Origin of the sequence: Marinobacter sp. Hex_13 (genome assembly GCF_001566815.1) — a bacterium.
Lineage (GTDB): Bacteria > Pseudomonadota > Gammaproteobacteria > Pseudomonadales > Oleiphilaceae > Marinobacter > Marinobacter salarius.
The window spans coordinates 57,672-113,742 of sequence record NZ_LSMM01000049.1 but is presented as its reverse complement, the minus strand read 5'-3'; the positions used below and the strand labels follow the sequence as shown (position 1 = coordinate 113,742).

The following is a 56,071-nucleotide window of genomic DNA, read 5'->3' as shown; positions in this document are numbered from 1 at the left end:
CCCTTCTTCCACCATGCCGCCGGCACGGATGCGGACGTCCACCGGCGCTTCGCCAGCGGCAATTTGGCTTGGGTCGTAAAACAGGTTGATATTCTGCCGCAGCGCGTAGGTCGTCAGGGCCACGGCCACCGACACCCCGACAAGGAGAAAAAGGACAATGGTAAGCCGTTTTTTTCGGATCGGGTGCATGTTTGATCTACCAGTCAGTCTTGAGAAGATTCGATTCGGGTAAAGCTGGCCGCCGCCGGGCGCTCGTCGACCGACGGAGCGGGGGCCATACGGCGTCGCTGTTGCGCGATTACGACCCGCTGCTGACGCAGCGACCACCACGTCATGACTCCCATCAGCAGGAAAAACACTGCATAGCATGCCCAGACATACGGGCCGTGGCCGCCCATCGCCAGAAAAGCACCAAAAGAGTCGAAGGCCATTGCGTCAGTTCTCCCGTGCCTGAACCAGTTCTTTTACCCAGCGGGTGCGGCCTTCACGCGCCAAAATGTTGGTCTGCATACGCAGACAGGCGAGCCAGCCAAATATCAGATAAAGCCCCAATACCGAGAGCAACAGGGGCACCCACATTTCCGCGGGCATACTGGGCTTTTCCGTGAGCTTGAACGTCGCTGGCTGGTGCAGGGTATTCCACCACTCCACGGAATACTTGATGATCGGTATATTGACCACTCCCACCAGTACCAGCACGGCAACGGCACGTGCCGAGGATTTCTCATCGGAGATGGCCGCTCCCAACGCCATCACCCCAAAATAAAGAAACAGCAAGATCAGCATCGAGGTAAGCCGGGCATCCCAGATCCACCAGGTTCCCCAGGTGGGCTTACCCCAAACCGCACCGGTAAACAGAGCCAGGAAGGTCAACACTGCACCAACCGGTGCCACGGCCTTGACGAAAACATCGGCCAGTTTCATACGCCAAACCAGCGTAACCAACGCCGCAACGGACATCATGATATACACCGACTGGGCCAGAAACGCAGACGGTACGTGAATGAAAATGATGCGATAACTATTACCCTGCAGGTAATCCTGTGGCGCAAACCCCAACCCCCAGACAATACCGGTCAACAACAGGGCTGCCCCCACCACAAGCAGCCAGGGCATCAGTGTTGAGGCAATGCCGAAGAACCATTTTGGCGACCCCAGCTTGTGAAAGATTTGCCACATCAGGTTGTTACCTTTTTACCTTTAACTGTTGGACAGACTGATCCTCAGGGCCGCCGCCGATGCAAACGGCGCCAGTGTCAGCGCCAACACCAGAAACGCCCCCATCAACGCGAGCTGTCCACCCACCGGCGCGCTCTCAGACGCAGCCATTACCGTGCCTGTGCCAAAAATCAGCACCGGAATGTACAGCGGAATGATCAGCAGGGACAAGAGCACGCCTGCCGATCTCAGTCCGAGGGTCAATGCCGCACCAATGGAACCGATCAAGCTGAGGACCGGTGTTCCGATCAGCAGCGTTAGACACAGAATGGCAACAGAGTTCCCCTCAAGATGCACCATCACCCCCAGAACAGGCGCCAGCATCACCAGTGGCAGGCCAGTGAGTACCCAATGGGCCAGTGACTTCGCCAGTACCAGCAAAAACAGCGGCTGGGGCTGCAATACCAGTTGCTCAAGCGTGCCGTCGTCGAAATCATGACGGAAAAGATGATCCAGTGACAATAACACGGACAGCAAGGCCGCAACCCACAGGATACCGCTACCCGCCTCCCGCAGGAATGATACTTCGGGGCTAACCCCGAGGGGGAAAAGCGTTACGACCATGACGAAAAACAGTAGCGGATTGAGCAAATCCTGGGGCTGGCGAAAGGCGGTTTTCAGATCCCGCGAGAATACGGCTTTCATGGCCGACAATACGCTTACCGACTCCTCCGGTGTACGAACAGGAAGCCTGGCTTCAGAGACCATGGTCATGACTGCCCCCCAGGGTAATTCGGTGCATCGAGGGCAGATTAAGGTCGTGGTGTGTGGTCACTACGATCGCGCCACCACTTGCGACCCGGTCCACCAGCAATCGCTCGAGAGCAGCCACACCGTGGGCATCAATGGCGGTAAATATCTCATCCAGAATCCACAGGGGTTCATCTGCAACCAGTAATCTGGCGAGTGCCACCCGACGTTGCTGCCCGGCGGAAAGGTTACGACTGGGTACGTTCTGGAAACCACCCAGGCCGGTGCCTTCCAATGCCTGCCAGAGCACCTTATCAGTCACATACCGACGCCCGGCCATCAGGGCGCGGAGATTTTCCATGGGGGTAAGCAACGGTTTGATACCCGGGCGATGGCCAAGGTAGAGCATATTGCGGAGGAATTCCTCCCGGTAGGTATGACGAGGCCTTCCTCGCCAGAGCAGGTCACCGCTGTAACTGTCGTTCAGTCCGGCAAGAATTCTAAGCAACGTAGTCTTGCCAGAGCCGTTAGGCCCCTCGACACGGGTCAGAGTACCGGGCAGTATGGAGACAGAGAGATCCCGGAACAGTATCCGGTCATCACGCTCACATTGCAGATTGACAGCCTGTAGTAACGGCTCAGACATCGGGGCCCCAGAGCTGGTGTACACTTTACTGACCCGGAGGGTTCAGACGTTCGGAAAGGCAATACTTACCGGCGGGGCGTATTATAGCGAAAGCGCCTCAGGAATACTCTTGTCTGACATCAAATCAGTGGCAATGAAATTACCAAACGGTAACCCCACACCACCACCCAAAACCGAGTCACCGGCGCCGATCGCTCAGCGGCCAGCCAGCGGACAACCTTCGGCGGTACTGGACGCGGCCTCTGCCCGTGTGCAGCTCGACCAGCTCAAGCTTGCCAATCGCGAGGCAACACTCGCTCGGGTGGCAGACGTGATCAACCGACAATCCTCTGCTGGCGCGCAGTTGTTGCTGGAAGTTCGCGGCCAGTCGCTGACCGTTCAGGCGGCTATTGGAGACACATCCCTGGAAACCGGTGACTGGGTCAAGATCATGCGCGCGGGCAATGAACTGCAACTGATGGGGAAGCTGGCCCAGGCGCCGGAAACCACGATCTCCCGGGCGCTGGCGCAGCGCCTGCCCTGGCAACAGTCCGTTGATGCCGGCCTTGCCAGAATTCTGACAACGCTGACCGGCGGTGCGAGACCCGACAGCGTTGCGCCCACTGGAACCCCCATCAACAATCCACCACAGCCACTTCCCCAACCGGTGAGGCAGGCTATTGAACAACTGATATCACGGCTGCCGTCCAGCCAGTCACTGACGCCAGGTGCCGGAACTCAACCCGGTGCGGCCGGCCAGTTGCGGCAGTGGGTCGAGGAAAGCGGGCTGTTCGCCGAATCGCGGCTGGCGAGGGCGCCCCAGGCCGCCCTACCCGATCTCAAGCTGGCTATCGGCCGGGTGATTACCGCCTTGCTCGCACAACAGGGGAGCGGCCCCGACGCCTTCAACCGCTTTACACCGCTGGCAAGTCCGGAACTGGTGCAGGCACCGCTTCAGTTCCCCAATACGTTTCCACCTCCGCCACCACAGGGGTCTGCCGAACCCACAGCTGGGCAAATGCTCAGGCTGCTGGCTGGCATGCTCAATCGTATTACCGTGAATCAGTTACACAGCCAGATACTCTCCACACGGACCACCGCCGAGGCGCCATCACCGGTATCAACCATGCTGCTTGAGCTCCCCTGGCTGAACCCCAACAACGAACCACGGATCGCCCAGTTGCGAATCGAACAGGATCCGGCAGACAGCGGCCAGAAAACCTCTGGCACCCCCCGGGCAACGGAATGGCGTCTTTCACTGGCCATGGATCTGGATGAGGCCGGGCCTTTGCATTTTGATGTATCGCTGCGGCAGGATCAGGTGTCTGCGCAGGTGTGGGCGGAGAAGCAGTCCACGCTGCGTCAGGTGCGGGAAGATCTGCCGCAATTACGAAAGGGCCTTTCGGATATCGGCCTGGATGTGGTGGACCTGGAGTGCCGGAGAGGGACACCAAGGGGTGCAAACACCCGTCTTGAGCACCGGCTGGTGGACACGCGGGTATGAGCAAAGATCATCAGAACACAGATTCACCGGCGGCGGTGGCACTGAAATACGATGGCGAACGGGCTCCAGTCATTGCGGCGAGCGGTACCCACGAACTGGCGGAGGAAATCATCCGCATTGCCCGTGAGCATAATGTGCCGCTGTACGAAAATCCGGAGCTGGCCAGCATACTGGCGCGACTGGAACTGAACGACGAAATCCCGGAGACACTCTACCGGGTGGTGGCTGAAATTCTTGCCTTTGCCTTCAATCTTCAGGGCCGTACGCCAGAGGACGCCGGACGGCCCCGTGAAGATTAGACAGATAAACCCTTAGGTCAGGCCGCCTGGCGCTTGCGGAGCGCTGATACCAGTTCGGCTTCCGGCCGTGAAATGCCACAGGTATTCATCAGGTCGTCGATATCCGCCCCCAGGTCCACTAACCTTGAGGCCTCATCGTAGGAAATCCTTAACGGATCGTTCTGGCGCATTTCGTCAAGCATACCACGCAATTCATGAAGCTGGCGCTCGCAGGTGACCACTCGCTGCCCAACCCCCATACTGCCACTGGCTGTTGCGTGGAGCTCGCGGCCAAGGGTTTCGCAGCGCTCTTTCATTTGCTCCCGAAGTTTTCGGTTTTCACGGCGGAGCATCATACCCTGGGCGAACAGTAGGCACAGGGCAGCGGCTGTCAGAAGCCACGGGGCCAGGGAAGAGATTTCTGCAAACATGATGGACGTCCTCGGTTAGCTGAAACCACGGGGCGTCCATCCAGCCTGCTGTCCGGCCAAAGCCGGCATTACAGTGAGGAGATTTCAGCCCATTCGTGGTCTGACAACATCTTGTCGAACTCGACCAATATGATCAGTTCGCCGTTCTTGTTACACACCCCCTGGATGAACTTGGCGCTTTCCTCGTTCCCCACATTGGGCGCGGTCTCAATTTCACTGGCTTTCAGGTACACCACCTCGGCAACCGAATCCACCAGGATACCCATCACCTGGTTGGACGACTCCATGACCACAATGCGTGTCGCGTCAGTGACTTCCGCATCCGCCAGGCCAAAGCGACGGCGGGTGTCGATAACGGTGACCACATTGCCCCGCAGGTTGATGATGCCCAGAACGTAATCCGGGGCACCTGGAACCGGCGCAATCTCGGTGTATCGCAACACTTCCTGAATCTGCATGACGTCAATGCCATAGGTTTCGTCATCCAGCCTGAAGGTCACGTACTGCAGTACCTGATCATCCTGGGCCTGATTTTGCTGTCCGCTCGGGGATGCCATAGCCTTGTATCTCCTGTTCGGCTGCCCGGCGGGCAGCCTGATCGTCAAAAATTCATCATCAGTGCCCAATACTATAGTTCAGGGCACAAACCGTGCCAGCAGAGCACGGTTTCATTCGGTAACCGGAAATTGCTAATTCAGGTCGAGGTGGTGTTCCCGCTCAGCCCGGACCAGCATGTCCGCCATGGTTTTAACATCAATCAGTGCGCACATGTGGTCGATGACCGTGCCCGCCAGCCAAGGCCGCTTGCTGCGGGCCGTCCGCCAGCGTACTTCATCCGGTTTCAGGGTAAACGACTGCGCGACATCGTCACAGGCCAACCCCCACTCACTGCTGTCCAGCCGGATCACGAAGCGATAGTTGTCCCGTGCGTCCTCCGGTGCCCGGCCCGCCATAATCCATTCCGCCGTATCCACCACTCTGAGATTACGTTCCCGGTCCGGGCGCATGCCCATATACCAGCGGGGGCTGCCGGGGATCGGCTTCACCGGCTCTTCTATTCGATGAATGGCGCCGAGCAGTATCAACGGCACCGCCAGTTGCAGCCCTGCCACCGTGAAGATCAGGCATTCGAACGGTTTGTCTGACCATTCCGGCCGCCCCGGGGGCTCCACCTCAGGAGGCAACGGAATATCGGCGGCCTGTTTGTGCTCAACCGGGGGCGACTCCACCTCCGGTGCTTTTTCCGCCACCGGGGCCGGTGTTACCGGCTTTTGCAACTCAGACTTCGCCTCCGCGACCGGACGGGCCACAATGGGCGCAGGCTTCGGCGCGATGCGAGTGCGTTCACGAGCCACCGGTTTTGGCGGTTCCGGTTCCTCATGCAGAGCGCTATCTGTCGCCGTATGCAGCAGTTCGTCCAGATAGCTGGCAATGGCGGAGCCAGGGTCCGCCACCTGTGTCATTTTTTTGTCAGCCATGCCGACGCTCCGCCACCGAGCGTGTTATTTCCTGTAGATCACTCAGCAGGCGGGCATATCCCCGAACACCATGGGTTTCAGCATCCATGGATGATGGGGTAATCCCGGCCTGGCTGGAATCGCGGAACTTGGTGTCCACTGGAATGGCGAAGCGCCATAGCGTATCGCTGTGGGTCTTTCTCAACTGGTTAAGACTTTTTACCGATGCCTGCGTTCGCCGGTCAAACAGCGTCGGTACAATGGTGTAGGAAAGCTGGTTCTTCTGGGAGCGCATGATCATGGTGAGCGTGTGCAGCATTCGCTCAAGGCCTTTGATGGCAAGAAACTCGGTCTGAACCGGAATGATCAGGTGTTGTGCGGCGGCAAGCGCGTTCACCATCAGCACGCCGAGCGATGGGGTGTTGTCCAGCAGGACGTAGTCGAAATCGTCCCACAACTGGGTCAGGGCCCGGGATACAATCAGTCCCATGCCTTCAACACCGACCATTCTCCGTTCGAGAGTTGCCAGCGCTGTGCTGGCCGGCAACAGGGATAGCCCCGGACAGCTGGTTTCGGTAATCAACTGGGCCGGCAAACCATCCGGTACTTTACCCTGGTGCTGGAACAGATCGAACACACTGTGGGCAATGGTATCCGGGTCGTACCCGAACCAGCTGGTCAATGATCCGTGAGGGTCCAGGTCGACCACCAGAACGCGCTTGCCGCTCTCGGCCAAGAGGCCACCCAGGGCGACAACCGATGTGGTTTTGCCCACACCGCCTTTTTGATTGGCTACTGCCCAGATGCGCACGCTGTGCACTCCATATCCGTCACCAAATTCATCGCCAACCTCGTCACCACACTGATTCTCCAGAAATACCCGTTCCGGAAACGTCGCACGCATACCGAGTTATCGGCCACGATCCGTTCAACTTGAAAACAATCCGGCAAGAGCTTGCCGGGATCTAAAGATGTATAGACGTTAATACAGATATTGTGCCAACTCGCCTATAGGCACCTTCCGCCATGACTCCGCAACGTGATGATCAGAAAGGTGTTATCGCATCGCGCCACGGATACTGGCGTCGCGGGAGATCAGCAGGACCACGCGTCGATTGCGACGGCGGCCTTCCTCGGTATCGTTGCGGGCCACCGGTTGGTGCTCACCGTAACCAACAGCGGCCAGCCGTTCGGCCTCAACACCCTCCATCGACAACATGCGCACAACCGCCGCTGATCGCGCAGCGGACAGCTCCCAGTTGGAGGGGAAGGCACTGGTGTTTATCGGGCGGTTATCCGTGAAGCCCTCAACCCGGATCGCGTTATCCCGGTTGCGGAGTACAGCAGCGATTTTCTCCACCACGTCGAAGGCATCGTAATGGGGCTCGGCATCACCACTACCAAATAGCAGGCTGTTGCGGAGACTGAGCTCCAACCACTCGTCGCTGGTTTCCAGTGTAACCACACCCTGATTGATCAGTTCGTCAAACTCCAAAGCCAACTGGTCCGCCATGGCACGCAGCGCCTCGGTGCGCCCTTCTGCACTCATGGAGGGATTTTGCGGAGCTTCGGTCACCGGCGGGTTAATCACATCCTCGGCCGCCTGCGGCGTCGAACGTCGGGGCTGATCACCCACTTCGATAGGCTGAAAGGAGCGCTGGGGGGCATTGAAGACGCCAGTCAGAGTTTCAGAGAGCACCTTGTACTTGCCCTCGTTCACCGACGACACGGAATACATCACGACAAAGAACGCGAACAACAAGGTGATGAAGTCGGCGTAGGAAATCAGCCAGCGTTCCTTGTTGTGAAGATCGTCATCCTGCTGCCTGCGTCGTCTCATCAGCTTACCCCTCAGCCAGGTGCCGGCACTACAGGAAGCCCCGCAGGCGCAGCTCGATGGATTTAGGGTTCTCGCCATCGGCAATGGCGATGATGCCGTCGATCATCATGTCTTCATAACGGGTGCGTTCCCGCAGAATGCCTCGCAACTTGTTGGCAACCGGGAAGAACAGCAGGTTCGCCAGAGCAACACCGTAGATGGTGGCCACGAACGCAGTGGCGATACCGCTGCCAAGTGACTGGGGGTCTTCGAGGTTGGTCATCACCTGAATAAGCCCCATCACCGCGCCAATGATGCCAATGGTCGGCGAATAGCCACCCATGGCCTCAAACACCCGGGCGGACTCCAGATCCCGCTGTTCACGGGACTCCAGGTCCACCTCCATAATGCTACGGATGGTTTCTGTCTCAGCGCCGTCCACCAGCAGTTGCAGCCCTTTACGGGCAAAGCGCTCAGATTCCTTCTCAGCCAACCCTTCCAGCCCCAGCAAACCCTGCTTACGGGCCTTGACGCTCCAGTCGATGACTTTGCCGATACCATCTTCCAGGCTGATGTAGGGGGGAAAGAACACCCAGCGCACCTGGGAAAAGGCCCGCTTTAACAGCGGCCAGGAGGTCTGGAGAATAGTGGCTGCAAGCGTACCACCAATCACGATCAGCGCGGCCGGGCCATTGAACAGCGAGCTGATGGCGCCACCTTCCAGCAGGTTTCCACCGAGAATCGCCACAAAGGCAAGAATGACGCCCAGCAGGCTGAGAATATCCATCAGCTCACCCCATCCGCCAGGCGGGGACCAATGTCATCGAGCGCAAGGATTTCGTCAGACAACCCGGCCTTGGCCACGGCCATGGGCATACCGTAGATCACCGAGGTTTTTTCGTCCTGGGACCAGATATCGGAGCCTGACTGCTTCATCAGGCGACAGCCTTCCTTTCCATCCGAGCCCATACCCGTCAGGATCAGGCCCAGGGTCTTGCCGGGAAAACTCCTGGCCAGGGAGCCGAACGTCACATCCACACAGGGCTTGTAGTTAAGCCGGTCATCTCCGGGAAGAATCCTGACCCTGCCCTGGCCACCCCGGTTTTCAATCATCATCTGCTTGCCCCCGGGGGCAAGCAACGCAACGCCCGGCTTCAGCATTTCGCCGTCTTCAGCCTGGCGTACCTGAATCTGGCACAGCTTGTTCAGGCGCTCGGCAAACGCCGGGGTAAAACTGGCCGGCATATGCTGAACGAGCACCACAGGCGCGGGAAACCCGGCCGGTAACGCCATTAGTACACGTTGCAAGGCCACCGGGCCGCCGGTGGACGTGCCGATGGCAACCACACTGTAGTGTTTCGCCGGCCCGCGGCGAATCGAACGACGGGCCGGTGCTTCAGGCTCTGGGGCGCTGGGGCGAGAGGACCTGTCCGGTACCGCCGGCCGCTCGGGGACGCTGCGCCTTGCCGGTGAAGGGCTACGGGGCGAAGGCGGCGGAGCGGTGGGAGGCGGCGCCGACGGTTTTGCACCAGGGCGACTGCCAGCGACATCCAGTACACGCTCAATGAGTATTTTTTGAAGCTGACTGGAATCCCGGGCAATTTCCTCAAAATTCTTGGGCAGGAAATCAACGGCACCTGCCTCAAGGGCATCCAGGGTCACCCTGGCACCCTCGTAGGTGAGAGAGGAGAACATCAATACCGGCGCCGGATGTCGCTTCATGATCTCACGGACGGCGCTGATACCGTCCATGACGGGCATCTCGTAGTCCATGGTGATGACGTCAGGCCTCAACTTTTCAGCCAGCTCGACACCTTCGCGCCCATTGGTGGCCACGCCAACCACCTTGATCTGACCGGAAGCGGTCAGGATTTCCGTCAGTCGCTTGCGGAAAAAACCTGAATCATCAACGACCAGGACAGAAACCGTCATCCATTTCTCCTAAACCTGGGCCCGCCGCAACGTTATTTGCCGTAGTTTTGCAGCAGGCTCGGAACATCAATAATGAGTGCAATACGACCGTCGCCAGTGATGGTCGCACCCGCCATACCCGGCGTTCCCTGAAGGGCCCGGCCCAAGGGCTTGATCACCACCTCTTCCTGCCCGATCAGCTGATCCACCACAAAACCGACGCGCCGCGTTCCCATCGCCACGATAACCACGTGGGCGTTTTCTGGTTCCGGCTGCCCAGCGGCGCCTTTGACCAGCCATCGCTTGATGTGGAACAACGGGAAGACTTTGTCTCGAACCACGATGCATTCACGGCCATCCACAATGTTCTTCTTGCTGAGGTCCAGATGGAAAATCTCGACCACGTTCACCAGTGGCAGCGCGAAGGATTGGTCGCCAAGCATGATCATCAGGGTAGGCATGATGGCCAGGGTCAGCGGCACCTTGATGACGATGCGAGACCCTTTGCCCAGCTCCGACTCGACGCTCAGCTGCCCGTTGAGCTGACTGATCTTGGTTTTCACCACGTCCATGCCAACGCCACGACCGGACACATCCGATATCTGATCCTTGGTGGAGAACCCGGCGGAGAAAATCAGGTTGTAGCACTCGGTGTTGGTCAGTCGGTCAGCGGCATCCTGTTCGTAGATGCCCTTTTCGACCGCTTTTCGGCGCAGTACATCCGGATCCATACCAGCACCGTCGTCTTCGATGGACAACAGGATGTGGTCGCCTTCCTGCTCAGCCGACAGCGTCACACGACCCTGACGAGGCTTGCCCGCCTTTTCACGAACATCGGGTGCCTCTATACCGTGATCAACCGAGTTGCGAACAAGATGGACCAGAGGATCGGACAGCGCCTCGACCAGGTTTTTGTCCAGGTCGGTCTCTTCGCCGTGCATCTCAAGGTTGATTTCTTTCTTCAGGCTGCGTGCCAGGTCGCGAACCACCCGCGGGAAGCGGCCAAATACTTTCTTGATGGGCTGCATCCGCGTTGCCATCACCGCTGACTGAAGATCGGTGGTCACCACGTCCAGGTTGGAGACGGCTTTGTGCATATGCTCGTCTTCACTCTGGGCGCCCAGACGCTGCAACCGGTTACGCACCAACACCAGTTCACCCACCATGTTCATGATGTCGTCCAGGCGCTTGGTATCCACCCGCACCGAAGTTTCAGCCACTGGTGCATTCGCATCCCGTGCCGGCATCGCGGGCGTTACGCCTGCCTTGCCATTATCCGCAGGCGCTTTTTCGGGCTTACCAGTCGGTTGCGCGGGCTTGTCAGCCTTGGCACTGGGAGACGTGGCCGACGGCTGCTTTGCAGCAGGCCCAGGGGCCGGCTTGGCAGTTTCTGCCGTAGGGCTACCACCCTTGCCGTGCAGGTCATCCAGCAACTTTTCGAACTCGTCGTCCGAAATCAGGTCGTCGCCACCCTTGCTGTCACTGGCCTCATCACTGGTAACCTTGTCGCCCGAGGCATCCTGGCTGTCAGGGGCTGCCTTGCCGGTTTCAGGCGGGCCTGAGAACTGGCCCTTGCCATGCAATTGGTCCAGCAGGGCCTCGAATTCATCATCGGAGATGTCGTCTCCGCTCCCTCCGTCACCGCCTGAAGATTCATTGCCGTCGTCACTGGAAACCGGAGCGCTGGTCTTTTCCTCTTCCAGGGCATCCAGCAACCGCTCGAATTCGTCGTCGGTAATATCACCGCCATCGTCTCCAGAACTGGCTTCGTTGCTCTCGTTCTGTTCTTCGCGAGCGACCGCTGCGTTTGCTGGCAACGACTCCCCTGCCGGCTGCGCCAATGCGTCCAGAGCGGCAATCAGTTCCTCGGGAGCTGGCGTCGGTTCCTCGTGGTGGCGAACCTGTTCAAACATGGCATTGACGTGATCCAGGGCTTCCAGCACCACGTCCATCAGTTCCGAGTCCACCTTGCGCTTGTGGTTGCGCAGGATATCGAAGACGTTCTCCGCGGAATGACAGCAGTTCACCAGGGCATCGAGTTGCAGAAACCCAGCGCCGCCTTTTACGGTGTGAAAGCCTCGGAAGATGGCGTTGAGCAGATCGCTGTCGTCCGGGTTTTGTTCCAGGTCGACCAGTTGCTCCGACAGCTTTTCGAGTATCTCGCCTGCCTCAACAAGGAAGTCCTGCAGGATCTCTTCATCGGCATCAAGCGCCATGCGTTACCCTCTCTTACTCAGAAACCGAGACTGGACAGAAGATCATCAACATCGTCCTGTCCCGATACTACGTCTTCGCGTTCTTCGGCCTTGATCTGTGGACCAACACCCTGTTCCGCCGATATCTTTTCCCGCTCTTCCAGTTCATGCACGGTGCCGGTCATCTGGTCCACATGACTCGCCATCACTACAAGGCTCAACAGATGCTCTTCCACCTCTTTAACCAGAGTGGTGACCTTTTGGATCACCTGCCCAGTGAGGTCCTGGAAATCCTGGGCCAGGAGAATTTCCGACAAGTTGTCGTACATCGCCCCGGCATCGGTATTCAGGGTCACGAAAAACGTGTCGATACGGGCATAGAGCTCACGAAATTCAGCCGGCGCCATCTCGCGGCGACGCAGTTTCTGCCACTGGTCTCTCAGCTCGGCGGCTTCGTCGCGGAGGGCGCTGGCCTTGGGCATAGCCTCCTCAACCAGATCCATGGTCCGATTGGCCGCTTTACCGGTCATCTGAACCACGTACTCAAGGCGATCCGACGCATCGGTCATCTTCGACAGAGCTTCTGACTGTTCGGCGTTACGGGGATCGATCTGGAAATTGCGGATCGCCTCGTGGAGGCTGCGGGTCAAGCGGCCGACTTCCCGATACAGGCTCTGGTCCCTCACCTCGCTCAATTCATTGATCAGCGTCATCGCGCGGCCATAGTCCCCGGCGTTGACCTGTTCAACCAACTCGGCCGCCTGGCTGCGGAGTTTCTCCGTGACCTCCGGGTCGAGCCCCTGTGGGTCTTTTTTTCTATTGCTCATGGGAGCCGTCCGACCTCTGAATTACTGGATGCGTTCGAAGATCTTCTCAATCTTCTCCTTGAGTACGGCTGCCGTGAAGGGCTTGACCACGTAGCCGTTCACACCGGCCTGCGCAGCAGCGACAATCTGGTCGCGCTTCGCCTCGGCGGTCACCATGAGCACAGGCAGGGTTTTCAGGCTGTCATCGGCACGGACTTCCTTGAGCAGATCGAGTCCGGACATCCCTGGCATATTCCAGTCAGTTACCAGAAAATCGTATTTGCCGCTCCTGAGCATAGGCAGTGCTGTATTGCCGTCGTCTGCTTCGTCAGTGTTGGTAAAACCGAGATCGCGAAGCAGGTTCTTAATGATCCGTCGCATTGTGGAGAAGTCATCCACAATCAGGATTTTCATGTTCTTGTCCAATGGGACCTCCAGTTAAAAACGCCCGGAATTCGTTTTTGGCTTCCGGCTCACAGTCTAGCAGGCCGGTAGTTTAACCGCTTATTGTGTGGCCTTTGAGCCGGTTGTAAAGCACCGGTTACCAAAAGGCTACAGTAAAGAATGCCTGGTAACGCCGTTCAATGGGACTGGCGGCCTGTTCAGCTCTGCCAACCAGTAAGACGCCCCCGCAGACGGAGCGCGGCCTGGCTGTGAATCTGGCTGACCCGGCTTTCACTGACACCCAACACAGCACCAATTTCCTTCAGGTTCAATTCTTCCTGATAGTAAAGGCTGAGCACCAGCTTTTCTCGCTCGGGCAGGTCACCAATCGCAGCTGCCAGGCTCTTCCGGAAGTTGTCAGACGCCAAGCCATCCAACGGGTTATCACTGTCCTCTGTTTCTTCTATCGGCAGCTCGCCGGATTCATTGAGCTCATCCAGGCTAAAAAGTCGGCCACTGTTAGCATCGCTCAGGGAGGAATAGTATTCGTCGAGGTCCAGCCCCAGCTCCTCGGCTACTTCCGAGTCTTGAGCTTCCCGACCCAGGCGGTCCTCGACAGCCTTGATGGCTTTGGCAATGCGGCGGGAGTTCCTGTGGACGGATCGAGGTACCCAGTCACCTTTGCGAATTTCATCTACCATGGCTCCGCGAATCCGGATCCCGGCGTATGTCTCAAAGGTAGCCCCCTTGTCGGAACTGTATCGCTGTGCAGCTTCCAACAAGCCAATCATGCCTGCCTGCATAAGGTCATCCAGTTGGACAGATGCCGGCAGCCGCGCCATGAGGTGAAGCGCTATTTTTTTGACCAGCGGGGCCTGCTCCTCAACGAGCTGGGAAGGTCCTCGTGTACCCGTCCGGTTGTAGGTTCCAAGTTCTTTCGCCAATGTCATGTATCCGGCTATTCAGTGACAGGATCAAAATCAGACTTCGACGAGCCGCTCCACAAAGAATTCCAGATGTCCCCGGGGCGATGATGGCAGCGGCCAGCTATCCACTTTCTCCGCGAGGCTCTTGATCGCCAACGATGCTTTTGCCCGCGGATAGGCGTCCAGCACGGCACGCTGGCGCTGTACCGCTTTTTTTACGGCCTCGTCATACGGCACCATACCCACATATTGTAGTGCCACATCAAGAAAGCGCTCGGTAACCCGGGTCAGTTTTTCAAACAGATGGCGACCTTCCTGCTCATTCCTGACCTGATTGGCCAGTATACGGAAGCGGTTGGTGCCGTAATCCCGGTTCATAAGCTTTATAAGGGCGTAGGCATCGGTGATAGAGGTAGGTTCATCACAGACAACCAGTAATAGTTCCTGTGAGGCTCGGAGGAAACTGACCACCGATTCGGAAATACCCGCAGCGGTATCAACGATCAGCACATCGATCTGGTCACCCAGTTCGCTGAACGCGTTGATCAGGCCAGCGTGCTCCAGATTGGAAAGCTGGGTCATGCGTTGGGTACCTGAGGACGCGGGCACGATTTTGATGCCACCGGGGCCGTTGACCAACACATCCCGAAGGTCACATTCCCCGGCGATGACGTCCTGGATATTACGATTGGCGGTAATACCAAGCAGAACGTCAATGTTGGCAAGGCCCAGGTCGGCATCGAGCAGCACCACCCGGCGTCCCATTTGTGCTAGGGCGATGCCAAGGTTCACTGATACGTTGCTCTTGCCAACGCCCCCTTTCCCGCCGGAAACGGCAATCACCTGTACCGGATGTGGTTTGCTCATACTGACTCTGATCTCTTGCCGCGTTTAACCGCAGGCTGTGTTGTTTTTAAACAGCGACTGCCTGTTGCTGCTGGAGTTTCTTCAGCCTCTCCACGGCCAACCGCACCAGCGGAATGGACTCAGCGTGGTGCAGGTCTTCCGGGATTTTCTGCCCGTCGGTGTAATACGCCACCGGCAATCCCGTTTCCATGACGAATCCCAGCGATTCACCCAGGGTCAGTGCTTCATCGATTTTGGTCATCACACAACCCGTAAGATTTGCCATCTTATAGCAATGCCAAACGGATTTCATGATGCGCGGCTGACTGGTTGCCGAAACCACCAGATGGGTTCGAATCCGATGGTGACTGCGAGCCAGCTCCATAAGCTGCTCCTCGTAGCCCTTGTCGGTGCTGGTCAGGCCAGCGGTATCAATCAACACCAGGTGCCGGTCCGACAGTTCGTTCAGTATGTCGTCGAGGGAATGGGTTTCGTCCACAACCCGAACCGGAACGTTCAGTATGCGCCCGAACACAAATAGTTGCTCATGGGCCGCGACCCGATAGCGATCGGTGGTGACCAGCGCCAGAGAGTCGGCGCCGTGGCGCAGCACATAGTGCGCGGCCAGCTTGCCGATGGTCGTCGTCTTGCCGGACCCGGTTGGGCCCACCAGGGCGTAGACACCGCCCTCATCCGCCCATTCAGTACGCGCGGTCTTCACACCGGCGGCCAGCATTTTCAGAGACTGCTTCCAGCCATCCTCAAGCCGGCCTGCGCGGTGGCGCCGGGACAGAGAGTTGGCGAGCTCCAGCCCGAGACCAAACTCCTGCAACCTCTCAGACAGCCTCTGCTGTACTGCGTTCACCGCTGTTTGTTCGGGTTCACCGCCATTCCGGGCACTGACCAGGTCACGGAGGGAACTGATCTCCGCACGCATTTGCGCCAGTTCTCCGGAATAGGCAGCGCTGGCAGCGGTAGGCTCTTCAACCACCATGTCATCGTCGGCCAGCGATTCTTTCGACAAGCCAGCGTGGCCAAAGTCCCCACCCGCAACCGCATTACCATAGGTCGCGCGCTTTTCCCGCACTTCCCGAATACGATCGCGAGAGCGGCCGAGTTCGTCCTCCAGGCGGCGATGCTGTTCCGCCTGCATTTCGGCTAGCCGTGAGCCATTGGTGGCTTCCCGCGCAGCGTCACCGAGGCGTTGGCGCGCCATATTTTCGTCATAATCGAGCGCTGTCACAATTTCGACGCCACCATCCACACGACGATTGGAAAGGATTACGGCATCGGGACCCATCTGATCCCGCACCTGACGCAGTGCCTCTGCCATGCTTTGGGCAAAAAACCGCTTAACTTTCATAATGATGCTTCCTCCCCGGTCAGCGCTTTCCAGCGCCTTCCGCCTTTCCAGCCGCGGCCTTTACTGACCGACGGATGCGACAATAGTGATCTGTTTGTTATCCGGAATTTCCTGGTACGACAGTACATGCAGACGCTCTACTCCGTAGCTGGCAAACTTCGCCAGTACCGGGCGCAAGGGCCCTGAAACCAATAGAATCGCCGGCTTGCCCAACATCTCCTGGCGCTGAACGCTGTCCTGGAGCGACCGCTGAAGCTTCTCAACCATATTTGGCTCCAGCACCAGCCCGATGTCTTCCTGACCGCCGGATTGTTGACTCTGCTGCATGGACTTCAGCAATAACTGTTCCAAGTCTGGATCCAGAGTGATCACCGGGATCTCTGTGTCGTTGCCACAGATACTCTGGACAATCATCCGGCGCAGTGACTGGCGGGCAACCGTGGTCAGCAGCTTCGGGTCCTGGCTCTTCGGATGAACGTTCACGATCGCTTCGGCAATAGACCGCATGTCACGGATCGGCACTTCCTCTTTCAGCAGGTTCTGCAGCACCTTCAGCAGCAGGCTGATGGAAATGGTGGTGGGTACCAGTTCTTCCGCCAGCTTTGGAGATACTTTCTCGAGCTGTTCCAGCCACTTCTGGACTTCCTCATGGCCAAGCAGTTCGTGGGCGTGTTTCTGGAGGATCTGGTTGAGGTGTGTTGCCACTACGGTACTGGCGTCCACGACGGTATAACCGAGGGTCTGTGCCTGGTCTTTCTTGTCCGGTTCGATCCAACTGGCGTCCAGGCCAAAGGCGGGGTCTTTGCCCTCTATCCCCTCGATCTTGCCGAACACCTGACCTGGGTCTATCGCCAGTTCACGGTCCGGATGGATTTCTGCCTCGGCAATGGTCACCCCCATCAGGGTGATGCGATAAACATTGGGCATCAGGTCCAGGTTGTCGCGAATATGGACCGAAGGCATCAGGAAGCCCAGATCCTGTGAGAGCTTTTTGCGAACGCCCTTGATGCGGCTGAGAAGCTGACCACCCTGGGACTTATCCACCAGGGGAATCAGGCGATAGCCCACCTCCAGGCCCACGACATCCACGGTGGCCACATCGTCCCAACCGAGTTCCCGGGTTTCCCCCGGCGGCGGCAGCTGGGCACTGTGTTCACCGCCCTCACCACCGGGCGACAGGTCGCGCCCCGGGCCTGCCGGACGGGCACCACCGCCCCGGACCGGGAACACACCATCTTCCTCAACGGTCTGGCGCTCCTGTTGCCATATGTACCAGGCAATACCACCGGCAATCGCGCCCAGACCAAGGAATGCCACGTGCGGCATGCCAGGAATCAGGCCAAGGATGATGAGGATAACGGCAGCGATACCCAGCGCCTTGGGAGCGTTAAACATTTGTTGCAGTATCTGCCCGCCCATGTCCTGGCTGGACGTTACCCGGGTAACCATGATCGCTGCAGACGTCGACAGCAGCAGTGACGGAATCTGTGCCACCAGGCCGTCACCAATGGTCAGTAGTGCATAGTTCTGTGTAGCGGTACCAAAATCGAGACTGTGCTGAAGCATACCGATGGCAATGCCACCGATCAGGTTGATGGCCAGGATCAACAGGCCGGCAATGGCGTCGCCCTTGACGAATTTACTGGCGCCGTCCATGGAGCCGTAGAAATCGGCCTCCTGGGCGATTTCAGCCCGGCGATGCTTGGCTTCTTCCTGATTGATAAGACCAGCATTAAGGTCGGCATCGATAGCCATCTGCTTACCCGGCATGGCATCCAGGGTGAAACGCGCGCTGACTTCCGACACCCGGCCGGCACCTTTGGTGACCACCAGGAAGTTGATGATCATGAGAATGGCGAAGACCACCAGGCCAACCGCGTAGTTACCGCCGATGAGGACCGCGCCGAACGATTCGATCACCTTACCGGCCGCATCACCGCCCTCATGGCCGTTGAGCAGAACAATCCGCGTGGAGGCAACGTTGAGCGCCAGCCTCAACAGTGTTGCCACCAACAACACTGTCGGAAAAGAGGCAAACTCCATCGGCCGCAAGGCATAGACACACACCAGCAGGATCACGATCGACAAGGTGATGTTGAAGGTGAAGAAAACGTCCAGCATGAACGCCGGCATGGGCAGAATCATCATGCCCAGCAATCCCATCAACATCACGGGAATGCCGATATTACCCCGCGTCAGGGATTTGACATTATTGAGGACTAGCGCTCGGTCCATGCCGGGAAACTCTCCGATTGGCGGTTAACCGCAGGGGTGTGCGGGTCGTTTTTTTGACGCAGACGCATCGTTTGACGGGGTATTCGCAAGATCCGTACCACCCCTTACGGCTTTTCTTGTCACCGCGCCTGACGGACTCGGCAAGATACGGTATCCTTGCGCCATTTGCTGGCGTCTTTACTGCGCCCACAACCACATCATCGACCCAGACGCAAAGGTGAGCCCATGCCAATTCACGAGGTCAAGCACCCCCTTATCCGCCATAAACTCGGCCTGATGCGCCGCTCAGACATCAGCACCAAGAATTTCCGGGAGCTGGCTCAGGAAGTCGGTGCCCTGTTGACGTACGAGGCCACCAAAGACTTCTCGCTGCAGAAGAAAACTATTGAAGGCTGGGCGGGCCCGGTGGAAATTGAACAGATCCAGGGCAAGAAAATCACCATCGTGCCAATCCTGCGGGCCGGCCTGGGTATGCTGGACGGCGTGCTCACCCTGATTCCTGGTGCCCGGGTAAGCGTCGTGGGCCAGGTACGCAACGAGGAAACCCTGGAAGCCAGCACCTATCTTGAAAAGCTGGTAGGCGAACTGGATGAGCGCATGGCGATGATCATCGACCCCATGCTGGCCACCGGCGGTTCCATGATCTCTACCATCGACCTGCTGAAGAAAGCCGGTAGCAACGAGATCCGCGCCCTGGTTCTGGTTGCAGCGCCGGAAGGCGTGGAAAAGGTGCTGGAGAAACATCCAGATGTGTCGATCTACACCGCATCAATCGATGACAGGCTGAATGAAAAAGGCTACATCCTTCCGGGGCTTGGCGACGCCGGCGACAAAATCTTCGGCACCAAGCAGAAGGACGTTTAATCATGCAGGACCATAGCACCGACCCGGTCTGGAAACAGGCCATTGCCGGCTCACAGATGCTGCTGGTGGCTTTTGGCGCACTGGTACTGATGCCTCTGATTACCGGCCTCGACCCCAACGTTGCGTTGTTCACCGCCGGTATTGGCACGCTGATTTTCCACATCGTCACCGGCGGCCAGATTCCCATTTTCCTGGCTTCATCCTTCGCCTTTATCGCCCCGATCATTGCCGCCAAGGGGCGCTTCGGCCTTGAGGAGACACTCGGTGGCCTGATGGCTGCGGGCATCCTCTATATCATTTTGAGTGGCGCGGTACGTCTGCGCGGTACCGGTTTCATCACCCGCCTGCTGCCCCCGGTGGTCATCGGTCCGGTGATCATGGTCATCGGCCTTGGCCTGGCGCCGGTGGCTGTCCACATGGCGTCCGGCCGCACCGGCGATGGCGCGCAACAACTGGTGCCCTACGACACCGCTATCTGGATTGCGATGATCTCCCTGGCCGTGACCGTGATTATGGCGGTCTGGTCCAGCGGCATCTTCCGCCTGATCCCGATCATGTTCGGCATTATTGTCGGGTACATTCTGTCGGCCTTTGCCGGCATCGTGGACCTGTCACCCATCACCAACGCGCCCTGGTTCGCCATCCCCAACTTTGTGGCGCCGGAGTTCAGCTGGGCAGCCATCCTGTTCATGATTCCCGTGGCCATCGCACCGGCCATTGAACACATTGGCGACATCCTCGCCATCGGTACCGTTACCCGCAAAAACTATCTGGAGAAGCCCGGCCTGCACCGCACCCTGCTGGGCGATGGCCTTGCCACCAGTGCTGCCTCAGCCCTTGGTGGCCCACCCAACACCACCTATTCAGAGGTTACGGGCGCGGTGGTGCTGACCAAGAACTTTAATCCCAAAGTCATGATCTGGGCGGCGTGCATTGCCATCGTGCTGGCGTTCATCGGCAAGTTCGGCGCAGCATTGCAAACCATCCCGGCGCCGGTGATGGGCGGCATCCTGTGCCTGCTGTTCGGCTCTATTGCCGTTGTCGGTCTGAATACCCTGATTCGTCACCAGGTCGACCTGTCGCAGGCACGCAACCTGGTCATCGTTGCCGTCACTCTGGTCTTCGGGATTGGTGGCATGGCGATTGGTAACCTGGAGGGCATCGCCCTTTGCGCGGTGGTTGCCATAGCCCTCAACCTGATCCTGCCAGGCAAAGGCGAAGCATGGGGCGCAAGGATTCATGAGAAAGACACCCACTGACGGCCGACCCATGAAAATGGCTGACAGCTCCGGCATCAGCTTTACCGCCCTCTATACCGGTGCCGTATGGCACCGGTACGGCCTTTCCGACGACGTGCTTGCGACGGATCAGGGGCGCTGGCTGTATCACCTGATGACGCCCTTCGAGGTCGGCAGCAAAACACTCATCGGCGGCAACATCCGCACCTTCCTGCTGCAGCGCCACCTGATCATCGATCACCTGATCGAACAGGCCCTCGAGCGTGGCGTCACCCAGGTTCTGGAAATTGCCTGCGGAATGTCTCCAAGGGGCATCCGCTTGCGGGAAAAACACCCACACCTCCATATGGTGGAAGCCGACCTCCCCGACATGGCCACCAAAAAAGCCGCACGACTCCTGGCCTCCGGCCGCCTGGGCGATCACCATCAGGTAATGCCCATCGATATCCTGGCGGAATCCGGTGAACAGACACTGGAGGCGGTTTTCGCGAGAGCGTTCGACAGCAAAGAACCGGTGGTTGTCGTCACCGAAGGACTGACCAGTTATTTTTCCTTGCCGGTTATTTCCGAATTCTGGAAACGCCTGGCGGCACTGCTGCAACAGCGCCCGGATTCGGTCTATCTGTCCGAAAGCTACCTGATGCCGAACCAACCGCTGTTACGCGGTGCCCTGAAATCCCTCGGCGGACTGCTAAGCACGATTACCCGCAGTGATGTCAGCTTCCATTTCCTGGACGACCAACAAGCGGCTGGGCACTTCAGTGCCTGCGGCTTTCCCTCCGTTACAGTCCACAACCCTGCTGACCTCTACGGCCAACTCCCAATTCCGGAGAGCCGCCGTGATCCTATGGTTCGGGTTATTGAGGCCTCGGTGTAACCTGCTTTCAGCCTTCCGGTTTGGCGTTAGCGGGTGTGCGAAAGGGACTCCCAAAAAACGCCCGTGAATACGTCCCTGTAGGGCTCGGTCGCGCCATCCATGGCGCTCCACGTTTTTGGGAGTCCCTTCCCCACACCCTCTCGGGCAACATCGATATCGCAAGCAAAGTAAGTAATCAGATTGGTCCTATTGCGATATCTGTGATGACAGAAGTGGCTCTGCGGGTGGGCTGCCCAGAACTGTACGGAGCCATGGATGGCGGAGTCCAAGCGTCACATGGATGTGCCGAAGGAGCGTGTTTTGGGCAGCCCACCCGCAGAGCCACCTCCCCCAAACCATCAGGCTAGGCAGCAGGCAAAGGACAGCAGGCCAGCACTAAGCTAAACATCGCGCCGCAAATCCGAAGGAATCGGAAACTTCGGCATCTGGGGCTTCTCGCCCCGTCCCTTACGGAATTGACGAAGCTGGAACACATAGGCAAGCACCTGGGCGATCGCCATGTACAGACCATCCGGGATTTCACCCCCGATGTCAGTGTTGTGGTAAACCGCCCGCGCCAAAGGCGGCGTGCGGAGAATCTCCACCTTGTTCTCGCGGGCAATCTCCATGATCTTGAAAGCCGTTTCGTCCGACCCTTTCGCCACCACAATCGGCGCCGCCATCTTCTTTTGATCGTACTTCAACGCCACCGCATAATGCGTCGGGTTAGTGATCACCACATCCGCGCCCGGGACATCCTGCATCATCCGACGCTGAGCCATCTCACGCTGCAACTGACGGATCTTGCCCTTCACTTCCGGCTTGCCTTCCGTATCCTTGTATTCGTCTTTCACCTCCTGCTTGGTCATGCGCAGCTTTTTCTGGTGATCAAAGATCTGGAACGGCACGTCGATCGCGGCAATGACGATGGTGGCACAGGCAAGGATGAAAAAACTCCAGGCCATGGTCCACACAACATGCTCCATGGCCGATCTCGCAGGCTCTTCAGCGATGCTAAGCAGGTCATCCGTACGCAGGTTCAATATCAGGATCGCTACCGCCATCACCAGGCCGACTTTCAAGATGGCTTTGACCAGTTCAATCAGCGAACGCATGGAGAACATGCGCTTGAGACCTTTGAGAGGGTCCATTCTATTGAGCTTGGGGGCGATGGCTTTTCCGCTGACCAGCAGACCACCAATACCAATCGAGCCCGCGACTGCAGCGACGAGCAAGAGGATCAGCAAGGGCGCCAGGGACAGGGCGGCCTCCTTGGTGGAGGCAATCAGCTGGACGCTCATATGCCGGGTGTCGAAGATGGCGGAGCGCTCCAACACGAAGCTGTCGCGCATGATACTTTCCAGGGAAGCGCCCATTGACGCGCCAAACATCAGCAGGCCGCCGGCACCAGCCAACAGAACAGCCATGGTCGCCAGTTCCTTGGAACGCGCAGTCTGGCCGTCCTCCCTGGCTTTCTCAAGCCTTCGGGGGGTGGCCTCTTCGGTTTTTTCCTGGCTGTTGTCGTTTTCTTCGGCCATGGTTTTCCGTCGCTACTAAGGCTGCCCTTGCAGGTTGCGCATGAACTCAAACGTCTCCCGGGTGTACTGCTCGAAATGTGGCAGAAAATTGGCGTGCAGCACCCATATGGCAAATAATCCAAAAATCAGGCCAATCGGAAAACCCAGGGCAAAAATGTTCATCTGGGGAGCAGCACGTGTCATAACCCCAAAGGAAATATTCACGATAAACACGGCAGTGACAGCAGGAAGGGCCAGCAATATAGCGGACACAAATATCCAGCTGATGCGATGGGCAAGCTGCCACACACCAGTCTGCCCCAAACCTTCCAGGCCAATGGGGATGGTACGGAAGCTCTCTATGAAAACTTCGAACGCCACCAGGTGCCCGTTCATCGCCAGATACAGCAAAGTAATGGTGATGGTGTAGATCTGCGCCAGCACCGGCACACTCACGCCGTTGGCCGGATCAACCATGGAGGCAAAACCAAGCCCCATTTGCATGGCGATCATCTGGCCGGCCACAACAAACAGCTGGAACAGGGCCGTCAGGGCAAACCCCATACCCACACCGATGAGGATCTGCTGCAAGGTGATCACAACCCCGTCAGCACTGAATGCATCCACCTGGGGCACGGGCGGGATCATGGGCACTACCAGGATAGTGATAATAAGAGCGAGCCCTAAACGAACCCGTGCCGGGACAAGCTGGGTGCCGATAAAGGGAATGACCATCATGAAGCTGGCCAGCCGGAACAGCGGCCACAGGTGTTGACCTACCCACTGGTTGATCAGGTCGGCTGATATCTCCGTGGGCATGCCGGGTCAGCCGATCAGGTAAGGAATGCTGGTGATCAGCCGGTTTGCATGATCAAGGAGCTGGGTCAGCATCCACGGACCAGCAACGATAATGGTGATCAGTGTCACCAGCAGCCGGGGCAGGAAGCTGAGGGTCTGTTCGTTGATCTGGGTGGCGGCCTGGAAGGTACTGACCACAAGACCAATCACCAGGCCTGGCCCAATAATCAGGCTTGCCAACAGCACGATCATCCACAGAGCTTCACGCAGAATGTCGATAACGGTTTCGGGTGTCATGGTCGGCTCTCCCCTATATCCCGTAACTGGCGGCCAGCGTGCCCATGATCAGGGCCCAGCCGTCCACCAGCACAAACAGCATGATTTTGAACGGTAGTGAAATGATGATCGGAGACAACATCATCATACCCATCGCCATCAGTACGCTGGCGACCACCATGTCGATAATCAGAAACGGAATAAACAGGATGAATCCGATCTGGAACGCGGTTTTCAGTTCGCTGGTCACGAAGGCCGGCAGCAGCACCCAAAAGGAAACGTCTTCAGCGGTGTCGTATTCTTCGTCGGCGATACGCATGAACAGGCCCAAGTCACTTTCCCGGGTTTGTGCCAGCATGAACTTCCGGAAGGGCTGACTGGCCTGCTCAACCGCCTCCAACGAGCTGAGTTCTTCCTGCATGTACGGCTGCAGAGCCACTTCGTTCACCTCTTCCAGGACCGGCTTCATGATGAAGATGGTCAGGAACAGTGTCAGGCCGAGAAGGATCTGGTTGGAAGGCGTGGACTGCAGCCCAAGAGCCTGACGCAGGATTGCGAACACCACGATGATGCGGGTGAACGACGTCATCATCATCAGCATGGCAGGCAGGAACGTCAGCGCCGTCATCAGCGCCAGGATTTGCAGGGATACGGAGTATTCCTGAACGCCCTCTTCCTCGCCCGGCGTTACCGTAAAGGCCGGAATACCGGGTATATCCGCCAGCGCAGTGGGCGCCCAGGCCGTAAGAATGAAAAGGGTCAGTAACGCCAGGATGCGCCCGGACACAGGTACCGCCATGTCAGGAACCTTCCTTCGATGAAGAACCGGAGCCCCAGGATTTCCCGATCATGCCTTGGAGTTTACGGGCGAAATCACTGGACACAGGATCACCGGCACTGACGACCGGTTCATCAAACACATGCAACGTGCGAATGGCTGAAGGCGTAACACCAATCAGAATCTGTTTGCCACCGACTTCGACCAGGGCAATCCGCTCACGCGTGCCCATGGGCATCACCGAGACCACCTTGATAGCCCGGGTGTTGCCGCCCGTCATCCCGCTCATGCGACGCACAATCCAGGCACAACCAAAGATAATGGCAATCACCGCCAGCAGGCCCACGCCCAGCGTCAGCATGGTGGCCACGGTATCCGGTGCGCTGGCAACTTCCCGGGCCGGCCCTTCCTGCTCCTGAGCGCGCGTCAAGGCAGGCATAAAGGCCGCCAGTAACATGCCGGGAACGCCATAACGGACAGCAAAACGATGCACCCGCACCATCCTATTTCTGCAACCGCTTAATGCGTTCGCCGGGGCTGATGACGTCCGTCAGGCGGATGCCGAACTTCTCGTTCACCATGACCACTTCGCCGTGGGCAATCAGGGTGCCATTGACCAGCACGTCCAGCGGCTCACCCGCCAGCCGGTCCAGTTCAATGACCGAGCCCTGATTCAACTGCAACAGGTTGCGAATCGGAATCTGGGTGTTACCCACTTCCATGGAAATGGTCACGGGAATATCGAGGATGACATCCAGGTCCGGTGCGGGACCAGTGCCCTGGCTGAAGTTCGATCCCTCCGGAAACTCTTCCATAGGTGCCGCACGGACATTATCTTTGGCGTCGTCGCTGCCGTCATCGTCGTCGGTTTCTCCAGCCTCTGCCATGGCCGCAGCCCATTCGTCCTCGCGGCCATCTTCGTCGGCATCCCCCGACTCTTCCATGGCGGATTCCCACTCGGCGGCAAGCTTCTCGTCTTCGCTGAGTTCCTGCTCGTCTTTCTTATCGTCGTCAGCCATTGCGTCCCACCTTCAGTTGTTTTTTCACTTTGGGCACCGTCGCCCGGTCATGAATCCTTAGCGCCAGCTTGCCATCACGGGTTCCCATCGTGGCTTTGTAGACCGGAATGCCATTGGCAGTCAGGGTCAGTAACTCGGGGATTTCCACGGGGATGATGTCACCTTCCTTCAGTTTGGCAATGTCGCGAAGAGAAATGCGTCGGCGGCAAACCGTGGTGTTAATGGGAACATTCACGTCCTTGATGTCTTCCTGAAGCGCACTGACCCAGCGTTCATCCACGTCGTCAATGTCGCTCTGGACGCCAGCGTCCAGCACATCCCTTATGGGTTCAATCATGGAGTACGGCAGCGCCATGTGCAGCTCGCCACCACCACCATCAAGCTCAATGTGGAAGGTGCTCACAACCACCACCTCACTGGGGCTGACGATGTTGGCCATGGCCGGGTTGACTTCGGAACTGAGGTACTCGAAATCCACCTTCAACACCGCATGCCAGGCTTCCCGCATGTCATGAAACACCTGGTCAAGCACCATCTGTACGATACGGGTTTCCGTCGGGGTAAATTCGCGGCCCTCGATTTTGGCGTGTCGGCCTTCCCCGCCGAAGAAGTTGTCCACCAGCTTGAAAACCAGCTTGGCATCCAGCACAAACAGCGAAGTCCCCCGAAGCGGGCGAACCTTGCAGAGGTTGAGGCTGGTGGGCACGTACAGGGTGTGGATGTACTCGCCGAACTTCATGATCTGAACACCACCGGTGGACACATCGGCGTTGCGGCGCAACAGATTGAACAGGCTGATCCGGGTATAGCGGGCGAAACGCTCGTTGATCATTTCCAGCGTAGGCATCCTGCCACGGACAATGCGGTCCTGGCTGGCAAGGTCGTAGGACTTGATACCGGCTTCGTCGGTTTCATCATAGGTATCAATGTCGCCGTCATCCACACCATGGAGGAGCGCGTCAATTTCGTCCTGTGACAGTAAGTCCTGCATACGTTTCTCTGCCTGTGATGTCCGCCCTACCGGGCGCTGTTGCATTCTTTAGCTTGCCCTAGATTGTCTCTAGTACATTGCTAATGCATTTCTAACGCATTCTCTACTGAACGACAAAGTTCCTGAACAGCACGGCCAGCAAGGGCGACTCCCCTTCCTGTTCTAGCGCGCTGTTAACGGTCGCCAGCATATCATCGGCCAGCGCCTTCCGGCCTTCCGGCGTCTGTAACTCATTAAAGTCCCTGCCACCGAGTACGCCGATCAGTTTGCTGCGAAGCAACGGCATATGCTGGTTGGCCGCAGCCAGTGCTGCCGGGTCCTGAGCCTCGAAAGCCAGATATACCTGGGCATAGCGTTGCCGCCCTTCGGCCTGCACTGTCGTGACCAGAGCCTTCTCCAGCACCGTGTAGGTGCTGGGCACAAACACTTCAACCTGCTCCGAGCTGTCTTCCTGTTCTGCATCAGCCATGCCCGGGATGCCACCGCCCAGAAACCACATGGTACCAACGACTGACAACCCGACCGCCAGAACAATCACCACGGTCAGCATCAGTATCAGTTTGAGCTTGCCTTTCTTTGCCGGCGCCTCAGGGGGCGCATTGTTTTCAGCCATAACGTAGGTCTGCCAGAAATCCGTCAACCGGAACGGTTATAAAGAGGTTTAAGCAAAGGACGGGCCAGATAACCCCATCCTCCCTATCAGAACAGCAGTTTAGCGTTGCTGGGGAGGATGGGCAAAGGGAGAGTGATGCAGAATCATCAGGTGAAGGGGTGCCGAGGTCAGGCGAAGATATCAACTTCGCCTTTCCAGGTCAGATCAAGGGATTCAGATGGTAGATCCTGTTCGTCCAGTCCGCCATCGGCAAGTACTGCCCTCTCATCCTTGCTGCCCTCCCCGGCATTGTCCTCGCCGGCTTGCTGCTGCGATGAATCACTGACGTCAAACTGGTCCAGTGACAGCCCCTGCTCACTCAGCATGTCCCTGAGACGGTGGCTGTGCAGTTCAAGCTGGTCCCGCACGGCCGGGTTGGCAGAATGAACGGTAATGTGTGCCTGCTCCTGCTGAACCTGAACCCTGACTTCCATGGGCCCCATATCAGGCGGTGTGAGATGTATTTCGGCGACAGACATATTTCGTGCTGTCAGCCAGGTCAGCTTTCCGACGAGCTTGTCCCCCCACTCCGCGTGACTGACCGGTACATCAATAGAGGTGGTATACCCTCGCAAGTTGGCGACCTCTGCAGGCAGCTTTGCCGTATTCGGATTGGCCAGCTGCTGGTTAGCCAACTCTGCAGCGGCCTGGAAGCGCACCGCGCCTTGCAGCGATGGGGTTTCCTGAGGACGCGATGCGTCTGCCGCCACACCCGACAACAAAGCGTCGGTCAATGCCAGGCCCGGCGCAGCGCCTGAACCACTTCCCTGCACTGTCGACAGGGCCTGTTTGCCTGCGGTATTGCCAGGCAGGCCTGCAATCATTCCGGCAAATGCTTGCACACCCGGCAGTGCGCCACTACCGGCACCCGGGTTGCCGCCCGACACTGCCGTGGTGTTCCCCCCCGCCGGCATCAGCAGAGCCTGAAGTTCAGCGAATGTCAGGGGAACAACCTCCTTCGGCGCCTCCTGATCCGCTAACGATGGAGACTCAGCTTCCCCAGATGGAGCGGCCTCCTCTTTTTCTGCAGTCGGTTTTTCCGGAGCCCCTTCCTTGCCCTGAACCTCCGAGTTGTCAGCCTGGGCATTGGTTCGCGGTTCCTCAGGGTCATCGGCGGGTTTGCTTTCGCTTTTGTCCCGGCCGGCCTGGTCGGCACGGCCAGTATCCTCGGCCCGAGCCTGATCACGCTTTTCAGCCTGTTTTCGATCGATTCGTTGCTGCTCCTCACGAGACACGGAATCAAACGGACTATCGCCGTTTTTTTCCCGATTGCCTGAGACGCTTTTCGAACCGTTATCGGCCTGTGGACCCTGTGGGGAAGCCTGGGGAAGAACCATTTGGGACATGGCAACCTCTTGCCGCTTTTACTGGATGACGGTGGAATCTGAACGCTGCAGACGCCCTTTCAGTGCGCTAATCCTGCTTTTCAGCGCACCTGTACGGTATCAAAGCAAAAGCGATGCCATTCGTTCACGTCACGCAATAAAACGCTTGAGTGTGCCCTCAACCTGTCGGAATTCATTCTCGATGTCGTCGAGCATTGCTCCGGCCTGTGACAATTGATTGTCGCGGCCCGCCTTCTCCGCCTCGAAACAAAGTTCGCCCAGTCGAGGGGCACCAATATTGATGCAACTGCCTTTGAAGCTGTGAGCGGATTTTGCGAACGCGTCAGCATCCGATTTTTCCAGTGCCGACCGCAGATGCGCAATACGGTCAGAGGAATCATGGAGGTAAGTATTGATCAGAATGTCGAACTCATTCTCCATGACTTCCTGCAACTCGGCCAACGCTTCTTCATCAAGGTGTGGTTTGTCCGTCATGACCAACCCCCTGGTTGTTGGGTGATACTGCCCTCACGGCCAGTAACCTCAGAAAAATACCAATCATATACAATTTCAGCCTTGGTGCCATGTTCCCGGTAATTCAGGGAACGCCCAATTTTTTGTAACAACAGCAAACCTCTGCCTGAATAGCGGCGCTCATCTTCGGCCTCCGGACGCACACTGCTGAAATCAAAGCCACTGCCACTGTCTTCGCAGACAATAACCAGCTGCCCGCCCCTGTCTGTCATGGTATGGGTCAACGTAAAGCGTATAAAGTGGCCCGCCACATCGGCCAGCCTCCGCTCACGTTCAGCGTAGTAGTGCCCGAATCCGTCGGGTGTCGCCTTCCAGTCCGAGCACAAGCCAAGCACACCGTGTTCCAGTGCGTTGCTGTACAGCTCAGACAACAGCGTATATATCTCGCCACTCTTCCGGCGCAGCCCCGGCACCTCCATGCAGATATGCAGCAGCAAAGGCAGGGGGCTGAACTGCCCCAGGGTTCGATCCTGAACCTCGTACACACAGCGCCACTCCGACGGCCCCTCCAGTGCGGACTGGGGCAGTCGATCGGAAATACCAACCAGTTCCGCGTCTTCCGCCATTCGCAGGCTGATCAACGTCAGGTCGTCCTGTTCAGGCTGATTTCCGGTAAAGGTACGAATGCCGGCCATAATGGTTTCAAACGGTGACCCCTGTCGGCTCATTTCGTCGAGAGAGCGGGCAAGGCGCTGCTCTCCATACATCTCACCCTGATGGTTCTCAGCCTCCATCACACCGTCTGTCATCATCAGCAAGGTATCACCCGGCTCGGTATGGAACACATCCATACCCGCATCAAACCGTGCACTGCCGAGCACCCCCAAGGGCAGGTGCCGTGAAACAATGGTTTCACGCGCTCCATCCTTTCTCAGTAACACTCCGTCAGGGAGCCCTCCATTCCAGATCTGCAGCTGGTTCAGGTGAAAATCCGCCTGGATCATGGCTGCACAACAGAACATTCCGGTGGGCAGTATCCGGCCCAGTTTCTGGTTGATCTCCCGGAGTACATCGCTGCCACTGAATCCCTTGCTGGTCATGCCGTAGAAAATTTCCGCCACGGGCATGGCGCCGATGGCGGCCGGCAGGCCATGACCAGTGAAATCCCCAATCAGTATTTGCATGCCGCCAGCCGGGCGTGGACAGGCGAACAGCACGTCGCCGTTGAAAATTGACATTGGCGACGCATGAAAGCGGATATTGGGCGCGTCCAGACAACCGGTATGGGCAACGTTGTCAAACACCCGCTTCGCAACCTTCTGCTCTTCCAATAGCGTGCTGTTGCGTTCGCGAATCAGATCCCGGTGATGGCTCAGGGTGCGGTGCATCAACCGCATGCGATTGAAGGCGTTAATCTTGGCTTCAATGATGATGCGATTGTAGGGTTTGGTCAGAAAATCGTCGCCGCCAGCCTCCAGGCAACGAGCCAGGGCGCCGGCGTCCGACAATGATGTCAGGAAAATCAGGGGAACCAACTGCTCTCCCGCCAGCACCTTGATCTGCCGGGCGGCCTCCATCCCATCCATAACCGGCATCAATGCATCCAGCAGGACGATGTCTGGCGCAGACTTGCGGAAAATATTGACGGCTTCCAGTCCGTTTTCGGCGTCTTCAACCTCGTGACCAAGGCGGCGCAACAGGGTTTTGAGTATCAGACGATCACTGTGGCTGTCATCGGCAATGAGAATCCGGAGTGGCCGGTTTTCTGGGAGTGGATCATCCACATCGGGCCTCCGTGACGTCTTCCCCGGGTGATTCAGCGAATCGCGAACAATTGTTCAAAGTTGGAGATTGACAGAATACGACGCACATCGCTGTTGCAGTTTTCGATGCGAATCCGGGCACGGTCACCCCCCGCGTAGTCACGCAGCAACAGCAACATGCCTAGGGCGGAACTGTCGAGGTAGGTGGTGTCCGAAAGATCGACGACAAAGCAGCTCACCTTTTCGTCGCCATGTTCGTACGCATCACGAAACGCCTGATGGGTGCTGAAATCGAAACGCCCTTCAATTTTTATGGTCAGGGTCTGGCCATCGTCACTGCGATGCGTATGAATCGGCATTCCGGAGCCTCCATGGTATGCGTGCCGGGTAACGGGAAATGACAGGTGTGCCCAGAGCACCCTGACATAAAGGATAGCTTACAACACCGAATTTGCATCCGCCGTTTGCCATTTGGCAACCCGCTCAGCGCCGCCTCGCCAGTATCCGCCCGGCGGCTTCGTCCATTTGCTTCTGGTCCCTGACATCCTGCTCCCGCTGCTCGTGCCGGCGACAGGTTTCAATGTACTTTTCCATTCCCCGGCGCCGCTCCCAGGCCCTCTGCCATTCTTCCCGGCACGCCTGGAGCCGTTCTGCCGCCTGTGTCAGCAGTTTCTGCTGTTGCACAATCACCTGATCCAACTGGGCTATAAACGCCTGCCAGCCCTGGAGGCGAGCAACAGACACCACACCTTTCTGGCTACTGCGGATCTGTTCCCGGTATTCCCGCTGATACCGCTCAAGGTTTTCTATCTGCTGGCGCTGGGCTTCATGATGCTGCTGTGCTTCCGCCATTTTTTCCAAAGCGGCCTTTTCTTTACGTTCTTCCAGAGTGAGCACGACCGAAAGGCGCTGGGACCTGAGCATCACCTACCACCTCCATCGGCCTGTGGCGGGGTCTTGGGGCGATCGGGAGAGCGTCTTTCCGGCACCACCGCAAGCAACTGCTGGATGCTGTCCTCCAACGGTGCGCTTTCGTTCAACCCCTGCTGGAGGAACTGTCCCATGTTGCCGATATGGGTGATGGCAAAATCGGTTTCAGGATCTGATCCTTTTACATAGGCCCCGACACTGATCAGGTCCCTGGCCTGCTGATAGCGGGAGTAGACCTGTTTGAAGCGCTGGGCGCGGGCAAAATGTTCGGTCTCGGTCACCTGCGGCATTACCCGGCTGATGGACGCCTCCACATCGATGGCGGGGTAATGGCCTTCTTCCGCCAATCGCCGGGACAGCACAATGTGGCCATCCAGGATCGCCCGCGCGGCGTCCGCGATAGGATCCTGCTGGTCATCGCCTTCCGTCAGTACGGTATAGAATGCAGTAATAGAGCCACCACCAGGCCTGCCATTGCCGGTACGCTCCACCAGTTGCGGCAATTTGGCGAAGACCGAAGGCGGATAGCCCTTGGTGGCTGGAGGCTCGCCGACGGCCAGGGCAATTTCCCGCTGGGCCTGTGCATAGCGGGTCAATGAATCCATCAACAGCAATACCCGCTTGCCCTGATCCCGGTAGTATTCCGCAATCCGGGTGGTCAGCATGGCAGCACGCAGGCGCATCAGTGGTGAGTCATCGGCGGGAGAAGCAACCACAACAGAGCGGGCAAGCCCTTCGTCCCCAAGGATATCCTCAATGAACTCTTTAACCTCACGGCCCCGTTCGCCGATCAGGCCAACCACCGTGATATCCGCGTTGGTGAAGCGGGTCATCATACCCAAGAGAACACTCTTGCCAACGCCGCTGCCGGCAAACAGGCCCAGGCGCTGCCCCTGGCCGACGGTCATCAGTGAATTGATAGCCCGGATACCCACATCCATGGACTGACGCACCGGCGCACGGTCCAGCGGGTTGATGATATCGCCACTGAGAGACACGCGGGCTTCCGCCTGCAGCGGGCCCTTGCCGTCCAGTGGCTCGCCGTTGCCGTTGACCACCCGCCCCAGCAACTCCGGGCCGACCGGCACCCGGCTGGCCACCGACAACGGCACCACCCTGGCTCCAGGGCGCAACCCCTCTATGGCCGTAAGCGGCATCAGATAGACACGGTCATCCTCAAAACCCACCACTTCCGCTTCCACGGTGCCGGCGCCCTGCCCGGTAATCACGCAGCGGTCGCCGACCACCATGGGGCAACCCACACATTCCAGGGTAAGGCCTACCATGCGCGTCAGCCGCCCGGACAGTTCCGGCTGGGGGTCTTCGGTAAAGTAATCCTGCAGTCGTGTCAGGCGTTCAGCCAGGTGTGCTGTCATGGCCTTCATCCTCGTCGGAGTCAAGCACATCGTGCCGGAAGTCGGTCAGATCGCCCATCATGGCATCAAGCTCTTCCCCCTCACCGGCGGATTCGGTGTCCAGTTGGCGGTCCAGCATGCCCTGAACGGCCTTCTGGAAGCGTTTTTCCACCGTGAAGTCCACCAGGCTGTGGCGGGTTTCCAGCTTGCAACCGCCCCGGAGAACAGAAGCATCTTCGACAATGGAGGTCGCCGCCTCGAACCTGTCGGCAACCTCACTGACCCATTGATAGTCATCCGGATGAATATGGATGCGCACGTTTTCCGTTGTAGATGGTAGCGCCGTCATCGCCTTGCGGACCACGTTGGTAATGTGGGAAGAATCCAACGAAAGCTCCCGGAACACCACGGAGCGCGCAAGAACGGTCGTCAGATTGACCAACGCCGTTTCCACCTCGTCTTCATGGCGTTTGATTGGTTCCAGTAATTCGCCAAGCAAATGCTCCAGTCGGTCCAGCTTGGCATCCACCTCCTTGCGGGTGTCCGCCAGGCCTTCCTCCGCGCCCTGCTCGCGGCCCTCGGCAAGCCCTGCTTCAAAGCCTTCCCGGTGCCCCTGCTCACGACCTTCACTCAGCCCCGCCTGATACCCTGCGTCACGGCCTTCCGCATGACCGTCTTCACGGGCCGCCTGGCGGATCTCCTCAATATCAGCGGCGGTCAACGGCTTTACGTCGCGGTCTTCTTCCTGCGCGATTTCATTGCCGCGCGCATCCAACAGCGGAAGCTCCCAACGCTCGTAGGCCGTGAGGTTTTCCTTGGGAATGCGATCGAGGTTGCGACGGGGATCTTTCATCACATCATTTCTTCGCCAGCACCACCAAGGGTGATCTCACCAGCTTCAGCCATACGACGGGCAATGGTAATAATGTCCTTCTGGGCAGACTCCACTTCACTGACCCGTACCGGCCCCTTGGCCTCCAGGTCATCCTGCAGAAGTTCTGCGGCCCGCTTGGACATGTTCTTGAAAATTTTCTCCTGAACGGCGTCATCGGCGCCCTTGAGCGCGACGACCAGCACCTCGGAAGACACTTCCCGCAGCAACGCCTGAATACCACGGTCGTCAATGTCCTTGAGGTTATCGAAGACAAACATCAAGTCCTCGATTGTGGACGCCAGGTCCGGGTCCATGTCCTTGATGGAATCCATCAGGCCGCCTTCAACGCTGCGGTCCATGAAGTTCATGATGTCAGCCGCCCGTTTGACCCCGCCGATGCGGCTGGTCTGGGCCGCTGAGCCACCGGAGAACTGCTTCTCGAGGATATCGTTGAGTTCCTGCAGTGCCTGCGGCTGGATACTTTCCAGCGAAGCCACCCGCATCATTACATCCAGGCGCACCTTGTCGTCCAGAGTGCCGAGGATCTCCGCGGCCTGGTCCGGATCGAGGTAGGAAATAACGATGGCCTGAATCTGGGGGTGCTCATAACGGATAATATCGCCCACCGCACGGGGTTCCATCCACTTCAGGGTATCCAGGCCGGTGGTGTTGCCACCAATAAGGATACGGTCGATCAGGCTGGAGGCCTTGTCGTCCCCCAGGGCCTGGGTAAGCATGGTGCGAATGTAATCATCATTGCCAACCCCCAGCCCGGTCTGGCCGCCAACAGCCTCGACAAACTGGTTCAGGACATAGGTAACATCGTCCTTGCTGACGTCTTTCATCTGGGCCATGGCCACGCCAACCCGCTGGACCTCTTTCGGCCCCATGTGCTTGAGCACTTCGGCAGCGTCGTTTTCGCCCAGTGACATCAGCAGGATTGCCGCCTGCTCCACCCGCGGAATCTTGCGCTGGGGCTTTTGCGCCGCATCAGGCTGGCGGTTGTTCTCATCAGTCATCGACATTCACCCACTGGCGCATCACCTGGGAGACCCTTGCGGGGTCTTCAGCAATCAGGCCTTTCAGTGCATTCAATTGCCTATCATAGCTGTCTGTCGCGCCGGGCAAAAGCAGATCGTCCTGTGAATGCATGGCTTCGCGCAGAGCGTCGCCGCCTTCGATGCCATCAAGGCCGTCATAGCCGTCGTCGGAGTCACCCCTGCGTTCGCTGCGGCCACCGCCGGACAGACTTTTCAGGGTGGGTCGCAACAGGCCCAGAACCAGAACCAGAATGACCAGGCCTGCGAGCACCTGCTTCATCAGGTCCCAGAACCACGGCTGCTCCCAGAACGCCGGTGCTTCAAACTCGATCTGCTCTTCGGCGGCGAACGCAGTGTTCATCACCGTAACACTGTCACCCCGGGCGGCCGAATACCCCACGGCATCGCGTACCAGCATGGTCAGGCGCTGCAGTTCCTGTTCCGGCCAGGGTTCATAGCTGACTTCGCCGGTCTGGGGATCCACCACTTTCATATCATCAACCGCCAAGGCTACCGACAAACGTTTTATGCGGCCAAGTTCCTGGCGGATATAGCTGACGGTGCGGTCCATTTCGTAGTTTCGGGTCGACTCTTCACGCACGTTCACCGGCGGCGCCTGGACGTTGCCCTCGTCATCGGCGGTTGCCTGTTCCGGAACTGTCGGCTGAGCGGGCGGCTGGTTGGACAGGGCGCCGGGGATTCCACTGGCGCCGCCACCGGCACGCCGCTCGGACATCTGGCGCTCGCTGCGCACAGCTTGCTGTTCGGGATTGAACAGCTCCTCAGCCTGTTCCACCGAGGAGAAATCGAGATCAGCCGTCACTTCCGCACGGAAACGACCGTCGCCCACCACCGGCCTGACCATGGAGGCAACCCGACGAGCCAGGCGATCCTCAACGCGGGAGGTGTAATCGTACTGGTCTTCAATCTGCTGGCTGTCACCGCCGTCCTCACGACCGGTGAGCAGGTTTCCACTCTGGTCGACCACGGTCACATTATCCTTGCTCATTTCCGGAATGCTGCCGGCAACCAGGTTCACGATCGAGGCAATCTGCTCCTGCTCCAGGCGACGACCGGCAATTACTTCAAGGAACACGGACGCTGTCGGCGTGCGCGCGTCGCGGACAAACACCGAGCGCTCCGGAATCGCCAGATGAACCCGAGCGGCACGAACCGTGCGCATGCTGCCAATCGTTCGTGCCAGCTCGCCTTCCAGGCCACGGCGGAAACTGATGGTTTCCATAAACTGGGAGGTTCCAAGGCCACGGTCCTGGTCCAGCAGTTCGTAGCCCATGGTCTGCTCGTCCGTCACGCCCTCTGCTGCAAGTTTCAGGCGGGCGTTATAGACCTCATCGGAGGGCACCAGCAATGCGCCTGTGCGTGGATCCATACGGTAGTCGATGTTGTTGGCATCTAGAATGGTCGTGACATCCTGTGGGTTGTAGCCGGACATATCCCCCACCACAGGCTGGTAATTGGGCTCCTGGGCCCAGAGAACTACAGCAACGCCAAGGGCAACACTGGCGGCAAGCCCCACCATCAGGCCCACCTGTCGCAGCAGGTTCAACCGGTTGAAGCCGAAAATCAGGTCGCTACGGCTCTCGCCGGTATCGTCTCCCCGCGCCGCGGGCATGTTCGAGGATGAGGTTTCAGCAGGTACGCTGGCCATGGGTCCGCTCCGCTATCAAACCGGCATATTCATGATGTCTTCGTAGGCCTTCACCACCCGGTTACGGACCTGGGTCAATGCCTCGAAGGAGATGGATGCTTTTTCAGACGCGATCATGACGCGGGAGATATCCATGTTCGGATCGCCCATTTCATACGCCGTCTTCATATCACTGGATGTTTGCTGGAGTTCGTTCACAGAACCCACAGCCTGGCTGAGCATGTCGCTGAATTTGGGAGTGTCGGAGGTTTCCTGGACCTTGGACGGCCCGTCCATCCGTCCGCGAATGTTGTTGTCCTGTTCAACCCGCTGATTCTCCATCATCTGCGAGCGCATATTGCGAATTTCTGAAAGGACACTGTTGATGTCAGCACGCTGAACCATGATTCACTCTCCCGGCCCGCCGTATAAATGGGCAAGCCATTGACCTAGACATATCTGAACAGGTCAAAGCAAACCGCAGGCCAACATAATTTATTTGTTAATTTTCATAATGTTAATTAACAATCGGAGAGAAAGGCGAAAGACAGCGACGGTCTTTTGACGTGGGCACAAAAAACGGCACCCTTGGGTGCCGAACGAAGGAGCCTGTTGGTTGTGGTCAGGCGGCGGCCAGCTCTGCATCCAGATCGATGCCGGCATCGCGCATCTGGGCCAGCTTGTATCGGAGCGTGCGCGGGCTGATACCCAACTGCTCCGCCGCCCGGTTGCGTCGACCACGCTCTTTTTTCAACGTTTGGATGATAATCCGGAATTCACGCTGTCGGACTTCATCACCCAGTGACGTGGAAGATAGCGCTCCGAGACCCGACAGGCTTTCCTCGGCATAGGTATCCTGAGCGTCCCGATCAGGTGACTCAGCCCCGGATTCGGAAACGACTGGGTGTGGCGAGGCCGGAGATGTCGTGCCGGCGGGGCCACTTTCCATACGCCCGGTAATTCCGAGTTCCAGGCAAAGGTCACCAGCATGGATGACATTCCCCTGGTGCAAGACCAGCGCCCGCTGTATCGCGTTGTCCAGCTCGCGAACGTTGCCCGGCCATTGATGACCCATCAGCGCATCTCTGGCGTCGGGCGCGAAGGTCACGCCGGTCAATTTCATCTTGCGGCAATGATTTTTCAGCAATGCATTCGCCAGCGGCATGATATCCAGTGTACGTTCGCGCAGTGGCTGCCAGTGCATGGGGAAGACCGTCAGCCGGTAGTACAGGTCTTCACGGAATTTGTTTTCCCGCACGTAATCGGACAGATCCCGGTTGGTGGTGGCAATAACCCGTACATCCAGGGCGATGGTCTTGCGACCACCGACCCGCTCAACCTCGCGCTCCTGCAGCACCCGCAACAGCTTGGATTGCAGGCCAGGATCCATTTCCGAAATCTCATCCAGCAGGATGGTGCCACCGTTGGCCTGCTCGAACTTGCCCGGGGAGGATGCAACCGCACCGGTAAAGGCACCCTTCTCGTGGCCAAACAGGATGGCCTCCAGCATATTCTCGGGAATTGCCGCGCAGTTGATCGCCACGAACGCCTGGTCTGACCTGGGAGACTGCTGGTGAATATAGCGCGCCAACACCTCTTTACCGGTTCCACTTTCCCCGGAAATCATCACCGTCGAGTCACTGGCTGCCACCTTCGCCGCCAGTTGGAACATCCGTTTGCTGATCGGATCTTCCGCAACGGGCTGGTCGACACTTTTCTGGCGGCCGCCGCCGACCACTCTGGTCACCGCATCCACAAGCACTGAGGGCTCGAACGGTTTGACCAGGTAGTCGATGGCACCGGACTGCATCGCGGACACCGCATGGCTGATCTGACCATAGGCGGTGATCAGCATGGCCGGCAGGCCGGGGTACCGTCTTTGTATTTCATGCAGCAAATCGTGACCGGACATTCCAGGCATGTTCACATCACTGACAACCATATCCACCGGTGACTCAGCCAGCTTCGCCAGGGCCTGCTCCGCATTGGCGGCTTCACGCACGCGAAACTTTGCCAGCTCAAGGGTGGTAACCAGCGCTTCTCGAAGATCCTGGTCATCCTCAACAATCAGAATTTGGGCTTTGGCCATAATAGCCTCCGATCAGTCATTCTTTGATGGCTGCTGCCGACGGTCACCCGTCGACAACGAACGCATCAATGGCAGGGAAATGATGGCAACAGCACCTCCGGCGGCAGGCGCATCAATCGAGAAACGACCCTGGTGCGCTTTCACCACCGCCTGGACCACGGCAAGGCCCAAGCCGGTGCCGTGGGATTTGGTGGTATAGAACGCTTCCAGCAATTGACTTGCCTGCTCCGTGGTAAACCCAGGACCGTTATCACTCACGCACACCACCAGTTCCTCGTCAACGGACACAACGGCAACTTCAACGTTCGTCGCCCCGGCCTCCACGCTGTTGTTCACTAGGTTGGTACAGGCACCCACCAGAGCATCACGATTGCACATCAGCGCGGCGCTATTGACCTGGTCACTCAACTCCACCGACACACCGGCAGGGAGCTTCAGTCCTTCCAGCGCGGAAGCCAGCGCCTGAACCAGGGTGTCGGCAGACAATTCCTCTGCCAACCGCGTCTCGCCCCGGGCGAAAATAAGCATGTCACGCACCTGCTGCTCCAGGTGCGTCAAGCGGGACATCAACCGTGAGGCACAACGCTGACGCATCTCCTCGTCCAGGTCTTCCTGGCTGAGGTGCCCGCCATACAGAATGGCAGCCGACAGCGGTGTGCGAATTTGATGAGCCAGGGAAGCCACCATCTTGCCCATGGCGGAAAGCCGCTGGGCATGGGCGAGCTGAGACTGCAAATGACGGGTTTCAGTCAAGTCGGTCAGCAGGATCAACTGCCCCGGCTGGTTTTCCATGGTACGAATTTCAATACTGACACGACGGCCATCCTTGAGTGACACTTCGTGGCCATCGTCGCGGCGGGGCGCAAAACAGCGACGGATAACATCCACCCACCGCTCTCCACCAAGAGGCTCCCCCAACAACGTGATCGCCGCCGGATTGGTCTGCGTCACCACCCCCTGGCTGTCGAGCACCACAACCCCGGCCGGTAGCGCATGCAGAAGCGTCGAGAGCCGGTCTGCCAGCTCCTCTTTCTGCTCCAGCTCCGCCTGGCGCTGCTGGGATTCCGCGGACAGCTCCCCGGACAACTGATTAACACGGGACTCAAGAGTGCGGTAGGAATCAGTGATCTGTCGGGACATCTGATTAAACAGCTCCAACGCTGTCCCCACAGCCTCATCGTCCTGCTCCGGGAACAACGCCGTCACCTTGTCATTGACATCGGCAGCCGCATTGGCAGACGCCTTTGCTGACGACAAACCCACAAACTGTAACTGACTCATAAACTCGCCCTCTGACCGGACTAACCCCCGGCCCGTACCAATCGGATGGATCGTTTGGACGAGACTAAGCCAGCACTGTGCCAACTTTAAATTTTGTTTATTTTTCAACAGGAAGGAAAAACAGAGGAAAGGTATACGACGGGTTTCCGTCGCCTAAAAACAGCGATGGCGCCGAAGGTTACAAACCTTTGACGCCATCAGAAACCGATTCTTTGGGGGATTGATCAGCTCTCCTCGGACTCTTCATCCCGAAGTCCATACTTCCGGACCTTCTCAACCAGCGTCGTTCGACGAATCCGAAGCTTTTCGGCTGCCCGGGCCACTACTCCCCCGGCTTCATCCAGCGCCTGCTGAATCAACTGCCTTTCAAGATTGGACAGGTAGTCCTTCAGGTCGATGCCGTTCACCGGCAGCAGAGCCGGCGCATCCAGCCCCACCAGCCCGGGAATGCCAGAGGGCATACCGGAGTCTTCCACTGGCCGGTTCTCGTCGTAATCGTCCACGTAACGGAACTTCTTGGGCAACTCCTGAACCCCAATGACACCGTAGGGGTGCATAATCGCCAACCGCTCCACCAGATTCGCCAGTTCGCGAACATTCCCGGGCCAGTCGTGGCGGCAAAGACTCATGATCGCCGCCGAGTTCAGCCTGAGGGAGCCCCGCTTTTCTTTCTCCATCCGCGAAATCAATTCATTGATCAACAGCGGAATGTCTTCAACCCGGTCACGTAAAGCGGGCATTTCAATGGGGAAAACGTTCAGGCGGTAATAGAGATCTTCACGGAAATCGCCCGTTTCAATCATGTCTTCGAGATGTTTATGAGTCGCGGCAATGACCCTGACGTCGGCTGACTGAGTCCGGTTACTGCCAACACGCTCATAAGTGCGTTCCTGCAGAACCCGCAGAATCTTGACCTGCATGTTCAACGGCATGTCGCCGATCTCGTCCAGAAACAGGGTGCCCCCCTCGGCCATTTCAAACCGACCTACCCGCGAGGTGATAGCGCCGGTGAACGCGCCCTTCTCGTGCCCGAACAATTCGCTTTCCAGTAATTCCGCTGGAATGGCACCGCAGTTGACCGGCACGAAGGGCTTGTCGCGACGAGAGGAATGGTAATGGAGGTTTCGCGCCACCACTTCCTTGCCCGTTCCCGACTCGCCAGTAATCAGCACACTCACATCCTTGTCGGCCACCTGCTCCATTAATTGGCGTACCGATTGCACTTTTCGACTCGTACCAACAAGGCTACGGAAAAGCTGTAGACCACGTTGCTGCCCCCGTTCACGGGAACGTGCAAACTGATCCCGGTAGATCTGTGCACGGTAGAGCGAGTCCACGAATTTGGTGTAGTTAAGCGGCCATTCCATGCGGGCAATTACCCGGCTTGTCTCGTCGTCGGAGAGGCCCGCCAGATCAGGGTCGCCAACCAACAGCAAAGGCACCCCCTGAGCGACCTCGCACACGGTTGAAATCACTGCGGTCACGCCATCGTCCTCGCCGTTAACAACGGCAACGGAAATTGACTCCAGATCCTCAGCGTCACCGCTGCTCAGCAGTGAATGGGCATCGGCCCCAACGACAATGCCCTCTTCGCCGATAAACTCAAGAATGGTAGAAATGTCACGTCTTTTCGCATCGTCCTCGCTGAGCACCAGCACCTTGTTATTCTTCGACATCCAAACGAATCTCTTGCGGGGATTTGTGCGGTATTTAAGACTGTAAGTGGGCCTGAGTCAATTTTATGACGCTATTTTGGCCGATTTAACGAGACGTTTTGATAGGCTTTTGCCGCGCTGCGGTTCTGGTTCACCCCTTTCAGCGCTTTCTGGGCTTCCGCCTTGGCTTCATTTGCCGAAATATTGGCACGATCACAGAATGTCTGCAGGGCTGCCAGCCTTTCCCTGACTGGCTCAGGGCTCAGCTCGCCGGCCTCAAGGGCCGCCATAACCGGCTCGATCGTCGGTTTGACCAGCTCATTCAGACGGGACAGTTCGTCCCAGTTCTTCTCCGCAAGCGCGGTCTTCAGGTGTTCAACCAGGGTATCCACTGCCTCTAGCTGTTCCGGTACCGACATAATTGCATCTCCTTGAAAACGGTCCGGTAGCGCCCCGTGCCTCAACCGGCCCGGGGCTGCCAGTCATCAGCGGCGGGCTGCTCTCCGGGCTGCCGAGGCAGAAAACTGATTACCACGGAAGCCAGGCTCGAAATCATAGGCGGGGAAGCCATTATCCAGACCATCAATGTAATAGCGCTGGGCGTTCAGATCGTAAGTCATCTCCATGGTAGTCCAGAATACCGGCTCACTGTAGTAGCTGATGTTGTGAGCTTCGGACACCCGCCAGAGTTCATCATTGCTGTCGTACTCCTCCGTGGCAAGAATCTGCCAGCTATCTTCGTCGACGTAGAACACCCTGCGGGAATAGATATGGCTGATACCGGTCCGCAGTTTCGCTTCGACAACCCATACCCGATGTAGCTCGTATCGGGCCAACTCCTGGTTGATGTGCTGTGGCCGAATGACATCGTCCGGCTGGACATCCGCGTCGTGAAGCTTGTAGGCATTGTAGGGCACGAAGATCTCACGCTTGCCTTTCAGCTCCCAGTCGTACTGGTTAGGGGCGCCATTGTACATGTCTTTCTGATCAACCGAGCGGAGGGATGAAGAGTTCGGCAGATCGGTTTCATAGGCCAGGTTCGGTGACCGGCGCAGCCGCCTTGAGCCGGCATCGTATCGCCACGCCAGCCGGGGTGAGCGAATCTGATCCAGGGTTTCATGAACCAGAGTGATGGTGCCCGCGAGACTGGATGGCGCGATGGTGTCGGTTTTCAGGTAAAAAATCTTGTTATCGATATCGGCGAGGTTCGCGCCGCGGCGGCTGTAGGCAAAGTAATAGTCGTACTGGTTAACAACCTGGTTGTAGGAACCGTTCACCTGGGGCGTCGCTGAAGCGCTACGGAACGACAGTTCCTCTCCGCGATAACGCAGGATGTGGTTCCAGATCACCTCCAGGCCATTCTTTGGAATCGGGAAGGGGCTGGTCATGATGGTGTCACGCACACCGTTTCCGTTCGCCAGAAGTTCCGCGCTGCGGGCATTCTCCCGGGACTTTTCGTACACATCTTCCGGGAAGGCCGCGGTACGACGGGTCTGGTACACCGGCATCACAAATTCCGGGCCATATTGCTCAAGCATACGGATGTGTCCGTCGGTCAGCTTGTCGCGATATAGATCCACATTCGCGCCGGTAATAACAAACAGAGGCTCATCCTCGGGAAACGGGTTGGTTTCCACCTGCCCCGGTTTCCAACTAGCGGGCGGCTTGGTTAGCCCACCTGTCCACGCAGGAATGCTGCCAGAGGCATTGCCCTGCCGCTCAGCTCCAACTGGAGTCAGTTCGCTAGCCAGCCGCTGAGCTTCGGATTCACTGACCTTTGCCAACGCAACGCCTGACAACCCAAACAATGCCACTGTAAAACCCGTGACCCATTGGTTCCGCATTCCCTTCTACCTCCAAGGTAACCGATCAACCCATGTATCATTCGCGGTTTGGCATGCCTACGCCGGAAACAACAACAGGCGATCAAATGTTATTCAATCGGGGCGCCTTTTTGCCAAATTCAAACGACCGTTTCAAGTGAATCTTTGTAGTTTCTTGTCAAAACCACCAAACCAACGGCGGGAGGAGAAATTCACAATGAAAAATGTTATAGTTGGCGATTAATTCATCGCACAGCAGTGAAACCACTCTCAGGTACTACCATGGCTTCACAGTGGCATTCGTTGGTTTCCCAGAAAATATTCCTGGCTCGCAACCTGTTGGGGCAGCTGGAGCACAGCGACAGCGTTCCAACGCAAGAAGCGCTGCTGCAAGGCAGCATAGAGCTGGGGCTGAGGGCTCGAAAACTGACGCTGGTAATGATCGCCAGGGTGTATCAGCACAAACATAGCCAGCCTGATGACCTTGAGGCACTGGATGAGCTGATCGGAACCCACAGCCCGGAAATGACAGAACTGGAGCAGCTGGCCAGTGACGGGCGGAGTTGGTGGAGTCATCTCGAGCAGCTTGAGCGTCATCAGGGCAATCCCCCGGTGACCCGAAAAACGGTCAGCAATGAAAACGTGATTGCGGTTGCAGCTGACACCGGCCCGGATCGCTCAAAGCAGGCTCTGGAAACCACTCTGGGCGCGATGAAACACTTTATCGATATCCTCGAGGATCGGCACAGCGAATGGTAATGAACCACGGCGTTGCCGGACCCAACAGGAATGAACTGAAAGGCTAACTTAATGTCACCATCGTTTTTCGAGATTGTACAACTGAGCAACGGAGACTATGCGCTTCGCCGCATCGACGACGACAGTGCACCACTGGTCCAGATATCATTTTCGACGGAAGCCAGGGAGATGATGGAAGACCGGGACATGAACGTGGCCAAGGCCATGATTGCAGCCGGTATTGAGGCCGTCGGTAACGTTGCCCATGATATCGACTGGGAAGACGAAGAGCCGGACACTCAGGACATCCGGCCCTCCTACACACTTCATTGACGATCAGCGCTGGCGCAGCACCACACCATGACTGTTACCCCGAGCCGAAGCCTGCTCCAGTGACGCGAGCGCTTCGCGCCCGAGCTTGTGGGTCCACATGACCACAGCGTGACAGGTGCCTGCGCTCAGTGCTCGCTCGGCAAGCTCCCCGGCTGGGTAGTCAGGAGTAGACCTCAACACCAACAGTTCGCCTGCAACGATGCCACGCATGGTCTGCCACTTACTGACAAGGCTTTGGGGCGGATCAATCCAGGCTAACCAACGCTTCTCCTGATTCAACTGCGTAAGCATCGGTAGCAATAGCTGGAAGTTCTCAACCTGCCCTTCGGGCAAAATGATTTCGGTCACATTGCCTGCCGGTTTGGCTGGGCGACTCCTGACAGCAGGCGCCCTGACGGTATCATGGTCGCTCATACCGGCAACCTCTGAACCGACAAACCTGCCGCCTCCGTGAGCATAAGCCAGATTCTGATTAAAGCTGAGTTGTTCCATGATAAGCCTCACCTGCCGTTAAGCCGCGCCCGCGGTGTTCAACACTCAACGAAACACAGCCGGATATGTCCGGACACCCTGGGGGTGTCAGTGAAGGTCCGAGCGCCGTATGACCCCGACGCCGAGCCCCTCAATGAAGAGTTCCTGTTCTGTCAGATCCACTTCTATGGGTTCGAATTCCTCGTTCTCGGCGATCAAGTACACTTTCGAGCCTTCCTTACGGAACCGTTTGACCGTGACTTCCTCACCTACCCTCGCCACAACCACTTGTCCGTTGTGCACATCGTGGGTGCGGTGCACCGCCAACAGGTCGCCGTCAAGGATGCCAATGTCCTTCATGCTCATGCCGCGCACCCTGAGCAAATAATCCGCCGAGGGCGAGAAAAATTCAGGCTGCAGGGTGCAATGGTCTTCGATATGCTCCTGGGCCAATATGGGGCTACCGGCCGCCACCTGACCGATCACTGGCAAACCAAGATCAGCCTCTACATCGGGAAGACGTATTCCCCGGCTGGCTCCCGGCACCATCTCGATGGCGCCTTTTCGGGCCAGTGCCCGCAGATGTTCTTCTGCGGCATTGGCAGAACGAAACCCAAGTTCCGCCGCGATTTCTGCACGGGTCGGCGGATACCCGGTCTCGTCAAGGTAGCGACGAATAATATCCAGTACCTGTGTCTGCCTAGCTGTCAGCTTCATTTAGGTTGCCCCGGTTAGCCCTGTTTTTATATACAGTGATTTGACTATATACAGTGTTTTATCCAGTGTAAACCCTGTAAACGCAATTTTTTCTTGAGCCGCACTGGGTGGCCCGTCCACCACGCCCTGACGTATGACTGTGTTAAGGTAATCGCAACCAAAATAGGGAGTCGCCTGAATGAGCAACAGATGTAGGTTACCGGACATCCTCAAGACGGATGACGGCAAGGAACGCAGAGTTGGCGTTGAAATTGAGTTGTCCGGCCTCGGTTACGAAGATCTCGTCTCGCTGTCCGCAAAACTGCTGGGAGGCACCGGAAAGTCTGTTGCGCGCTATGTGTCCGAGGTTGAAACGGAACTCGGTGACTTTACCATCGAACTGGATTCGGACCCGATAAAGGACCTTGATCTGGCCGACGAGCGTCTTCCCGAATCTGTCAGGGAGCTTGGCGGCCAGGCCATGAGCGTGATCGACGCAGCCGCCGAGAAAATCGTGCCCCTGGAGATCGTCAGCCCTCCGATGGCTTTCAGTAAGCTGGAACGCATAGAGACACTTTGCGATGAGCTGCGCAGAGCAGGCGCACTCGGCAGCCGGGAGGCGCTCTATTATGCCTTTGGTTTGCAATTGAACCCGGAGCTACCGGACCTCAGAGCCACAACGCTGGTGCGCTACCTGCGGGCCTTCGCTGCGCTCTACGAGTGGCTGAAGGCACGCCACCAGATCGATTTCAGCCGTAAGCTGACCAGCTACATTGAGCCCTGGAGCAGCACCTACATTGACCTTCTGATTTCAGAGGATTATGCGCCGGACATGGAGCAATTAATGCGGGACTATCTGCATTACAATCCAACCCGCAACAAGGCCCTGGACCTGCTCCCGCTGTTCGCACACCTGAACAGCGATTTGCTCGCAGAATATGTGGAGGATGAGCGCATCAAAAGCCGGCCAACGCTTCATTACCGGCTACCCGACTGCGACATTGATAACCCTGACTGGCATTTTTCCACGGTTTGGAATGACTGGATTGTGTTGGAACAACTGGTGGCCAACGCTGATGACTTATCGAAACTGGTTACGGAGTTTCGCAACAGTCGCAAACTGAGCCTCCATAACCTGACCCACAGCTGGTTAGACACGTCTGACCAGTGGCTTCGGTCCGGGAACTATGTCTGAAAGCCCGGTAGATAAGCCTGAACATCCGGGCCTTACGATTGGCATCAGCGGCCCGGCACGCCGCAGCCTCGCCCACCGGCTGATCACCTTCGCGCTGCGCCTCCATGGAGCGCGTACCCATTTTATCCGCCCGGGTTCGAAGGTGGACGTCTCCTTGCTCGACGGCCTTGTGCTCTCCGGTGGTACCCACGTGCACCCTTCGCGGTACGGTCAGACTCCCCAGGTAACCGCCCGGTATGACGTGCGCCGCGACGAAACCGATGTTCGTCTGCTGTCCCGTGCTGAAGAATTGAACATCCCGGTACTGGGTATCTGCCGCGGCGCCCAGTTTATCAATATTTTCCGCGGCGGATCTTTGTGCCAGAACGTGACACCTCTGCGGGTGAACACCCGCCACCGGCCGTTACTGTTACCGCTACAGACTGTTCGGGTCGTCAGTGACAGCCGCCTGGGAGAGGTGATGCGCAGCCCGGTCATTGGCGCGAACCGCATCCACAGCCAGAGCATCAAAAAACTGGGCACACATCTCCGCGTTGTTGCCGTGGACAACGACTCGTTTGTACAAGCGATAGAAAATACACGTGGGCAATGGCTAATGGGCATCCAGTGGCACCCGGAGTACCTGCTTTATCATGGCGGCCACCGGCGGATTTTCAGCCATTTCGTGCAGGCTGCGGAAGACAGGAAGCTGATTCGGCTGGATGAACCCGTCGAAGCCGCCGGAGAAGATGATGAGAATACCGCTCAAAATGGCAGATAACGCTGCAACACGGCCTTAATTTCACGAATTTCCCGAGCATCGTCGGGCAGAGCCGTCAAATAACGGGCCGCCCACTCTTTCAGTTGCTCGCGGGTGGTCACATAATGGGGGTCGCTCCCGGTCAGCCTGAACAGGATATCACGCTCCCGGGGCGTCAACCTGACCTGATTCTCGTGCAATAACATGGAGATCCAACTATGTTCCACAACGTCCATCGATACCTGCTGGCCTCCACGGCCCTGATTCTGTTTCCCCTGGGCGCATCAGCAGCAGAAGTCAGCCTGAGCGGTCAGGCCTCAGTCAAGTATACGCCAGACAGCGCACGGCTGCAGTTCACCGCCCGCGCCGAGCACAAGCTTCCCGAGACGGCCACTGAGGAAGTCAACGAGCAGATGGAGAAGTGGAGGGAGAGCATCGAGGACTTCCGCGACCGGCTCAAATCCTACAGCGACGCCTCGTTGAACCTTTACAGCCGTTCGATTCCATCACCAGAGCGTCACGAGGAGCCCCGACGAGTGGCCGTGGCTTCACAAACGGTCAGCTTCACCATCGATGACCTCTCTCTGCTCAACCCGATTCTTGCACAGGCGCAATCACTGGGTATGGACTACAACGTCGGTCCCCATCAGTTTTTTCATTCCGATGAAGTCGGTTTGCGTAAACAGGCCCTGGCGGGCGCCATTGCGGATGCGAAATCACGCTGCGAATTTGTCGCCCGGGAACTGGACAAACAGTGCGGAGAGGTGATGACCATTAACGTCGATGGTGGCCATCAACCCCCGATGCCAATGATGGCGGAAATGCGAGGCGCCTCGGACGCTGTCTCAGCGGTCGGTTCCCGTGAACTGGAGGCCCGGGTTAGCGCGACTTTTGAACTGGAGTAGATCACCCGCTCAGAAGTCCCGCGTATAGAATATATCCAGGGAGGCTGCCAGGCCACTGGCAGCCTCCAGATAGAAGTAACGTCCGATATCGTAACGTAGCGCCACCGTGGTGATGGGCTGGAAGATGCCGACACCGTAGCGGATGCTGAGTTCATCCGTCAGGTAACCACTGGCCACTACTGCCGATTCATCCCCGGAACCTTCCGCCTCCAGCGTCAGATTGCGTATCCCGAATTCCTCGCCAATACCCTGGGTTACCTTGTTAGCCTGAGTCAGCCCCAGCGATATGGCTGCCCTGCTCATTTGCCCCTCATCACCACGACTTTGCGGTGCCCGGCCGAGGATCACATATGAGAGCGCATCGGTCTGAGGCATTTCCGGTTCAGAAAACACTTCGGTCCGGGGCGAGCTCACCGGGCCGCTGAGGCGGATGCCGGCCACCACGTTGTCCACACGCCGCACTGCCTCGATGTCCAGGTACGGTTCTGACAGTGGCCCCACAAACACCAGCCTGGCCCGGCGCAGGTCGAGCTCCTGACCGTAGGCCTCATACCGGCCTTCAACAAGCTGCAGGGCGCCTCGGGTATCCAGGTTGTTGCCGATACGCAGTGTCCCCTCAAGGTTACCGGTGACACCGAAACCACTAAAGCTGACCTCGTCCTCACCGACCACGACAGTGACGTCCATATTGAGAGTGCGGAGCCCGCCTTCCTTCTCCTCAGCACCGACGATAACCTCGTCCTCGGATACGGACACGGCCTGGGCGGGCAGCTCACGAATTTCGATCGTGCCCCGGGGTACGTTCAGGTTACCGGAAACCGACAGATCGCCGCCTTCGTAGGCGATAGTGATATCCGGCACCAGCTCCACTTGGGCGTACGGCTCGTAATTGAAGGGCAAACGGTCACCGGTCAGCCGCACTTCCACCGACGGTTCCGCCTCCCAGGCCAACGACCCTTCTATGTTGCCGCTTCCGCGTTCATTGCTGCGCCAACGTCCGGACAAATCCGCGCTATATCCTTTCAACTCCAGGCTGACCACCAGATCCTCAAGCGGAATCGGTAACCGCGGATCGGCAATGTGACCGCCAGAGAGCGCAAGCTCGCCGTTTACAGCTGGCTTCATTAGCGGCCCAGACAGTGTCCCCTCGCCATTGAGCTCTCCCTCAACAACCTCCAGCCCGGCAAATATGCCAGCCATGGCGATATCCAGGCCTTCGATGCTGAATTGCCCATCGACTTCACGGGCATCACTATCCGGGTCGACCGACATGCCGACAGAGAGATTACCAATATCGGGCCCCTGCAACTGCAGGTCCAGCTCCGCCACATTCGGCTTCAAACTCAGGCGGGTGGTGAAGGTGTTGTAGCTCAGGCTCTCCCATTCGTCCCTCACCTGCACTTCAAACTCACCGGAACCGGCATCGATGGATACTTCACCATCCGGCCCATCTTCCGTCATGACCACTTGCAGGTCAGCATTCAGCGTTGCGTCCCAACGCAGGGTGTCCGGCAACAGCGGGGAGAGTGCCGTGGTCGGGAAGTTTTCAATGCGATAGGCGATATCTTGAGTCGGGAGCAGAGTCTGGTCCTCGGCACAGACAGACGCCTGTTGCCACTGCCAGCAGTGCTGTCCCAACGTGAGCTTGCCCGCTTCGGTATACTCGAGGGCCGCGGACTCTGACAGGGTCCATTGCTGGCCTTGGGCAGGCACACTGATTTGCCCCTGCTCAAGCGCACCCACCCAAGCATTCCAGCTTTCCGAGGCGTCTCCGGCCAGCAACAGCGACAACTCAGCCTCTTTGTGGCGGGCGTTTAGCCTGAGTTGGTGATCATCCCGAGTTCCCGTCAGTGCCAGCGACAAGTCTTCCAGTAGCTGTTCGCCATACCGAACTTCCTTTCCCCGAAGATCCGCCTGGATGTTGAACCCTTCGCGTAGCGTGGCCGCCAGGTCCAGGCTGGACAGACTCAATTGATCCTGCCATGCCAGGTCGCTGCCAGTGAGTGTTACCTTGCCACGGGGTTGGTCCACGGTGCCGGAAACCGATGCCGTACCGTTGACCGAACCTGCCAGCCCCGGCAGGAAGGTTTCCGGCGCAGGCAGGTTCAGTTCCAGGTTGCCGTTAATCTGTTGCCCCCATCGGCCCTGGCCGGTCACCCGGTTGTCCCCTACCTCAAGCTCCAGGTTCGACAATGTCCAGTTACCGGCATCACTGTCCAGCGCACCTCGTATCAGCGCGTCATTGGCCTGCCAACTCCCGGAAAGGTCCCATTTTGCCTGCAGCGTAGGCGTTCCTTCCTCCTGCAGACGTCCGCTGGTACCCACGTCGCCGCTCAAGCTCGCTTCCAGGGCGGGGAGCCAGAAACCGGGGTTAAAACTGTCCAGCGTCAGGCTTGCATCCCACGACAACTGATCAGCGAACGCCACGTCCGCACGGCCGCCGAGAAAACCCGCGCCGGTATTGACGCGCAGGTTCGTCAACGCAACAGACTCCAGGTCACCCTCAAGATCTCCCGCCATATCGGCGTCGCCCATGGGGCCGCTGACACTGGCGTCAATGCTCGCCTGATAGGCTCCCCCCTGGTATTGAACGTCGCCGTTGAATTGGCGCAATGTGACCGGCGGCTGTTCAAAATCCGGAATCAGGCTGTACCAGGGAAAAGCGTCGAGACTGACCTTGGCGTCTGCCTGAAGCGCCTGCTCCCAGCTCACGTTGCCGGTGACGAGGAGGCGGCCCGTCTCAGCCTCATTATTCCCGGGGCCGGTCAACACGAGCTCCAATCCATCGAGACCCTCTGTAGTCACCAACCCCTTCAATGACAAGGGTATATCGCCTGTCGATCCGGGCAGCACGGTGCGGGAGTCCGAGCGGAAACCGTTCTCAAGGCTGCCTTTCAAGGCAACCACGGTGTCTGTCAGCACCAGGGTTTTCGGTAACCCCTCCGCCGGGACGAACCGGCCGGAACGAACGGTCAGTTCCGCCGGCAGGGCGCTGTCCAGCGGCGCCACCCGGCCAGCCAGCGTGGCATCAAGATAACCGCTGCTCTGGCCCTGAACTCTCAGGTCAGCAGCACTCCCGGTCAGATTGAGTGCCAATTGCCAATCAGCGCCATATGGGGGCGGGAGCATCAGCCCAACCTCCAGATCCAGCGGCCAGTCGCCCCGGGTCTGGAGCCTGCCGGAGGCATCAATGCTGATATCATCCCGAACAAAGGCCAGGTTCTGCAGATGCCAGTCCGAACCGGAACCCTGAGCTTTGAGCTGGAGCCGGTCCCAGACCTTGGCATCGTTGAGCATAAAGGGGCCAAGGTTCACGTCCCGGACCACCAGCCCCAACGGAAGGTCGACGCTGGGTAGACTAATATCACCGCTGTCTTCTTTGGGCTCGCCGGATGGCTGCAGCGTCAGATCAATGCTGTCTGCCAGAAGCCGCTCCAGACAGAGCTGTTTGTTGAACAGGCAGGTGGGCGACCAGTCAACGACCGGCGACTCTACCTGTAGCCCAACACCGTAGCCCTGCCATGTCAGGGAGGCTGCCTGCCACTGCCCCAGCAACGAACCCTGCCCCTGCTCAACCTCGAGGCCGGGAACCTGATCAATCACCCAGGCGGTGCCGGTTTCCGAGCGCAGCGCCAGCACCAACAACCCAATCAATAACAGCGGTAGCAGGACAATAACGGACAGCGCCACCAACAACCCGTTTCTCAGGCGTTTTGACCGTTTTGGTGTTGGAGTTTTCGCTTCGTCGCTCATAACTCCGGCCCCATGGAAAAGTGAATGCGCCATTCACCGCCAAACTCGGGATCCAGGCCTTTGGCGACGTCCAGGCGCAGCGGCCCGACCGGGCTGATCCAGCGAATGCCCAGGCCGACACCCGTCGCCAGTGGGTCCGACAGGTCATCCATGGCGTTGCCTTCGTCAACAAACGCCGCGACCCGCCAGTTTTCGGTAAACTCGTACTGATACTCGACACTGCCTACCATCAGGTAACGGCCACCAATGGCCACGTCCTCGCTGTTCCGGGGTGACAGCGTCTCATAGCCATACCCCCGCACCGTCTGGTCGCCACCGGCAAAGAACCGCAATGACGGCGGCACATCCGAGAAGCGATTGGTGGCCACGCCACCAAACTGGAACCGGGACAGAAAACGGTGGTTGTCCGCCAGGGTGTAGAGGCCTTTTACCAGAACATTGGCATGGAGAATATCCACATCGGAGATGACGGCACGGTGAGAGCCGGTCACATCGAACTGGATACGATATCCCCGGGATGGATCCAACGGCGAGTCCGCCTGCAGTTTCGAATACCCAAGCCCCGGCAGCAACAGACTGCTCTGCTCGGGATCATCATCGCCGATGCGAAAACGCTCACCTTCCCAGCGGATCGAGGCAACCTGCAACCAGCCGTTATCGAGCTGGTGTTTCCACTGCTGGCCAAGGGTAAGCAGCTCAGACTCGACGTCCTCAATATCCTCCCGCTGATAGCCGGCGGAAAGGCGAATGGAATCGGTCATGGGAGGATCAAGGGGCAACTCGTACCAGGCGCCCACGTTTTGACGCGGCGCCGAAAGTTCCGTCTGCGCGCCACGGCGATGGCCCATGGGGTTGATCCAGTGCTCCCGCCAGTTACCGCTGAAACGCGGTCCCACATCCGTGGAGAAACCGACACCGGCAGCAACCGAGCGCGGAGGACGAGTGGTCAGGTCCACCGACACGGGTATCACTCCGTCCTCGGCTTTACCAGGCGATGCGTCAATGTCCACACCGGAAAAATAACCGCTGTTGGAGAGGTCGCCGCTTAGCCTCGCAACCTTGTCGGCGTGATAGATCTCACCGGGCTCAAAACGTACGAATTGCTCAAGCAACTGCTCCTCGAAGCCATGCCCTTCCTTGAAGCTCACTTCGCCCAGGCGATATCGCACGCCACTACGAAAGACCAGGGAAATATCCGCAGTGTGCTGTTCCGGGTTGACTTCCAGCCGGCGGGTGGTGAACTCACCATCAAAATACCCCAGCCGGGTGGCTCGGTTCTGGATGGTCTGCCGCAACGTGCTGTACTGGCCGTGATTCAGCACATCCCCCTCTGATGGCTTTTCCGGCAGGGTTCCCACGAAATCGGAATCCCGACTGGCCGGGCCTTCGATGGACACCTGCCGGGAACGGACGCGAATGGGTTCGCCGGGCTGCACGGTCAATACCAGGCGAGCGGGTATTTCGTCATCGCCGGGCTGTTCGACCACTTCCCACTGAATCATCGGGCTGTAGTAGCCCAGCGCACGGAGCGCCTCTTCCACTTGTGCTTCGGCGGTGCTGGCGTATCGTCTAAGGCTTCCGGCACTGCGGCCCTCAACCTCACCCAGAAAGGCTTCCGCATTATCCTGAAGCTGCGGATAGTCCCCCTCCACGTTGACCTCCACCTGCTGCGCCCAGGTCAATCCTGGCGTTGCCAGCATCATCAGCCAGACGATCCCGACAGGGCGTAGAAACAGAGGTCTAATGTGGGAACACATCAAGCAGCATTACTTCAGTGAAAGTGGGTGAAAAGGCGCGTTGACAGTATGAGTGTACCGGGTAGCGGTCCGTTTAATCCATGGCAATTGACCATCTTGCCTGTCTGTAATGCGCTCTATGCCAATGGCGAGGATGCCCGATGCCCCCATGATCGCGTAACACCCACTGCATCGGATCGCCGGACAACCGGAAACGGGCGGCGCCAGCCAGGAGAGAACGTATGGCCAGGAGAGAACGTATGACACCCACCCCCGTCGGCCTCGCCCTGTCGATGATGAATCGGCTTGCAGCCAACCCCATGCTGGACCGGCTGGGACTGCGTCAGTCTTTGGAAAGAACTGCCTATCACGGCACCCGTGCCGGATTTCGCACCCTTGCCTACGCTGGCCGGGAGTTCAAGCGCGTGAACAACTGGCTGCCCCGCAAGCAATTGCCGAATCGTATACCCGAGGATCTGTTCGACCTCTCTCTGACCGATGACCAACAGATGATCACCGACATGCTCCGCAGACTGGCAGAGGATCGGATCAGACCGGCGGCCTCAGACGCGGATGAAGCCGGGGAAATATCTGAAACCGTCACAGCGGCCACATCCGAGCTTGGCCTTGGCCTGTACGCAGTACCGGAAGCCTTTGGCGGCGTGGCGGAACATCAGTCTCCCGTGACCAGTGTGCTGATTGCCGAACAACTGGCCTGGGGCGACATGGGCATCGCAACCGCACTCCTGTCGCCGTTCAGTGTCGCCCAGGCCATCACCCGCTGGGGCACCGGGGAACAGCAGAGCCGATACCTGCCAGCGTTCTGCGACGACGCGCCGCCCATAGCCACCATTGCCATTGACGAGCCCATGCCCCTGTTTGACCCGAACAGGCTGCAGACCACCGCCAGCGAAACCGCAACCGGCTACACCCTCAACGGCCTGAAAAGCAGCGTGGTCCTCGGCGCCAGGGCAGACTTGCTATTGATTGCCGCGGAACTGCATGGCCGACCGCGGCTGTTCATCGTGGAAGCCGGCGTGACAGGCCTCCAAACCAAACCCGACCCGGGCATGGGGCTGAGAGCCTCCGCGCCTGTCCAGTTGCGGCTCGACAACGTTGAACTGTCTCCTGACGCCCTGCTGGGCGACGACGATTTCAACTACGAGGCGTTTCTGGACTGCGGCTCGTTGCTCCGCTGCGGACTTGCCATCGGCACATCACAGGCCGTTCTCGACTATGTTATCCCCTACTGCAACGAACGGGAGGCGTTCGGAGAACCCATCAGCCACCGCCAGTCCGTGGCGTTCATGATCAGCAACCTCGCCATAGAAACCGACAGCATGCGCATGCTCACCTGGCGCGCCGCCAGCCGACTGGAGCAAGGCTTATCAACGCACCGTGAAACATCCCTGGCCCGGTTACTGTGCAACGAAAAAGCCATGGAGATCGGCACCAACGGCGTTCAACTGCTGGGCGGGCACGGCTTCGTCAAGGAACATCCGGTCGAGCGCTGGTATCGCGACCTTCGCTCCATCTCCACCCTGAGCGGCGGCCTTCACGCCTGATCAAAA

58 protein-coding genes (1 of these 58 running past the window's edge) are annotated in these 56,071 nt (G+C 58.2%); 11 read left to right on the top strand and 47 right to left on the bottom strand.

All coding sequences use genetic code 11. The features are described 5' to 3' along the window. The 5 genes in view from ccmE to ccmA are tightly spaced (at most 21 nt apart) and all read right to left on the bottom strand, a layout consistent with a single transcriptional unit that may run on beyond the window. Positions 1 to 189, bottom strand: partial view of a cytochrome c maturation protein CcmE gene (gene ccmE, locus AXW11_RS13075; RefSeq protein ID WP_041333701.1) — the beginning only. Its footprint begins 288 nt before the window's first position; 189 of the gene's 477 nt are visible here — the first part of the coding sequence; the start codon lies at positions 187 to 189; its stop codon lies off the left edge, out of view. 14 nt (positions 190 to 203) lie between these two features. After that, a complete protein-coding gene (gene ccmD, locus AXW11_RS13070; RefSeq protein ID WP_041333699.1) occupies positions 204 to 431 on the bottom strand; it encodes a heme exporter protein CcmD in 228 nt (75 codons plus the stop codon). A 4-nt stretch (positions 432 to 435) separates the two neighbouring features. After that, positions 436 to 1,179: a heme ABC transporter permease gene (locus AXW11_RS13065; protein ID WP_041333696.1), complete on the bottom strand. Its 744-nt coding sequence runs from the start codon at positions 1,177 to 1,179 to the stop codon at positions 436 to 438. Between the two features lie 21 nt (positions 1,180 to 1,200). After that, entirely contained in the window at positions 1,201 to 1,932 is a 732-nt protein-coding gene (ccmB, locus tag AXW11_RS13060) for a heme exporter protein CcmB (RefSeq protein WP_374700661.1), read from the bottom strand. After that, positions 1,916 to 2,554: a cytochrome c biogenesis heme-transporting ATPase CcmA gene (gene ccmA / locus AXW11_RS13055; RefSeq protein ID WP_036204889.1), complete on the bottom strand. Its 639-nt coding sequence runs from the start codon at positions 2,552 to 2,554 to the stop codon at positions 1,916 to 1,918. The genes ccmB and ccmA overlap by 17 nt, the downstream gene beginning before the upstream one ends. 109 nt (positions 2,555 to 2,663) lie before the next feature. Here ccmA and fliK point away from each other — a divergent pair, with 109 nt between their 5' ends. Beyond that, positions 2,664 to 4,037, top strand: coding sequence for a flagellar hook-length control protein FliK (fliK, locus tag AXW11_RS13050; protein ID WP_228301428.1), 1,374 nt, complete (start codon positions 2,664 to 2,666; stop codon positions 4,035 to 4,037). Next, positions 4,034 to 4,336 carry an EscU/YscU/HrcU family type III secretion system export apparatus switch protein gene (locus AXW11_RS13045; protein ID WP_041333689.1) on the top strand — a complete coding sequence of 101 codons (303 nt, stop codon included), beginning with the start codon at positions 4,034 to 4,036 and terminating at the stop codon, positions 4,334 to 4,336. The genes fliK and AXW11_RS13045 overlap by 4 nt, the downstream gene beginning before the upstream one ends. A 17-nt stretch (positions 4,337 to 4,353) precedes the next feature. Here AXW11_RS13045 and AXW11_RS13040 read toward each other — a convergent pair whose 3' ends face one another. From AXW11_RS13040 to flhA, 14 genes are all read right to left on the bottom strand, one after another. Beyond that, the gene (locus tag AXW11_RS13040) at positions 4,354 to 4,746 is read right to left on the bottom strand and encodes a DUF2802 domain-containing protein (protein WP_007153947.1); all 393 of its coding nucleotides are present in this window, start codon (positions 4,744 to 4,746) and stop codon (positions 4,354 to 4,356) included. 68 nt (positions 4,747 to 4,814) lie between these two features. Beyond that, a complete protein-coding gene (locus AXW11_RS13035; RefSeq protein ID WP_007153948.1) occupies positions 4,815 to 5,303 on the bottom strand; it encodes a chemotaxis protein CheW in 489 nt (162 codons plus the stop codon). Positions 5,304 to 5,435: 132 nt separating this feature from the next. Continuing rightward, positions 5,436 to 6,224 carry a chemotaxis protein CheW gene (locus AXW11_RS13030; protein ID WP_091641071.1) on the bottom strand — a complete coding sequence of 263 codons (789 nt, stop codon included), beginning with the start codon at positions 6,222 to 6,224 and terminating at the stop codon, positions 5,436 to 5,438. Next, the gene (locus AXW11_RS13025; RefSeq protein WP_091641114.1) at positions 6,217 to 7,014 is read right to left on the bottom strand and encodes a ParA family protein; all 798 of its coding nucleotides are present in this window, start codon (positions 7,012 to 7,014) and stop codon (positions 6,217 to 6,219) included. The genes AXW11_RS13030 and AXW11_RS13025 overlap by 8 nt, the downstream gene beginning before the upstream one ends. Before the next feature lie 246 nt (positions 7,015 to 7,260). After that, entirely contained in the window at positions 7,261 to 8,043 is a 783-nt protein-coding gene (gene motD, locus AXW11_RS13020) for a flagellar motor protein MotD (RefSeq protein ID WP_091641069.1), read from the bottom strand. A gap of 28 nt (positions 8,044 to 8,071) precedes the next feature. After that, on the bottom strand, positions 8,072 to 8,809 hold the full coding sequence (locus AXW11_RS13015) for a flagellar motor protein (protein WP_007153952.1): 738 nt from the start codon (positions 8,807 to 8,809) through the stop codon (positions 8,072 to 8,074). After that, positions 8,809 to 9,954 carry a protein-glutamate methylesterase/protein-glutamine glutaminase gene (locus AXW11_RS13010; protein ID WP_091641066.1) on the bottom strand — a complete coding sequence of 382 codons (1,146 nt, stop codon included), beginning with the start codon at positions 9,952 to 9,954 and terminating at the stop codon, positions 8,809 to 8,811. Before AXW11_RS13010 ends, AXW11_RS13015 begins: the two co-directional genes overlap by 1 nt. Positions 9,955 to 9,986: 32 nt before the next feature. Next, positions 9,987 to 12,149 (bottom strand): chemotaxis protein CheA, encoded by a 2,163-nt coding sequence (locus tag AXW11_RS13005; protein ID WP_091641063.1) that lies wholly within the window; start codon positions 12,147 to 12,149, stop codon positions 9,987 to 9,989. Positions 12,150 to 12,166: 17 nt separating this feature from the next. Then, positions 12,167 to 12,955, bottom strand: a complete 789-nt coding sequence (locus AXW11_RS13000) for a protein phosphatase CheZ (RefSeq protein ID WP_036204866.1) — start codon at positions 12,953 to 12,955, stop codon at positions 12,167 to 12,169. A gap of 21 nt (positions 12,956 to 12,976) precedes the next feature. Continuing rightward, positions 12,977 to 13,360: a chemotaxis response regulator CheY gene (gene cheY, locus AXW11_RS12995; protein WP_036204864.1), complete on the bottom strand. Its 384-nt coding sequence runs from the start codon at positions 13,358 to 13,360 to the stop codon at positions 12,977 to 12,979. Between the two features lie 176 nt (positions 13,361 to 13,536). Continuing rightward, positions 13,537 to 14,268 carry an RNA polymerase sigma factor FliA gene (locus AXW11_RS12990; RefSeq protein WP_036204862.1) on the bottom strand — a complete coding sequence of 244 codons (732 nt, stop codon included), beginning with the start codon at positions 14,266 to 14,268 and terminating at the stop codon, positions 13,537 to 13,539. A gap of 30 nt (positions 14,269 to 14,298) precedes the next feature. Beyond that, entirely contained in the window at positions 14,299 to 15,111 is an 813-nt protein-coding gene (locus tag AXW11_RS12985; RefSeq protein ID WP_036204860.1) for a MinD/ParA family protein, read from the bottom strand. A gap of 46 nt (positions 15,112 to 15,157) precedes the next feature. Beyond that, positions 15,158 to 16,453, bottom strand: a complete 1,296-nt coding sequence (flhF, locus tag AXW11_RS12980; protein WP_091641061.1) for a flagellar biosynthesis GTPase FlhF — start codon at positions 16,451 to 16,453, stop codon at positions 15,158 to 15,160. A 60-nt stretch (positions 16,454 to 16,513) separates the two neighbouring features. Next, entirely contained in the window at positions 16,514 to 18,688 is a 2,175-nt protein-coding gene (gene flhA, locus AXW11_RS12975) for a flagellar biosynthesis protein FlhA (RefSeq protein ID WP_091641058.1), read from the bottom strand. A gap of 225 nt (positions 18,689 to 18,913) precedes the next feature. Between flhA and upp the strand changes: the two genes are divergently transcribed. From upp to AXW11_RS12960, 3 genes are read left to right on the top strand one after another with little or no spacing between them, the layout of a single operon-like run. After that, positions 18,914 to 19,552: a uracil phosphoribosyltransferase gene (upp, locus tag AXW11_RS12970; RefSeq protein WP_036204856.1), complete on the top strand. Its 639-nt coding sequence runs from the start codon at positions 18,914 to 18,916 to the stop codon at positions 19,550 to 19,552. A 2-nt stretch (positions 19,553 to 19,554) separates the two neighbouring features. Beyond that, on the top strand, positions 19,555 to 20,811 hold the full coding sequence (locus AXW11_RS12965; RefSeq protein WP_007153962.1) for a uracil-xanthine permease family protein: 1,257 nt from the start codon (positions 19,555 to 19,557) through the stop codon (positions 20,809 to 20,811). Beyond that, positions 20,792 to 21,667: a class I SAM-dependent methyltransferase gene (locus AXW11_RS12960; protein ID WP_228301426.1), complete on the top strand. Its 876-nt coding sequence runs from the start codon at positions 20,792 to 20,794 to the stop codon at positions 21,665 to 21,667. The genes AXW11_RS12965 and AXW11_RS12960 overlap by 20 nt, the downstream gene beginning before the upstream one ends. Positions 21,668 to 22,047: 380 nt before the next feature. Here the strand turns inward: AXW11_RS12960 and flhB are convergent, their stop codons facing one another. From flhB to AXW11_RS12845, 23 genes are all read right to left on the bottom strand, one after another. Then, positions 22,048 to 23,184, bottom strand: coding sequence for a flagellar biosynthesis protein FlhB (gene flhB, locus AXW11_RS12955; protein WP_036204851.1), 1,137 nt, complete (start codon positions 23,182 to 23,184; stop codon positions 22,048 to 22,050). A 15-nt stretch (positions 23,185 to 23,199) separates the two neighbouring features. After that, the gene (gene fliR, locus AXW11_RS12950) at positions 23,200 to 23,982 is read right to left on the bottom strand and encodes a flagellar biosynthetic protein FliR (protein ID WP_036204848.1); all 783 of its coding nucleotides are present in this window, start codon (positions 23,980 to 23,982) and stop codon (positions 23,200 to 23,202) included. 6 nt (positions 23,983 to 23,988) lie between these two features. Next, on the bottom strand, positions 23,989 to 24,258 hold the full coding sequence (gene fliQ / locus AXW11_RS12945) for a flagellar biosynthesis protein FliQ (protein ID WP_007155167.1): 270 nt from the start codon (positions 24,256 to 24,258) through the stop codon (positions 23,989 to 23,991). A gap of 13 nt (positions 24,259 to 24,271) precedes the next feature. Next, on the bottom strand, positions 24,272 to 25,036 hold the full coding sequence (gene fliP, locus AXW11_RS12940; protein ID WP_051946660.1) for a flagellar type III secretion system pore protein FliP: 765 nt from the start codon (positions 25,034 to 25,036) through the stop codon (positions 24,272 to 24,274). A 1-nt stretch (position 25,037) separates the two neighbouring features. After that, on the bottom strand, positions 25,038 to 25,454 hold the full coding sequence (gene fliO, locus AXW11_RS12935; RefSeq protein ID WP_051946792.1) for a flagellar biosynthetic protein FliO: 417 nt from the start codon (positions 25,452 to 25,454) through the stop codon (positions 25,038 to 25,040). A 64-nt stretch (positions 25,455 to 25,518) separates the two neighbouring features. Further along, complete coding sequence (fliN, locus tag AXW11_RS12930) at positions 25,519 to 26,034, bottom strand: flagellar motor switch protein FliN (RefSeq protein ID WP_036204846.1); 516 nt, start codon at positions 26,032 to 26,034, stop codon at positions 25,519 to 25,521. Beyond that, the gene (gene fliM / locus AXW11_RS12925; RefSeq protein WP_007155171.1) at positions 26,027 to 27,025 is read right to left on the bottom strand and encodes a flagellar motor switch protein FliM; all 999 of its coding nucleotides are present in this window, start codon (positions 27,023 to 27,025) and stop codon (positions 26,027 to 26,029) included. The genes fliN and fliM overlap by 8 nt, the downstream gene beginning before the upstream one ends. A 103-nt stretch (positions 27,026 to 27,128) precedes the next feature. Next, positions 27,129 to 27,638 (bottom strand): flagellar basal body-associated FliL family protein, encoded by a 510-nt coding sequence (locus tag AXW11_RS12920; RefSeq protein WP_041333674.1) that lies wholly within the window; start codon positions 27,636 to 27,638, stop codon positions 27,129 to 27,131. A 167-nt stretch (positions 27,639 to 27,805) separates the two neighbouring features. After that, on the bottom strand, positions 27,806 to 29,023 hold the full coding sequence (locus AXW11_RS12915; RefSeq protein ID WP_036204843.1) for a flagellar hook-length control protein FliK: 1,218 nt from the start codon (positions 29,021 to 29,023) through the stop codon (positions 27,806 to 27,808). A 129-nt stretch (positions 29,024 to 29,152) separates the two neighbouring features. After that, on the bottom strand, positions 29,153 to 29,497 hold the full coding sequence (locus AXW11_RS12910; RefSeq protein WP_036204841.1) for an Hpt domain-containing protein: 345 nt from the start codon (positions 29,495 to 29,497) through the stop codon (positions 29,153 to 29,155). After that, on the bottom strand, positions 29,494 to 31,260 hold the full coding sequence (locus AXW11_RS12905; protein WP_036204839.1) for an ATP-binding SpoIIE family protein phosphatase: 1,767 nt from the start codon (positions 31,258 to 31,260) through the stop codon (positions 29,494 to 29,496). The genes AXW11_RS12910 and AXW11_RS12905 overlap by 4 nt, the downstream gene beginning before the upstream one ends. A 32-nt stretch (positions 31,261 to 31,292) precedes the next feature. Beyond that, on the bottom strand, positions 31,293 to 31,598 hold the full coding sequence (locus tag AXW11_RS12900) for an STAS domain-containing protein (protein WP_036204837.1): 306 nt from the start codon (positions 31,596 to 31,598) through the stop codon (positions 31,293 to 31,295). Positions 31,599 to 31,722: 124 nt separating this feature from the next. Beyond that, entirely contained in the window at positions 31,723 to 32,163 is a 441-nt protein-coding gene (fliJ, locus tag AXW11_RS12895; RefSeq protein ID WP_075194739.1) for a flagellar export protein FliJ, read from the bottom strand. Next, entirely contained in the window at positions 32,163 to 33,554 is a 1,392-nt protein-coding gene (fliI, locus tag AXW11_RS12890) for a flagellar protein export ATPase FliI (RefSeq protein WP_227517887.1), read from the bottom strand. The genes fliJ and fliI overlap by 1 nt, the downstream gene beginning before the upstream one ends. Further along, entirely contained in the window at positions 33,526 to 34,377 is an 852-nt protein-coding gene (locus AXW11_RS12885; RefSeq protein ID WP_091641053.1) for a flagellar assembly protein FliH, read from the bottom strand. Before AXW11_RS12885 ends, fliI begins: the two co-directional genes overlap by 29 nt. Beyond that, entirely contained in the window at positions 34,377 to 35,417 is a 1,041-nt protein-coding gene (gene fliG / locus AXW11_RS12880; RefSeq protein ID WP_041333672.1) for a flagellar motor switch protein FliG, read from the bottom strand. The genes AXW11_RS12885 and fliG overlap by 1 nt, the downstream gene beginning before the upstream one ends. Then, entirely contained in the window at positions 35,410 to 37,107 is a 1,698-nt protein-coding gene (gene fliF, locus AXW11_RS12875; protein WP_036204825.1) for a flagellar basal-body MS-ring/collar protein FliF, read from the bottom strand. Before fliF ends, fliG begins: the two co-directional genes overlap by 8 nt. 15 nt (positions 37,108 to 37,122) lie before the next feature. Further along, positions 37,123 to 37,491, bottom strand: coding sequence for a flagellar hook-basal body complex protein FliE (gene fliE / locus AXW11_RS12870; RefSeq protein WP_036204822.1), 369 nt, complete (start codon positions 37,489 to 37,491; stop codon positions 37,123 to 37,125). Between the two features lie 217 nt (positions 37,492 to 37,708). Then, positions 37,709 to 39,175: a sigma-54-dependent transcriptional regulator gene (locus AXW11_RS12865; RefSeq protein WP_091641050.1), complete on the bottom strand. Its 1,467-nt coding sequence runs from the start codon at positions 39,173 to 39,175 to the stop codon at positions 37,709 to 37,711. A 12-nt stretch (positions 39,176 to 39,187) separates the two neighbouring features. Continuing rightward, positions 39,188 to 40,456 (bottom strand): sensor histidine kinase, encoded by a 1,269-nt coding sequence (locus AXW11_RS12860; RefSeq protein WP_091641047.1) that lies wholly within the window; start codon positions 40,454 to 40,456, stop codon positions 39,188 to 39,190. Between the two features lie 224 nt (positions 40,457 to 40,680). After that, entirely contained in the window at positions 40,681 to 42,132 is a 1,452-nt protein-coding gene (locus AXW11_RS12855; protein ID WP_036204813.1) for a sigma-54 dependent transcriptional regulator, read from the bottom strand. A 71-nt stretch (positions 42,133 to 42,203) separates the two neighbouring features. Continuing rightward, positions 42,204 to 42,530, bottom strand: a complete 327-nt coding sequence (locus AXW11_RS12850; RefSeq protein WP_036204810.1) for a hypothetical protein — start codon at positions 42,528 to 42,530, stop codon at positions 42,204 to 42,206. A 66-nt stretch (positions 42,531 to 42,596) separates the two neighbouring features. Then, positions 42,597 to 43,955, bottom strand: coding sequence for a DUF1329 domain-containing protein (locus AXW11_RS12845; protein WP_036204795.1), 1,359 nt, complete (start codon positions 43,953 to 43,955; stop codon positions 42,597 to 42,599). A gap of 261 nt (positions 43,956 to 44,216) precedes the next feature. Here AXW11_RS12845 and AXW11_RS12840 point away from each other — a divergent pair, with 261 nt between their 5' ends. Both AXW11_RS12840 and AXW11_RS12835 read left to right on the top strand, forming a co-directional pair. After that, on the top strand, positions 44,217 to 44,693 hold the full coding sequence (locus AXW11_RS12840; RefSeq protein ID WP_036204793.1) for a DUF6586 family protein: 477 nt from the start codon (positions 44,217 to 44,219) through the stop codon (positions 44,691 to 44,693). A 51-nt stretch (positions 44,694 to 44,744) separates the two neighbouring features. Beyond that, positions 44,745 to 45,005 carry a hypothetical protein gene (locus tag AXW11_RS12835; RefSeq protein WP_007155189.1) on the top strand — a complete coding sequence of 87 codons (261 nt, stop codon included), beginning with the start codon at positions 44,745 to 44,747 and terminating at the stop codon, positions 45,003 to 45,005. A gap of 3 nt (positions 45,006 to 45,008) precedes the next feature. Here AXW11_RS12835 and AXW11_RS12830 read toward each other — a convergent pair whose 3' ends face one another. Continuing rightward, positions 45,009 to 45,419 carry a cell division inhibitor SulA gene (locus tag AXW11_RS12830; RefSeq protein ID WP_371915653.1) on the bottom strand — a complete coding sequence of 137 codons (411 nt, stop codon included), beginning with the start codon at positions 45,417 to 45,419 and terminating at the stop codon, positions 45,009 to 45,011. A 165-nt stretch (positions 45,420 to 45,584) separates the two neighbouring features. After that, on the bottom strand, positions 45,585 to 46,193 hold the full coding sequence (gene lexA, locus AXW11_RS12825) for a transcriptional repressor LexA (protein ID WP_036204787.1): 609 nt from the start codon (positions 46,191 to 46,193) through the stop codon (positions 45,585 to 45,587). A 178-nt stretch (positions 46,194 to 46,371) separates the two neighbouring features. On the opposite strand from lexA, the gene AXW11_RS12820 reads away from it, so the two are divergent. Next, positions 46,372 to 47,367, top strand: coding sequence for an amidoligase family protein (locus AXW11_RS12820; protein ID WP_091641044.1), 996 nt, complete (start codon positions 46,372 to 46,374; stop codon positions 47,365 to 47,367). Beyond that, positions 47,360 to 48,127, top strand: coding sequence for a gamma-glutamyl-gamma-aminobutyrate hydrolase family protein (locus tag AXW11_RS12815; RefSeq protein WP_036204783.1), 768 nt, complete (start codon positions 47,360 to 47,362; stop codon positions 48,125 to 48,127). Before AXW11_RS12820 ends, AXW11_RS12815 begins: the two co-directional genes overlap by 8 nt. Here the strand turns inward: AXW11_RS12815 and AXW11_RS12810 are convergent. Beyond that, on the bottom strand, positions 48,112 to 48,342 hold the full coding sequence (locus AXW11_RS12810; protein WP_126812165.1) for a hypothetical protein: 231 nt from the start codon (positions 48,340 to 48,342) through the stop codon (positions 48,112 to 48,114). The genes AXW11_RS12815 and AXW11_RS12810 overlap by 16 nt on opposite strands. On the opposite strand from AXW11_RS12810, the gene AXW11_RS12805 reads away from it, so the two are divergent. After that, positions 48,325 to 49,011, top strand: a complete 687-nt coding sequence (locus AXW11_RS12805) for an SIMPL domain-containing protein (RefSeq protein ID WP_036204779.1) — start codon at positions 48,325 to 48,327, stop codon at positions 49,009 to 49,011. The two genes, AXW11_RS12810 and AXW11_RS12805, sit on opposite strands and share 18 nt — an antisense overlap. 9 nt (positions 49,012 to 49,020) lie before the next feature. On the opposite strand, the gene AXW11_RS12800 is transcribed toward AXW11_RS12805, so the two are convergent. Then, positions 49,021 to 52,764 carry a translocation/assembly module TamB domain-containing protein gene (locus AXW11_RS12800; protein ID WP_228301425.1) on the bottom strand — a complete coding sequence of 1,248 codons (3,744 nt, stop codon included), beginning with the start codon at positions 52,762 to 52,764 and terminating at the stop codon, positions 49,021 to 49,023. After that, on the bottom strand, positions 52,761 to 54,467 hold the full coding sequence (locus tag AXW11_RS12795; protein ID WP_177190583.1) for an autotransporter assembly complex protein TamA: 1,707 nt from the start codon (positions 54,465 to 54,467) through the stop codon (positions 52,761 to 52,763). The genes AXW11_RS12800 and AXW11_RS12795 overlap by 4 nt, the downstream gene beginning before the upstream one ends. Positions 54,468 to 54,760: 293 nt before the next feature. Here AXW11_RS12795 and AXW11_RS12790 point away from each other — a divergent pair, with 293 nt between their 5' ends. Further along, positions 54,761 to 56,065, top strand: coding sequence for an acyl-CoA dehydrogenase family protein (locus AXW11_RS12790; protein WP_228301424.1), 1,305 nt, complete (start codon positions 54,761 to 54,763; stop codon positions 56,063 to 56,065). Positions 56,066 to 56,071 lie beyond the last annotated feature (6 nt).

Excerpts from the sequence above, each read along its gene's own strand:
- AXW11_RS12860 (WP_091641047.1), bottom strand. The coding sequence starts at position 40,456 with ATGAGTCAGTTACAGTTTGTGGGTTTGTCGTCAGCAAAGGCGTCTGCC.
- ccmD (WP_041333699.1), bottom strand. The coding sequence starts at position 431 with ATGGCCTTCGACTCTTTTGGTGCTTTTCTGGCGATGGGCGGCCACGGC.
- AXW11_RS12915 (WP_036204843.1), bottom strand. The coding sequence starts at position 29,023 with ATGTCCCAAATGGTTCTTCCCCAGGCTTCCCCACAGGGTCCACAGGCC.
- AXW11_RS12910 (WP_036204841.1), bottom strand. The coding sequence starts at position 29,497 with ATGACGGACAAACCACACCTTGATGAAGAAGCGTTGGCCGAGTTGCAG.
- AXW11_RS12865 (WP_091641050.1), bottom strand. The coding sequence starts at position 39,175 with ATGGCCAAAGCCCAAATTCTGATTGTTGAGGATGACCAGGATCTTCGA.
- AXW11_RS12960 (WP_228301426.1), top strand. The coding sequence starts at position 20,792 with ATGAGAAAGACACCCACTGACGGCCGACCCATGAAAATGGCTGACAGC.
- AXW11_RS12850 (WP_036204810.1), bottom strand. The coding sequence starts at position 42,530 with ATGTCGGTACCGGAACAGCTAGAGGCAGTGGATACCCTGGTTGAACAC.
- fliJ (WP_075194739.1), bottom strand. The coding sequence starts at position 32,163 with ATGCTCAGGTCCCAGCGCCTTTCGGTCGTGCTCACTCTGGAAGAACGT.
- flhB (WP_036204851.1), bottom strand. The coding sequence starts at position 23,184 with ATGGCCGAAGAAAACGACAACAGCCAGGAAAAAACCGAAGAGGCCACC.
- AXW11_RS13030 (WP_091641071.1), bottom strand. The coding sequence starts at position 6,224 with ATGGCTGACAAAAAAATGACACAGGTGGCGGACCCTGGCTCCGCCATT.
- ccmA (WP_036204889.1), bottom strand. The coding sequence starts at position 2,554 with ATGTCTGAGCCGTTACTACAGGCTGTCAATCTGCAATGTGAGCGTGAT.
- fliI (WP_227517887.1), bottom strand. The coding sequence starts at position 33,554 with ATGAAGGCCATGACAGCACACCTGGCTGAACGCCTGACACGACTGCAG.
- fliM (WP_007155171.1), bottom strand. The coding sequence starts at position 27,025 with ATGCAGGACTTACTGTCACAGGACGAAATTGACGCGCTCCTCCATGGT.
- fliR (WP_036204848.1), bottom strand. The coding sequence starts at position 23,982 with ATGCCCACGGAGATATCAGCCGACCTGATCAACCAGTGGGTAGGTCAA.
- flhF (WP_091641061.1), bottom strand. The coding sequence starts at position 16,453 with ATGAAAGTTAAGCGGTTTTTTGCCCAAAGCATGGCAGAGGCACTGCGT.
- AXW11_RS12790 (WP_228301424.1), top strand. The coding sequence starts at position 54,761 with ATGACACCCACCCCCGTCGGCCTCGCCCTGTCGATGATGAATCGGCTT.
- flhA (WP_091641058.1), bottom strand. The coding sequence starts at position 18,688 with ATGGACCGAGCGCTAGTCCTCAATAATGTCAAATCCCTGACGCGGGGT.
- AXW11_RS13065 (WP_041333696.1), bottom strand. The coding sequence starts at position 1,179 with ATGTGGCAAATCTTTCACAAGCTGGGGTCGCCAAAATGGTTCTTCGGC.
- AXW11_RS13010 (WP_091641066.1), bottom strand. The coding sequence starts at position 9,954 with ATGACGGTTTCTGTCCTGGTCGTTGATGATTCAGGTTTTTTCCGCAAG.
- AXW11_RS12830 (WP_371915653.1), bottom strand. The coding sequence starts at position 45,419 with ATGAGCGACCATGATACCGTCAGGGCGCCTGCTGTCAGGAGTCGCCCA.
- AXW11_RS12920 (WP_041333674.1), bottom strand. The coding sequence starts at position 27,638 with ATGGCTGAAAACAATGCGCCCCCTGAGGCGCCGGCAAAGAAAGGCAAG.
- AXW11_RS12805 (WP_036204779.1), top strand. The coding sequence starts at position 48,325 with ATGTTCCACAACGTCCATCGATACCTGCTGGCCTCCACGGCCCTGATT.
- AXW11_RS12800 (WP_228301425.1), bottom strand. The coding sequence starts at position 52,764 with ATGAGCGACGAAGCGAAAACTCCAACACCAAAACGGTCAAAACGCCTG.
- fliP (WP_051946660.1), bottom strand. The coding sequence starts at position 25,036 with ATGGCGGTACCTGTGTCCGGGCGCATCCTGGCGTTACTGACCCTTTTC.
- upp (WP_036204856.1), top strand. The coding sequence starts at position 18,914 with ATGCCAATTCACGAGGTCAAGCACCCCCTTATCCGCCATAAACTCGGC.
- AXW11_RS12965 (WP_007153962.1), top strand. The coding sequence starts at position 19,555 with ATGCAGGACCATAGCACCGACCCGGTCTGGAAACAGGCCATTGCCGGC.
- AXW11_RS12815 (WP_036204783.1), top strand. The coding sequence starts at position 47,360 with ATGTCTGAAAGCCCGGTAGATAAGCCTGAACATCCGGGCCTTACGATT.
- AXW11_RS12855 (WP_036204813.1), bottom strand. The coding sequence starts at position 42,132 with ATGTCGAAGAATAACAAGGTGCTGGTGCTCAGCGAGGACGATGCGAAA.
- AXW11_RS12835 (WP_007155189.1), top strand. The coding sequence starts at position 44,745 with ATGTCACCATCGTTTTTCGAGATTGTACAACTGAGCAACGGAGACTAT.
- AXW11_RS12845 (WP_036204795.1), bottom strand. The coding sequence starts at position 43,955 with ATGCGGAACCAATGGGTCACGGGTTTTACAGTGGCATTGTTTGGGTTG.
- fliO (WP_051946792.1), bottom strand. The coding sequence starts at position 25,454 with ATGCCTGCCTTGACGCGCGCTCAGGAGCAGGAAGGGCCGGCCCGGGAA.
- AXW11_RS12985 (WP_036204860.1), bottom strand. The coding sequence starts at position 15,111 with ATGAGCAAACCACATCCGGTACAGGTGATTGCCGTTTCCGGCGGGAAA.
- AXW11_RS12990 (WP_036204862.1), bottom strand. The coding sequence starts at position 14,268 with ATGACATTGGCGAAAGAACTTGGAACCTACAACCGGACGGGTACACGA.
- fliG (WP_041333672.1), bottom strand. The coding sequence starts at position 35,417 with ATGACTGATGAGAACAACCGCCAGCCTGATGCGGCGCAAAAGCCCCAG.
- AXW11_RS12840 (WP_036204793.1), top strand. The coding sequence starts at position 44,217 with ATGGCTTCACAGTGGCATTCGTTGGTTTCCCAGAAAATATTCCTGGCT.
- ccmB (WP_374700661.1), bottom strand. The coding sequence starts at position 1,932 with ATGACCATGGTCTCTGAAGCCAGGCTTCCTGTTCGTACACCGGAGGAG.
- AXW11_RS13000 (WP_036204866.1), bottom strand. The coding sequence starts at position 12,955 with ATGAGCAATAGAAAAAAAGACCCACAGGGGCTCGACCCGGAGGTCACG.
- AXW11_RS13040 (WP_007153947.1), bottom strand. The coding sequence starts at position 4,746 with ATGTTTGCAGAAATCTCTTCCCTGGCCCCGTGGCTTCTGACAGCCGCT.
- fliF (WP_036204825.1), bottom strand. The coding sequence starts at position 37,107 with ATGGCCAGCGTACCTGCTGAAACCTCATCCTCGAACATGCCCGCGGCG.
- AXW11_RS13045 (WP_041333689.1), top strand. The coding sequence starts at position 4,034 with ATGAGCAAAGATCATCAGAACACAGATTCACCGGCGGCGGTGGCACTG.
- lexA (WP_036204787.1), bottom strand. The coding sequence starts at position 46,193 with ATGAAGCTGACAGCTAGGCAGACACAGGTACTGGATATTATTCGTCGC.
- AXW11_RS12810 (WP_126812165.1), bottom strand. The coding sequence starts at position 48,342 with ATGGACGTTGTGGAACATAGTTGGATCTCCATGTTATTGCACGAGAAT.
- AXW11_RS12900 (WP_036204837.1), bottom strand. The coding sequence starts at position 31,598 with ATGCCGATTCATACGCATCGCAGTGACGATGGCCAGACCCTGACCATA.
- AXW11_RS12820 (WP_091641044.1), top strand. The coding sequence starts at position 46,372 with ATGAGCAACAGATGTAGGTTACCGGACATCCTCAAGACGGATGACGGC.
- AXW11_RS13015 (WP_007153952.1), bottom strand. The coding sequence starts at position 8,809 with ATGGATATTCTCAGCCTGCTGGGCGTCATTCTTGCCTTTGTGGCGATT.
- AXW11_RS13005 (WP_091641063.1), bottom strand. The coding sequence starts at position 12,149 with ATGGCGCTTGATGCCGATGAAGAGATCCTGCAGGACTTCCTTGTTGAG.
- fliN (WP_036204846.1), bottom strand. The coding sequence starts at position 26,034 with ATGGCTGACGACGATAAGAAAGACGAGCAGGAACTCAGCGAAGACGAG.
- AXW11_RS12885 (WP_091641053.1), bottom strand. The coding sequence starts at position 34,377 with ATGAAAGATCCCCGTCGCAACCTCGATCGCATTCCCAAGGAAAACCTC.
- fliQ (WP_007155167.1), bottom strand. The coding sequence starts at position 24,258 with ATGACACCCGAAACCGTTATCGACATTCTGCGTGAAGCTCTGTGGATG.
- motD (WP_091641069.1), bottom strand. The coding sequence starts at position 8,043 with ATGAGACGACGCAGGCAGCAGGATGACGATCTTCACAACAAGGAACGC.
- AXW11_RS12795 (WP_177190583.1), bottom strand. The coding sequence starts at position 54,467 with ATGATGCTGGCAACGCCAGGATTGACCTGGGCGCAGCAGGTGGAGGTC.
- AXW11_RS13035 (WP_007153948.1), bottom strand. The coding sequence starts at position 5,303 with ATGGCATCCCCGAGCGGACAGCAAAATCAGGCCCAGGATGATCAGGTA.
- fliE (WP_036204822.1), bottom strand. The coding sequence starts at position 37,491 with ATGGTTCAGCGTGCTGACATCAACAGTGTCCTTTCAGAAATTCGCAAT.